Here is a 55091-nt window from a genome sequence, read left to right as displayed (position 1 = left end):
GGCTTCACGCCTTTGTCCCGCAGCGTCCGGGCGAGCTGATTCGCCCGCTCGTTAAGCTCGCGGTAGGTCAGCCGCTCCATGCCGTCCGCGCCGAACACGGCCGCCGTCCGCTCCGGCGTGCGTGCCGCCTGCTCCTCGAACAGCCGGTGCAGCGTCGTATGCTGGTCATACTCCGCCTTCGTCCGGTTGAAACCATACGCCAACGTTTCGAACTCATGTCTCTCCAGCATCTCAATTTCGGAGAGTGGCTCTTCCGGCCGGAACAATGCCGTTTCCAGCAGGCGTTCCAGATGCACAGCCCAACGCCGAACACTTTCCAGTTCGAACCGGCTCTTATCGAAGCTGAAGTCAACCCGAAGACTCCCGTCAAGCGATATGAGTAGGACCGCTACCTCCGCTGTACCGTCTTGCGCCTGCCCCAGATCTTGAATGCGATCGAACCCCACCAAAGTTCGAATCAGCGGTTCCCCATCATGTTCCGGAAGCAAGTTCCCATGCTTCATCATGTGATGGAGCGGATAATTCTGATGATCGTTCGCTTCGGTTATCGACTGCTTGGTTGCCATCAGCGCATCCTTGAAGTTGCGGCAATTTTGCAACGACGTACGAAGGATGAGCAACTTGTTCCCCGCTCTGCTCTCCTCGTCCTCCTGTTGAAATACAGGCATTCCCGTAACTACATCCGGGCTGTTTGTATATTTTGACAGAAGTATATGAACGCCTGCGGCGAAAATCATGAACAGGGCATAGTCGGAACCTTTGCTCATGTACGTCAGCCGGTCTGAAATATCGGAACTTAAAGAAAAGGACATGAAGACCGTTGTTCCCCCCACGCCAGATGCACGGCGTTCAGAAGGAAATGCGCTCATGACCGGTTCTCCTTCCAGCTTCTCCTGCCAATAGGCCTTCTCATTGCCGGCCTTTCCGCTCGCCGCAAGGACGTTGTTTGAAAGCTTGTCGCTCATGTAATCCCCCATCCCATCGAGCCGTTTGAAAATCAAAATTTAAAATCAATTTCTGCTGGAAGCACATTTTTCAAGACAGGCACTCGGGCCGGCCATACGATGTCACGGATTGGCACGTCCGGGTTATTCACGACCTCCTGCAATATGTGGAGCAACCCCGCCCCCCAATGCTCGACGGTTTCACACCGGAATAAATCCGTACAATATTCAAAAACCAACGCCAATTCGTCCTTATCTATAGTCGCCTCCAACGTCAAATCCACCTTCGCGATACGATGAGGGATCGGAAAGGAAGAGATGCGAAGAGGATTATCGTCCAACACGGTCTTATACTCGTTATGCATAACGAACATGACATCGAACAAAGGGTTGCGGTTCAACTGGCTGCCGAGTCCCAAGCGACCGATCAGGCGTTCGAACGGATATTCCTGATGCGCATATGCCGCCAAGGCATTCTCCTTGACTTGAGCGAGGAATTCAGCGAACGTCAGCCCGTCCTTCGGCCGATTCCGAAAAACGACGGTATTGGCAAACATCCCGATCAACGGCTCCACTTCGAGGACCGTCCTTCCCGCGATCGGCGACCCCACGACAATGTCGTCCTGATTAGCGACCTTTGCAAGCAATACGTTGTAAGCGGCCAAGAGCAGCATGAACATGGTTGTCTCTAATCCCGCGGCGAGCCGCTGCAACTGCTCCAGCGTTACGCAATCTGCCGTAAAGATGCGCTTGTCGCCCGCGAAGCTTTGCAGCACCGGACGCGGGTAATCAGTTACCATGCCGAGATCCTGTACTTTATCGGCGAACTGCGACAGCCAGAACGCCTCGTGAGACTCCATCTCCTGGCTGTTCATCCATTTATTATGCCAAACCGAATAATCCTTGAACTGCACTGGCAGAGCGGGTAACTGTTGTCCGCCGTACAGGGTCATAAATTCCTCCGCCAAAATACCTACCGAAAACCCGTCTGCAATAATATGATGCAAATCCACGACCAACACATAGCTTGATTGAGACAGAGATATCAGCAAAATTCGTAGAAGCGGAGATTCGTTTAATTTAAATGGCCGGATGCTGTTATGAACGATCTCCGTCACCTGATATTCATCCGCCTCCATATAGCGGATCGGCGAGGCAATTTGAGCAGCTATTTTTTGTACGGGCTCCCCATTCTCAAGCTCAAAATAGGTGCGCAACATCTCATGCCTGTCGACAATCGTCTGGAACGCTCGTTCGAAACGTTCCCGCTCCAAGCTTCCTTCGATACGAAGCACCATTGTGACGTTGTAGGCCTGCTGCTCAGGATGCAATTCATGCAGGAAATACAAACGTCGCTGTGCGGAGGTGACAGGGTAGCTGGAAGCCGGCTGCGCTGGCGGGATGGAATGGCTGCTTATTGCTGAATTTCCGCCTTCCCGCTGTTTCTGCGTCAGGTAAGCGCTCAGCCCCGCAATCGTCAAGTTTTGCAAAAACTCGACGATACTAAGCTGGACACCTAGCTCTTCGCGAATGTGATTCACTATTTTAGTTGCAAATATCGAATCACCGCCAAGCTCATAGAACGTGTCATAAATATCCATCTGCTTTACGCCCATCGTTTGCAGCCAAATCCGGCCAAGTGTCCGTTCCATATCGCTGTAATCGCCATCGGGTCTGCCAGTGAGCTCTGCCGATTGCACGATGGCGGATCGGAATGCCGGCTGCTTGCGGCCGTTTTTCTCCACCATTCTGTCGAGATCTTCCATCAAATCGGCGTGCAGGCGGATCGGGAATCGAGGCTGGCTCAGCAGCGGACGAACTTTAACAAACTCCTTGCGGTTAATCCGACCGATCGCAACCTGCGTCAATGAACTTCCGAGTGCTTTCTCGAATGCCTCGATAGCCTGTTCCGTCCGAAGCGCCTGAAAAATATGCTCCTGGTCTGCTATGCCGAAATCAACTCCCATGCCGGTTTCTTTCCAAACCGACCAGTTGATTGCCAGCGTTCTGCCGCCTCGCTTGGCCCGCTCGGCGGCAAAAGCGTCTAAATATACATTGGCGGCGGTATAGTCGCCCTGACCGAAGCCGCCCGTCAACGCCGTAATCGCCGAGAACATCACAAAAAAATCAAGCCGGTCACTCTTCGTCGCTTCGTCTAAATTCCGGGTACCATACAATTTCGCACTTAGAACCCGGTCGAATTCAGCCTTCGTTTTCGACCAAATCATTCCGCTGCCCGGTACGCCTGCACAATGTACAATCCCGTTGATTCCTCCGAAACGCTCGCGTAGACCGGCAAGCAACTGCCGTACAGCCTGTTCATCCGCGACATTGGCCTCACAGAGCAAGACCTTCGCTCCCGATGCTTCGAGTTCCCGTATAGCCTCGATTTTTCGACGCTCCTTCTTGGGGTATCCCCGCTTCAGCAGATGCTCCCACTCGCTTCGTAACGGCATCGGAGTTCGGTTAACCAAGGCCAGCGTCACCTGCTTCTTGGAGGCCAGCCATTTGGCAATTTCCAGCCCCATCCCCCCAGCACCGCCTGCTATTACGTAAACGCCTTCCGAACGGATCGGCACCTCCGCTGTTTTCATCGCTTCTTCGGGTATAGCCGCCAGATGGTGCAAATACCGACGTCCCTCGCGATAGGCCACGATATAAGGCGGGTTTGCATCACTCAATTCGGCCACCAACTGCTCGCCCGTCAACGATTCGTCCGCATCCAGGCAGCGGCAACTCCAATGAGGGTGTTCGGCTGCCACCGACTTGCCCAGTCCGAACATGGTCGTGTACGCCGAATTCAGCTTTTCTTCCCGTTTTGTTATCGCATGACCGGTAGGAGCGGCCAGAACAAATTCTATGGCATCTCCGGCATGCGTTTGATTGATAGCTTTAAGAAGGCAAAAAAGACTGTTTCCGCTTCGGTCTAATTTCCTATGCAAAGACGAGATCCCTTCGCTTTGGTCAAAGGAAAAGAAGTGAAGTACATGCGTAATCCGCTCTCGCTGGAGAGCTTGCATCAGCCGGAGATAATCCTCTTCCTTGGATGACACTACAAAAGACGCCGGATCATATTGCCGGTATTCCTCGCCAAGCTCAACCGTGATGAGGGAAGCACCTGCCTCGCGCAGGCTAACCGCCCATTTGTCCGACAGACTGTCCTTCCCTTTCAAAAGGAGCACCCGGCCCTTCCAATAGACGGGCTCGCACCGTTCGATCGGTTGTTCCTCCCATTGCGCCCCAAAAAATAACCCGTCGGCGCCTACGAGTTCAGGGAGCTCCAGCCAGCATCGGATGCGATCGAACGGGTAGAGGGGCAACAAAACCCGGCGCCTAGCCGCAGGTTCATACAAACATTCCCATTCCACACCGGCTCCTTGGACATAAAGACGGCCGATCTGCTCCATTATGGATCTTGTTGGGGCTTCCGCCGTTACAAGGCTCACTAACTTCCGTGCTTGCTCGCTGTAAGCTGCGGCCTCCGCTTCGGTCAGGTCCCCTTTCTCACGCGGCGTTTTACTGGCGGGAACCAAGGCATGCTCATAGTAAAATACACCCTCGGTTTCCGTATCCAGCCCGTACTCCGTCAGAACATTTAGCTTCGCAAGCAGTTCCGCCGCATCGACGGCAACGACCGCCACACGATGACGAAAATGACCTCGACCCGTACTTGCTGTATAGCAAATAGCGGCGAAATCCTTCTCGTCTGCTCCCACAAGCAATCTTTGGTATTGGACGAGCAACGATTCCATTGCGGTTATACTTTTCGCCGAGACTGTAAAAATACGCGGACTAACCGTTGCAGCCGTCCCTTTGACTCGGGGCGCTTCCTCTAGAACGACGTGAGCGTTCGTACCGCTTAGCCCGAAAGAGCTGACACCGCATCGACGCGATCCATGCACGGTTTCCCATGTCTCCAGTGAATCTTGCAAATACACCGGAGAATGCTGAAACCGTATGTTTCGGTTAGGGCGAAGAAAATGAATCGACGGCGGAAGCTCTTTGTGGTGGAGTGCGAGCGCCGCCTTAATCAAGCCCGCAATGCCGGCTGCCGCATCCAGATGCCCGATATTCGGCTTCAACGATCCGATACCGCAAAATTGCTTTCTATCCGTAAAACGGCGGAACGCCTGGGTTACACCATCGATTTCTATCGGATCCCCGAGCTCTGTTGCCGTGCCGTGCGCTTCGATATAACCGATCGTCTCTGGATTTATACCGGACGCCTTCCAAGCCCGTTCGATGACGCTAGCCTGCGCGCTGGTGCTCGGCGCCGTGATGCCGTTCGTGCTGCCATCCTGGTTGACCGCGCTGCCCTTTATAACGGCGTAAATATGATCTCGGTCGTCAACAGCTTGTTTAAGCGGTTTAAGCAGTACCGCCGCAACCCCTTCTCCGTCGCTCGTCCCATCGGCCCTGTCGTCGAAGGTGTAAGCTCTGCCAGTGGATGATTTCCCGAATTTGGGCTCGGAATTCAGCGGGAGGAGATTGAGGCTGACTCCACCGACAAGCGCGATCTCGCAGTCTCCTGTACGAAGCGCCTGCGAAGCGAGATGAACGGCGACCAGAGAAGAAGAACATGCCGTGTTCACCACCATGCTCGGTCCCGAAAAATCCAGAAAATAAGAAATCCGGCTCGCTACCATCGCGGCCAAATTGCCCGGCAATGCGGCGTTCATCGACTCCGGCTCCACATCGCGAATATATTGATAGTAATTCTCGACAAGATTTACATTCTGTCCTACGTATACGCCGACTGCTCGGCCTTTTATCTTATCGCCCGCATACCCGGCGTCCTCTAGCGCTTGCCATGCGCATTGCAGAAACAGGCGCTGGCCCGGATCCATCAGGCCGGCCTCTAGAGGCGAAAGATTGAAAAAGCGATGGTCAAACTTATCGATTTCATCAAGAAATCCAATTTGCGAATACAAATCATCTTCGAGATCCAACCCTTGGAACGAGAGGTAACGATCCATATCGCGGCGTCTATGTTTCGAAATGCCGCTAATGCAGTCCTTCCCTTCCCGGACATTCTCCCAGAACTCTTCAACTGTTCGTGCTTGCGGGAAATCAAGTGCAATGCCAATCACTGCAATATCCCGGGATGAAATCTGGGCTACTTCCTCGACCGCCTCATCGTTCTTGGCATCTCGAAGGGTAAGACCTTGAACATTCAGCATAGGTCCCCTCCACAGGCTATTAGTTATCGTAAAGTCATTAATTTCGGGTCAAATGATTACAGACGCATCACGGCAGAAAGGGAAGTCTGCTAGCCGTTCTTCTGTTCCGGTATCCGCCAATATTTGACGGAATCGCCGCATCTGCTCTTCTTCCGGCACACCTTTCGTACGCAAGATCTCGCTCAACCAGGTCAACGTCTGCCTCATCTGATCTTCAGTCGGCTCCATACCATTCTTCTCCAAATCGGCTTGCAGCCGTTCGATTTGTTCATAAGGAAATTCGACACCGAGACGGTACTGTTCATTGTCGAAATTTCGATTGCGGGTCGCTACCGCAACAGCCAAGCTGCGGGTGACGATTGTCGGCGTATGCGGGTTGCGAACCATCTGCAAACGTTCCTTGATTACTAAGCGATCTTCCTTCTGTCCAAAGGACATCGTGGTAATCCCCATACCCGAATCGATTAGATCCGACAGCACTGCTTTCGGCCCCATCTCGATCACTAACCTGACGCCTTGTGCTTTCATAAATGCAAGCGTTTCTGACCATCGCACAGGCTCCGTCAATTGAAGTGTCAAATGATCTACGATATGCTGCGGTACCTCATAAGGGAGTGCGGTTACGTTAGCGACTACCGGAATGCGAAAATTACCGAATGTTTGATTGGCTAACTCCTCTTTCAGTTGAGGCGCCACATCCGCCATAAGCGGACTATGAAATGGCGGCGTCATCAGGATGGGCGTAATTTGTCCGTTCAGAACAGCCAATTCGTCTTCCGCGCGAGCGACCGCCTTTTCGTGCCCGGAGATAACGAACTGATTCGAACCGTTTATGCAGGCCAGCGCAAGTGCTTCCTCGGAAGCGGCCTGTCGCCGACAGGCAGTCTGTACATCCTCCAGCTTTACGCCATTGATGACAGACATCATGCCGTTCTTTACCTGCGCGGCCAACAGACTGCGCTTATGCACCAGTTTTACGGCATCCCCAAATGCAATGGCCCCGCTGCAGGTCAGGGCCGAATATTCGCCAAGGCTATGCCCGGCCAAATAAGCAGGCTGTTGTCCTATTTCCTGCATATAAACGCGGAACGCGGCGACGCTTACGGTCAATATTGCGGGGAGCATGTTTTCCGGCCGATTCAGCTCCCGCAGGCTTCCTTCAAAGCAAATTTTTTGAAGATCGTATCCTAACGCTTCATTGGCTTCGGCGAATGTCATCTTCGCTGCTTGGGATTCACGATACAACTCCCTTCCCATTCCGATATATTGCGAGCCTTGGCCTGGGAAAATAAACGCGATTTTCTCCACAAGATCACTCCCTATTCCACCACTTGCACGGTTACGTAATCAGGAAACTTACCGAGCTGTGAAAAATTGTTTTCCAAAATCACACCGCCGTCGCCAAAAGAGGCAACTTCCTGGAATCCGGCAAATTTGAACGTAATATACATCATCCTGTTTCTGTCATTGGAGATAAACTCAGCCTGAAAACGGGCTCCCGCTTGCTTGGCCGATTGTAAAAGATGCTGCAGCATGATCGAACCGACGCCACGCGACATAACGCGGCAAGACATCAGCAGCAGCTTAAGTCTCCAGACTTCTTCATCAAGCTCAACCAAGGAGAGGCCGATCGTACCGTAAGTGCCGTAAATATCTTCAAGGCTTGCAACTAACAGCTTGTGGCGATTGGATCGGGACAGGGCTTCCAACTCGTTGAACGAGTAAGTATAGCCGGTCGTGTTTAGCTGATTGGTACGAAGCGTCAATTCCTCCGCCCGCTGCAAATCCTCGCTGCGAGCTGGGGAGATTCTCATGACCATGCCTAGAGTCGCGAGAAACTCTTCTTGGGGACCTTCGAACTCCTTTTCGGCCGTATTTCTCTTGTAGTCACTCATATACATCAGCCGTCGGTTCTGGGATTCCTCCGTCACAAAATCCGGCATCAGCTCCGGCAATTCCAGCAGCGTATCCAATTGATTGGCATCGAGACAAAGAACGTCAGAATATGTGAAAGCGACCTCTTCGCGTTCAAATGGTTGATCGTCGATAAAAGCGAACGTGTCGAAACCTATGTTCAGCGATTCCTGTATGACGCTGATCGAAGAGGATTTTGAATTCCAATTGATTTGTGGAAAAAGAAAATATTCGCTTAGCCCGAGTTCCTTCAGCTTTCCAATGGCCGCCGCATAATCATTTTTGCTGGCGACCGACTGAAGGATGCCTCTCCGATCCAACTCCTTGATGACCTCCGCAGCCCGATCCTTCAGTCTGACATTGGAATCCTCGAGAAGCACGCCTTCCCAAAGGGTATTGTCCAAATCCCATACCAAACATTTAATTTTCCGATTCCCCCGTTGTGCGTTTTGTTTTGCTGCCACAGCTTCCATCTGAATGAATCCTCCTTACGATTTTCAAGCTAAGAAAAAAATTAAATTATTCCGCTAAGGGCATTTTCGATTCGATCAAACGCATAATGGCATTAATACTTTGAAAATTCGCCATGTCGAGCTCGCTATTCTCCAAGGTAACGCCGAGCTCGCTCTCCACAAACATTACCAATTGCATTGCGAACAAGGAGTTGACGATTCCGAGCTCAAACATGTCCTCGTCATCCCGCAGCTCATGCTTTCTGGAAAACCTCGAAATGTATTTCTTTAATTTGGATTTTTGCTCTTCCATTGAAATCTCTCTCCTTTGTTTAAGGAACTTCTACCATCATTTGATGATCACTGTGCTGCATCTGCTTGCCGCGTTCAAGCTTGATCAACGTATCGGCAACGTGGAAGTACCGGTCATCATGCGTTATAGCGATAATGCATTTTCCCTGAGCCTTTAGTTCGGGCAAAATTTCATGATAGAAATGGCGGCGATACTCCGGATCTTGGTCGGCCGCCCACTCATCAAACAAGCAAATCGGCTTGTCTTCCAAATAAGTAAGCAGCAGCGCCAACCGTTTCTTCTGGCCAGTTGACAGCGAAGTGGTCGAAAAACAACCGTCCCGCACCGTTACCTTGTCTTCCAGTTGAAGGCGATGAAGCAGAGAAGCAATCTGGTCTTCCTTGTCCGAACAATCAATCCCGTACAACCGTTCAAACAAATAGTAATCGCTGAAAATAGCCGAGAAACAGCTTCCCAGCTCTTCAGGAGCCAAGGCTTCACCATTGATGGCAATGTGGCCGGAGACCGGCTTGTACAAGCCGGTAATCAGCTTGGCCAGCGTCGTTTTACCGCTGCCATTCCCCCCCGTTATGAAAGTAATCGTTCCCGAACGACACGTAAGATCGAAAGGGCCTGCCGTAAACGGAGCGTCCCCGCTTTCTGTGTAGCCGTAGCATATTTCGCTAGCTACAAGCTCTACGTTTGCATCTGAGGCCAAATGCACCTTCACCGCTCTGTGTTCGCTCTGAAGCAGAGCAACTTCAGAAGAGAGCTCCTGAATGCGGTTCCATGAAATACGAACCTGTAAAAACATCGGGTAGGCGTTCAATATTCCGTTAACGGGGCCTGCCATGTACAGAAACACAAATACGTAGATTTGAACTGTCGTAGTAAGCAAATTCGGGAAAAATAATGGAAAAAGGAACGCTACCGTTCCAATTACGACCGTGAATAACAGCTCTCCTGCTATATTGACATTTGCGAACCGTACATCGCCTTCCGTCCTTTTTATCCGGTAAGTATTCGAGCTTTCCTTTACATGAACCTCAAACTCATTTTTTTTGGACTGGCTGAGCCGAAGCTCCTTAAAGCCTTTTAGCATATCGTTGATTAAGCGAAAGAACACGGTTTGGATTTCGCGTGTTTCCTCCCAAAGCTTCTCCGCTTTGCTTCCCAAAAAAAAGTACAATCCAGCCATTGTAACTATGACTCCGATGGAGAGAAATAGAGCGTAAAGACTGAGCATTCCGAGATAGATAAAGCAGCAGATGAGCGTTACTAGGGAGATTGTGCCCGCAACCATCACGTTAATGGAACGGCTTACCGTTTCCGTATCGTTGTTCAGCACGGCATGCAAGCGCCCATCTTCCATTCGCTCTAGCTTCTCGTACGGCGTCTTCAGTATTTTGCCGATCAATTCCGTACGCTTGTCATAGACCAAATTGTTCGTCAGGATAACCAGCTTGGTGCTGATGTATCGCTGACCGTAAACGTACATTAGGATACCTAACGCAAAATAGAAGAGAAGCCCGTTCGTCAAGTTGTCGTTTCGCCCAAAGGACTGGTTAACGACGAAGATAATGAACGCATTGCCGAATCCGCTGACCATGCCGAGCATAAGCAGCGATACGTATGGTTTTTCCCTCTTTATAGCGAACAGTTGCGTCAAGAGATGATAGAAAGTATAAATGACTCCGAACGCGGCGGCGGCGATGATTGCCGGTACCAGCGTGTACGGAGCCCAAACAATGAGCGCGCTCCACGGTAGCTTATCAAAAAGAATCCTCGGCAATAAATACAAACCGACCAGATACAATGTCAAAAAAAATAATGCAGCGGTCAACCTAGCCGCTTTCCAGCCGCTCACTCCAGTCCAGCGCCGCTTTCCTTTGCCGATTTCCATCATGCAGCGTCCAATAAAGAACAGAAGGGCCAGCAGCACAAGACCAAATACGACTAAAACTACGGAAGCTATCTTGTCCACCTTGCTGAAAGTGTCTGGCATAGGGGCGACTGGGGTTCGCCCGTGCATAATCGACATGACGCCACGGGCAATCACCTCGGTATGGTCGGAGTTCATATTTGCCATGACCGCAACGCCTAGTTGGCCATCGTTGCGCATTACAATATAAGATGAGAAGTTCGGATTGCTCCCGCCATGCGCTATTTCACCGCCGCCTGATTGATAGATCGACCAGCCAGCAGCGTAGGAAGATCCGTCAACATTTGGAGATACGGTGTTGTCGATTTCATGCGATAATTGGATCAGATTAGCGTCGATCCCTGGTGCTTTGACAGCTCCTAGTTGGATTGACATCCATTTGGCAATGTCTGTCGGAGTTGAGTTCACGTAACCGGCCGGTATATTGCCGCGATATCTCGGGGCTTGATAAGCGTGAGGACGCAGAAACCCAAGCTTATACCCTGTTGCAAGCCCGTTTTGTACCGCATCCCCGTAGTGCATAAAGGTGCTGCCGAGCCCAAGCGGCCGAATAATACGATCCTGCATGAAATCCTCAAATGGCATACCTGCTACTTCCTGTATAATCAAACCGAGAATATCGTAATTAATCGTTGAGTATATGAAATACTCGCCTGGTTGAAGCCTTTTGTCATGCCAAAGCTCTTTTCCTACAAGCATGCGAACAGTTTGCTCCAACGCGTCGTCCGCATTCGATGCCGGTATATGGCCGATCGTATCAGGCGGAATAGCCGATGTATGGTGCAATAGTTGCTCGATGGTAATATTAACTCGCTTTCCGTCATCATTCATATAAAACCAAGGCAAATAGTTGCTTACCGGATCGGTCAGCTTGATTAGGCCCTGTTTCTCCAATTGAAGAACGGCTAAGCCTGTAAACGCTTTCGAATTCGATCCCATTTCAAATACAGTGTTAGCCGTAACGGGTAGCTTTTTCTTTACATCGCTGTAGCCCAAAAATTGTTCGTATACAATCTTTTCTCCCTGTACAACAACGACTGCCATGCCGGGGATTTTGGCATTTTCCTGCATTTCATTAATGTAATGATCGAGCTGTTCTTTTCGATCCGCCGGCTGGGCGACCGCAGAAAAAAGGGGCGTGAGCAAACAGCTCAACATCATCATTGCCGCAACGCCCAGAACGAGCTTTTGCTGGATATTCATTAGATAATGCCCTCCTTATGCGAACAAACTGTCCAGTTCATCCTTATTTAGACTTGTCGTTTCAAAATCGGAAGGCGTAAAATCGATATCCGTTTTATCACTGCAATGACGGACAAGCCGTTGAAGTTGCTCAATATAGTAATGAGCGAAGTGTTCAACGGTTGACCGCTGAAAATCTTTCGAACTGTATGTAACCGACACCTTCAGTTGCTTGTTCTGAATGTAGAGCACCAGATCCAGCAGCACGGCAAATGTATTTTCGGCAGCCTGCTCTTCGCCGGTAACATAATCAGCTAGTTCAAAAATCGTACTCTGCATCTGGTTGTCGATTTCACCAAGATAATTGAAGCGTATCGTTCGCGCCGCAAGTGGTGGAAGCTTCCGGGCTAGTGTCAGCGCGCCGTAACCGATTCCCTGATTGGGTATAGCGTGGAGTTGCTCTTTAATAGTTTTAAGCTTCTCGCCAATGTCTGCATCGGGCAAATCCAACCGTGCCGGATATATCGAAGTAAACCAGCCGACGGTACGTGATACGTCTATACCGTCAACGATCGGTTCGCGGCCGTGCGCTTCCATCTCTATCGTAAATTGCCGTTTCCCGTTCATTGCATTGCAGGTTAGTGCCAATGCAGTTACAAGAAGATCGAGCGGCTGAGTATTGTACGCTCGGTTCGCATTTTTCAGCAATCTCGCTGTATCTTCACTGCTCAATTCCGTATATAGCGTTTTAGTATCACCGATCGTACTCACACCGCTCTCGTAATCAGTCTTCAGCGGTAGTTCAACCGTTTCAATAATAGTCTGCCAATAAAACAATTCGCCTTCGGCCTTACCGTGGCTATAGGCGGCCACCGCTTCGGCCCACACTTGATAGGAATCTGTCCAGCCAAGCGGCGGAATCTGCTGGTCGGCTAGCCTAGCTTGCAGCATCCGTTCCAGGTCATCCAGCAGAATGCGCCAAGAAACTGCGTCAACGATCAAATGGTGGGCCGTCAAAAAGAGCAAGTCCGTTCCTCTGCCGTTCTGAAACAACGTAGCTTTGAACAACGGTCCATCGCTCATATGGATACTTTGCTTACAAGCAAGCGAACGCTTGTATATGACGTTTTCTAACTCGTCCTCCCTGAAATCGTCAAGTGTCACTACTTCCAAGTTGATTTCATAATCAGGAAATTCCCCAAAATAACGAAGTAGTCCTGTTGATTTGTCCAGCTTTAGCCGCAGTGAATCGTGATGATAAGCAATATCCTTTAAGGCAAGACTGATTTGTTCGGGAGATGCTCTACGCTTTACCGACAGCAAAACTGACTGATTATAATGATGTGGATTAACAAGAGCTTGTGAAAAAAACCATTCTGTTATAGGGGTCGGTCGAACATCGCCTTCGGCAGCTATTCTTATCTCTTTGGAACTGTTGCGCTGCTCGATTACAGTCAAAAGTTCACCGATGACTGGGAACGACAAAATGTCTTTAACCTGCAAGCTAAGTCCTGCTTCGTTCAGCTTCACCATTACTTGGATTGCCTTGATAGAATCGCCGCCCAGCCGGTAAAAATTATCTTGCAAAGAAACATGATCGGATTGCAGCACAGCGCTCATAACCTTCAGCAAAATTTCCTGGCGTTCGTTCGGCGCCGATTGATCCGTAAGCTGCAACGCCGCCTCAGGATCAGGAAGCGCTTTGCGATCCACCTTTCCGTTGAGGGTCATGGGAAGTACGTCTAAAAACACGATATATTGCGGAACCATATAAGCAGGTACCCAATCCAGTAGCGTTTTTCTCACGGTAAAAGCAGACATGTCTCTCCTATTCGCCACAAGGTAGGCCGCCAACGCAGTGGTTCCTTCTGCGTCAGTACGAGCGATTACAACAGCTTCACGAATTCCTTCAATTCTCATTAGATAATTCTCGACTTCTCCTAGTTCGATCCGATATCCGTTAAACTTGATCTGGGAGTCGCTTCGGCCTACATATTCGATGCTGCCATCAGGCCGTCGCATCGCCAGATCGTCCGTTTTATACATCGTACCCACGCCTGCAAATACGTTCTCTACAAACTGCTTCCCCGTCAGCTCTGGACGCCGCAAGTAGCCTGCCGCCACCCCGTCACCAGCAATATAAATCTCGCCGATTACTTCTTCCGGTACCGGCTGCAGTTGTTCATTCAACAAATAGATTTGCGTATTAGCAATCGGGTGGCCAATCGGGACGAACCCTTGGCGATCTGATTCCGGATCGAAACGATGGATGATACAGCCGACAACGGTCTCCGTAGGGCCATATTCGTTGATTATAGTTGCGCGACCGGCGAAACTGCGGTGGATGTCGGCCGCAACCGCTGACTTCAAATTCTCTCCGCCTACAATCAGCATTCGGATCGAAGACTGGGAGTTGTCACGGTGTTTAATCAGCGCCAAGTGAGCCGGTGTCAATTTAAGAACCGTCGCGATGTTATCGCCGATGATGCGTTCGAGAATAAACTCCTCTTCTGTTGCGGGATATATCGCAACGGTATTCCCGTTGATGAGCGGCGGGAAAATAGATGTAATCGTCAAGTCGAACGCAAGCGAAGAATATAAAGCCGTGACATCTCCCTCTTCTAAATAGTACGTTTTACGGGCCCACCAAGTATAGTTCGTAAGCCCCTGATGCTTGATCACGACACCTTTGGGATTGCCAGTAGAACCGGAAGTATAAATGACATATGCAGGGTCATTCGGCGAAATCGCGACAGTATACGGTTCTAGCGCCGCCTGCATCCTTTCAAGCACTCGCATATCCAACCACATCTGCTTGCCGGAATAACCCGAGTCTTCCAACCCATCAACATTGCACAACAGCATGTCCGCCTGACTGTCCTCCAACAGATAACGAATCCTCTGCCCTGGATAGGCGATATCGAGCGGCAAGTATGCAGCACCCGTTTTGAGAACGGCTACAATCGCTATCAGCGTTTCAAATGAATGATTCAAAAGCAACGCCACAACGTTTCCCTTTCCAATTCCTTCACCGGCCAGCCTGTGAGCCAGCCTATCGGCAAAATCGACCAGCTCCGCGTAAGTCAACGATCGGTTTTCCCATACTGCTGCGATCTTCTCGGGCGTTTCAACCGCTTGTTCGGCGATCAGTTGGTGAACAGGTTTATCCTTAGGATAGCACTCCTCCGTCGCATTCCACTTATGCACCAGCATGCTACGTTCCTGCACAGACATCAATTGCAGTTCGCCAATGGTGATTTCTTCCTTCGGATTGACCACTTGCTTGGCGAGCACCGTCAATCTCATAAAAAGCTTTTCCACGGCTTCATCCGTATAATCGCCCGTCTGGTAATCGAACCTTATTTCTAATTTTCCAGTTTCAGTCCATTCTTTTATCACGACCTGCAAAGAATAATGCTGCTGCCCGCAGTAAAGCTCTTCATTCTCCACCTCGCTGCCTTCCCACTCTCCGACCAGCTTAGTGTTGTAATAATTGACGCATATTTGAAAGAGTTGATCATAGCCTTTTTTTCGCAATTCTAATTCTTGAACGAGCAAATTGTAGGGAAACCTCTGATGGTAATAGCTCTCCATCAGCTCCTTATTCACACGGCCGATAAATCCGGATACCAGTTCCCCGCTCTCTACGGTTGTGCGGAATGGAAGCGTACTCGTAAACATGCCCATGATCCGCTTTTCCTTAGCACCCGAACGATTCAAGACCGGGGTACCGATGATAAGATCCCTTTGCTGCGTGATCTTATGTTGATAGAGCAGCACCAATGAGAGAAAAAAAGTGTTCAGCGAGCAGCGGTTCTTTTGAATATACTGCTTGATCGCATAAGAGAGGGATTCATCCAGCCAGAACGTTTTACGCTTGCCGCTCAGCTCGTTCGAGCTTCTCTGTAGAAAGCTTTCGGGAATCGTCCGAAACTTTTCCAGCCAATATCGTTTATTTTTCTCAAAGCGCGCCGAAGATAAGTAGCTTTGTTCTTGAACAACGTATTCCGCATATCCGCTCTCGATTTCTGGCTCGACAATCTCCCCCTTGTGAAGTTTCGTATAAAACTGATTAATTTGCTTAGTCATGATTTGAATGCTCCAACCGTCGGTCACAAGATGGTGGAATTTAACGAAGTACCCGTTAAGTTGCTCGTTAGCTTTAAAAATCGCAAACTGGAACAAGGGCTGCTCCAATAATTCAAAGGGCTTGCCAAACTCCGTTTCCGCCCACTCCGATACTGCCACTTTCGGATCTTCGCATCCAGAAAAGTCCAACATTTGCAACTGCCGTCTTCTATATTCCTCAAAATACTGAAGAACGTCGCCATCTCGTTCTGTGATTTGAATACGCACACCTCCATGACTTTCAACGAACAAATGGATAGCTTCCTCCAACAGCGCAACATCACAATTCCCTTTAATCCATACAAGACCGCCAATATTATGGATCGGACGTGTCGGGTAAATTTTTTCGATATACCATATTCGTTTCTGGGGGTGTGTTAACGGATATAACATCTTCTTTTCGCTTGCCAATTCTACTCTCGCCCCTCTCTTTTACCACTCTTACAAATAAAAAAACTTACACTCAAAAGTGTAAGTTTTTCTTGGACGGCAGTAGCGCCCTCCCCTTATACTGGAATAAATTCTGCGTTCATTATAAAAGATATGGGAATTGATATTTGGTATTCTAAGCAGTATTCTTCCATGCTCCATCCAAAATTCGATACAATCTTCCTCAAAGAAATTTGAGATTAGTATGGGACATAGTCTGGGGTTACTGGCATCGTCTGAGTGTATAATAATTGACGTTTAAACAAGGCGTCTTGTATGATCCCTATATAAAAAACGCTTTTTTAACATACTACTTTACATTTTGCAAACCTCGTATGTAATCTACAATTTCATCAATCGTGCGCAGTTTTTCTGGATCAAGATACTCGTCTGGAAACTCTATTCCAAACTCTTCTTCGATATTCACAACTAGACGTATGAATGTTAATGAATTAATTCCATTTGAAACCAAGTTATTTTCCAAGTAATTGTTAGACGGCACCTCCAAAAGTTCATTAATCATCTTTTCTATCTTTTCTCTTATTTCCATCATTAGATCTCCTCTACCTTTGTTCTTTCTTTCATTATTTTTCGTTACTATTGAAGGTTTTATCAATTCTATTCCAATATCGATCGTTTTTGTTCCTCCAAGAATGTCTATTTCAAGCTTGGCCCGATTCTTGCGTTTATCTATTTTAATAATTTTACTATCCATTCCCTTCAACGGCCCCGACAAGACAATTGTTTTTTTTCTTCTTACGAGTACTTTCGTAAATTCTAGCGTTTCATTATCATTCAAAATCCTTAAAACACGTTCCATTTCACTATTAGGAATGAATTGAAATGTGTATGCATGATCCGATGAAATCTGCAAATCTTTCTTATTGGTATAATTCAACAACCGAACTACATTAGGCATCGCTTTAATTTTATAATATAGGCTAGTATCTAATTTTGTTCGAATAAATACGTATCCAGGAAACATAGGTTTTATTCTACTATAAAAAGAACCGTTTTTCTTTTCAGGAACCTGTCTTTTCGGTACGCAACATCTAATATCATATATGCCTAATTCCTTTTGGATTAACCATTTAACTAAATCCTCTTTCCCAGAAAACACAAAGAGTACATACCAATTCATATTCCGTATCCGCCTTTACAATATGGGAATGACTCCTCAACGGGATAATGAGATCATACTTGCTTGCACACTTCTAAAAAGATATGGTGAATTATCACCCTAGATTCATTTGCCACAAATGAATAGAGAACCCTAAAAAGGCATAGCTTCGCCCATTCATGCAAATAAGATTCTGCACTACTGTCAGTATTATGTGGAAAATAAATCATTTAACGTGCCGAAACAACGATTAAATTATTTATTTGTTATCTATGGGAATGTAAGCAGTTACTAAAAAAACGATACGCTGTTGCTTCATGTCTCCTGAAGCCATCTGTTATATAAAAGACTTATATTTAGCAGGATGAGGATAACTGATAAAAATTGTTGACACATTTAGTTATCGGTATCCCCGTACGATAGAATAATGGTCGCTTTTATCATCCATGACTAAGTGGCGTGGAATCATAAAGCATTTATCTTATATTTTCAAAAAATGAGCTATACTGAAAATATTAGAAACGTCGTTTTTGAGTAGAAGAATTCTTTTTTTGTGAAGACATGATGATACAAAACTTTAACATGTTTACGAGAATATTATGATGGCATAGTTGAGGTAGTTGTCCCGTAAAGTAACTGAGATTGCTTGTAACAATATGAAATTCGTAACACATTAAAGAGAAGTTTTTATGCAGGGTAATATTACCAATACAATATATCATAAATCTTACTTTTTTATTAGTCAATATCAAAATCCCGAAGATAGATTCAGACAGAGAGCGTAAAAATACTGAGAAATTCTTAGTATCACAGCTATAACTATCGCTTTCCTACACATTGTCAAGTTGGCTTCGATCAAGCTCTTACTAAACTCTAATCGATTTTCAGCACGAAAGATTAATTCAATCTTCTACAGGGGGATATTTTTGTTTTAGTTACACAAATCTTCCAGTTGAACAGTACACGTTCAACGTGGCGGGCGCGGCAACACATTCCAAATTATCTTATACATTTTGCCTTTATTTAGATAATTCCGCGCCCTTCAAACGACCATTCGAACAAAAGGGGTTATCTGCCATCTTTCTTTTCTTCCATTATATTAGTACTAGCAAGGAATCATGAGCCTTCCCAGAAATCAATGCTCACTTCAGGTTCGCACTTGTTCCGGTGAATCAGATAGAATACCACTACTAGTTCCTTACTTATCACAATACATAAATCGTTTGGAGCTGTTCACCAGCAGCTTCGTAAAATGCGCAGCATGATCAGCGGCGACATCCAGATTATCATCGAAGCTGTTCGCCGTGACATCGCCTTGTCCGGCAATGTCGGATACAGCCTTGACGGATAATACCGGAATTCCGTATTGCGCTGCTGACTGTACAATCGCCAGCACTTCCATATCGGATACCTTCACGAGGGGGAATGTGGATCTAATCCCCTCTACCCGCTCACCCTCGCTCATGAACGAATCGAGCGTCAACACCAATCCAAAATCAAGAGCGTATGGAAGCTCTGCTGATGCCGCAGTTTGCCGCGCCACTTTCAGCCAATCCGCATCCGTCTCGTACTTGGCCGGCATTTGCGGAACCTGACCAGGCTCATAGCCGAAGCAGGTAGCATCAACATCCCCGTAAATAAACTGCGTAGCGATGATGACGTCGCCAACGTCCAATCCTGCGCCAAATGCACCCGACGATCCGGAATTGATGATGACATCCGGCTTATACCGCTCAATTACAAGCGTCGCTGCCACTGCTGCATTGACCTTACCAATCCCGCTCTCCACTAGAATCAAGGATTGACCTTGGTACACCGCTTCTTCGATAATAACTTTACCTACCTGTGTTCTTGCTGTAATTTGTGACTGGCTTCGAAAAGGAGCCATTTCTTCTTCCATCGCTGTTATAATCGCAATCCGCATGAAGCCAGCCTCACTATTCTTTCAGATAGGAGATCGGTTTCTCAACAGGAACTTTTGTGCCTCCGAACTCTTTCTCAATGTATTTTTGCGTATCTTCGTTGTGGTACAGCTCGCCTAATTTCAAAATGCCTGGATCGTTCTGCTTATCAGAGGTCGTCACGAGCACGTTGATATTATGCTTGGTATCCACAGAGATCTCCTCATGGAACAACGAATCCTTCAATACGTTCAATCCGCCTTCCATCGCAACCGTATTCCCGATCAATACCAAATCCACATCTTGTATGACCCGCGGGCCTGTCGTATCGTCAATTAGCTTGAATTTCAGATGCTTCGAGTTTTCTACAACATCACTTTCTGAACCTGTTCCAAGGTCGAACCCATCTTTCAACTTGATGAGCCCTGCTGCCTGCAGCAAACTTAATCCTCTTGCCGTGTTGGCTGGGTTATCCGCCAGAGCAACAAGAGCGCCGTCTGGAACATCCTTAATATCCTTGATCTTCTGCGAATAGATTCCCATCGGCTCTAGATAGGTTGTCGCTACTGCTGCAAGATCAGCTTTACTGTCTTTATTGTAGCTGACCAAGTACGCCCAAGATTGAAATGCGTTGACGTCCACTTCCCCGTCTTTGGTTGCGTTATTCAGCTCTACGCCGCCATTGATCTCCTTGACTTCGATATCGAGCTTGGCGTCCTTCGCCGCCTGAGATTGCGCGATATGCTTCCAAATCTGAGCGTCCGATCCCTGAGAACCGATTACGATTTTCCCAGCATCGCCTGATGATTTGCCTCCACAGCCGGCCAGCACCAGTGTCAAAGCCAACCCAACCGCTAATCCGCCCCATACTCTCTTTTTAGTCATACGATTTACTCCCCCCTATATGTAAATAAAGATAAGAGCTTTCTTGCTTAATGCATCGTCATCCCGCCTGTTACATTAATCGCCTGGCCGGTCATATACGAAGACAACGGACTTGCCAGGAACAGCACGACATTGGCCACATCCTGAACTTCAGCGGTTCTTCCGAGTGGAACCTGGGAACAATCCTCCGCATAGATTTCCTCTGCGCTAATACCGCGGATGACTCCACCTTCAATCCGCTCCCGATGCTTCATCGGTGTCTCCACAATTCCCGGACATACCGCATTCACGAGAATGTTATGCCGCGCCAGCTCGATCGCCATCACCTTCGTCAAGCCAAGAACAGCATGCTTGGATGCGCAATACCCGCCCATAGCCCGGTAGCCGTTCTTGCCTGCTTGAGAAGCAATTTGAATGAATCTGCCCGGCTTCCCGGCATCGACCATTGCTTTGGCAAATATTTTGGAGACCAGGTACAGCCCCGTAGCGTTAATGGAGAAAACCTTCTCCCAGTCCTCCAGCTTGCTGTCAATCACATAATCCATTGTTGAAGCACCCGCACAGTTCACGACGATATCGGGAACCCCTGCATGCTCTACAACCAATCTGGACCAGCGATCAATATCCTCGGATTTGGTTAAGTCCAATTTCGTCTCGATGAGCTGACCGTTAACCTCTCGATAATCAGCTTCGTACGCCAGATCCGCAGAGATAACCGTAGCTCCACTTTGGAGCAGGATTTGTACGATACCCTGCCCTATGCCTGAATTTCCGCCTGTGACAATCGCTGTCTGATGCGATAGATTGAGCGTAATCATCGCGATTACAGCACTCTTTCAAACGGATCTCTGCTGATTCCCGCTTCCAGCACAATCTTCGCATATTCTTGCGCAGAGAAGAGAGAATGATCCTTGTAGTTGCCGCATTCCAGTGCGGATACAGCAGGAACCTCTGTTGTATCCAATACACGCTTCAGTGTTCTCTCCAAAGCCGAAGCAATCTCTTCCGGACTGTGCTCGTTCCACAGAATCAGATAGTATCCCGTTCTGCATCCCATCGGAGAAATATCGATAATCCCTTTAATCTCGTCTCTCATATACGTAGCAAGCAGATGCTCAAGCGTGTGAAGCGCTGCCGTTGGAATTGCGTCTTTATTTGGCTGCAAAAAGCGCAGATCGTATTTTTGTACGGTGCTGCCTTTCTCATCATGTTCAACTCCTGCTGCTCTTACATAAGGAGCCTTTACGATTGTGTGATCCAGTTGAAAGCTTTCTACTTTTGCCATTGTTCCTCAGTCCTTTGTCTGTAATTTGTATTCTATTTAATCCAGTACGCACCTAAGGAGCATACTGCATAAATCAAGTTCACTAATCCGCTGCTAATGCATCGTCTTCTTCGTAAAATAGTCGCCAATGAATTGGCACACAAACACCAGAATTAAGATCAAAATAGTAGCAACTATGGTGATATCATTTTGGAACCGATTATACCCCTTGCTAATTGCCAGACTGCCCAAACCACCCGAGCCAATCGCACCCGCCATCGTCGTCAGCCCGATCAGGTTAATGACCGTCACGGAAGAAGCACGGATAATCGCATTTAAACCTTCCTTCAAATAGACCCGAAATACGATCTCAATTGGCCCTGATCCCATGGACTGAGCGGCTTCCACAATTCCCGGATCTACCTCGACCAGCGCATTTTGAATTTGTCTCGCATAAAAAGGAACGATCCCGATAACTAACGGCACAATTGCTGCTTGCATGCCGATCGATGTCCCCGCAATAAGGCGGGTAAGCGGAACGACAACCGCGATAAGAATAATGAACGGAATAGAGCGAAATAGATTAATGACTTTGTCCAAGACACTGTAAACGAGCTTGTTTTCTAAAATCCCGCCCTTATCAACTACAATCAAGGTTACACCTAGCAAAAGGCCGAAAAGTACCGAGAATAAGGAGGTTACGACCACCATGTATATCGTTTCATAGATGCTGATCAGAATCTCTTCTCTTAAATTCCAAATGTTTGGGAAGTTATTCATTAAAAACTCACTCATACCGTTTCACCTACCTTAACGTTCTGCACAAGACGAGAATCAATCATTTCGACCGCAACTTGAATCGACTGCAAATATTCGAGTGCCGCTTCCAAATCGCTAGTTGATCCCGACATGACCACAATCAAATTGCCAATAGGCGTCTGCTGTAGAATCTCCACATTCGCATATAAGATGTTGGTCGTTACCCGATAACGAGCGGTAAGCGCTGAGATAATCGGCTCGCTTGTGCTATCGCCAATGTAGGATATCTTGCACAAAATATCGTTGTTCTTAAGCTGCACCAATGACGGATGCTGGGAGAGCTTCTCCAGCGTCTGTTCAATATGAGTAGCTGTATTAATAAAATCACGAGTTAACGCATTTTGCGGACGGCTAAAAATTGACACGATATCTCCCTGCTCAATAATCCGACCGTCTTCCATTACGGCAACCTTATTGCAAATTTCTTTGACCACTTGCATTTCATGCGTAATGAGCACGATCGTTAACCCTAAGGTTTGGTTCAATTTCTTTAATAATTCCAATATGGATAGTGTGGTTTTAGGGTCTAAGGCACTCGTCGCTTCATCGCATAATAGGATTTCCGGATCATTCGCCAGCGCTCTAGCAATCGCCACCCTCTGCTTCTGTCCCCCTGACAATTGAGAGGGATATGCGTCCAATTTATCTGACAAGCCTACTAATTCGAGCAAATCCTTCACCTTCTGCGAGCGTTCACGCTTCGAAAGCTTGGAGCTCTTTAAGGGATAATCTACATTGTCATAGATCGTTCTGGAATTCATCAGGTTGAAGTGCTGAAAGATCATCCCGATCTTCCTCCTAGCTGCCCGCAGTTCCTTGGGGCTCAGAGCCAGCAAGTCCTGACCGTTCACCTCTACACTCCCTGATGCAGGCCGCTGCAGCAAGTTAATGACACGCACCAAGGTACTCTTCCCCGCTCCGCTGTATCCAACAATGCCGTATACGTCACTTGCGTTCACATGCAGACTGACATCCTGTACAGCAGTAACCGATTGAGAGCCCGTGTCAAACGTTACCCTAATATTCGATAATGAGATCATGATGTCCAACCCTTCCTGGTCGTTCTATGTACTACCGAATTACCGAAATTTTATTTCCGTAATTATACACCAGAATAGTCGGAATTACTATATGTAAGTATCATCATACCTTCAACTATATTTTTTCGCTGCTTGTTGAGGTCGGTCTTCCAATTTCGTCTCTTTTACTTGTCATATTCCAAAATGAAAGCGATATAAATATGTATCAATAAAACTTGCACTTATTCGATTATAAAGGGGATGTATTGATGTCCAACGTTTCGTATCCGCTTTCAAAGAAATGGATTCGGTGCACACTGCTGCTGACACTCAGCTCAACGCTGCTTCTCACCTCACTCGGATTCACTACTGCCTCTGCCTCGGCTGCTGACGTTACTTCCATTTCAGGCAAAGCAGATATTGTGTACTTACAGGACAGCAGCTTGTCCGTTGGCGACAGCCGCATTCTGACCAGACAACAGATTGAATCACAGTGGGATGGAATCGATCCCGACTATACCGCAGACAAGGCGGTTGAGGCCGTCCGGTCCGCACTCCCCGAGAAGGAATACGAAGCGTTATTTCCGATGCGCCTTGGTTCGAAGGAATGGCATGCCTTCAACAAAGATAAGAAAGACTATAATCCCAATCAGACCGACTACTACTCCTATCAAAATCTCATCAATGCCGTCAGCCTTGTCGCCAATGTGAAATACAAGGTTTCGTATCGGGAAGGCAATTATTCAGCTCAAGAAATTTATCGTTTAGAGAAAAAGGGAAAAACCGAAACGCTCATTGTACGCTCCGATGACTTCAATACACCAGAGAACAAGACCAAGCGCATCATCACGCAAATCGTCGATTACGGCGCCTTCTTGAATGAAGGATTGGAGAAGGATCGCAAGCGCGATCTCGCGGCGCTGCTTGCCAATTTGTCTCATGAGACTGGCGGAGGTTGGGACACCGCTCCGGGAGGCATGCTGCGCTGGGGGCTCTATTGGAATGAGAACATTGCAGGCAGAACAGGACAGAATAAATCGGACTTCGTAGACCCTGCCAGCAGCAAGGAATATCCGGGTGTTCCAGGCAAGCGCTATTACGGACGGGGCCCGATCATGCTGAGCTGGAATTTCAATTACGGGTTAATGAGTGCCATTATATACGGAGATAAACATGTGCTTCTTCAAAATCCGGAATGGATTGCGGCCGACGGCAAGCTAGGATTTGCAACCGCTATCTTATTCTGGATGACGCCGCAAGCGCCAAAGCCTTCCGCCCATGATGTTATGATTGGCAGATGGAAGCCCGCTGGAGAGGAAAAAGAAAAAGGATTAGGTCCCGCAGGATTCGGGGTTAGCATCATGGTACTCAATGGACTGGAAGCTAATCTGGATGAATCGAACGGCGCCATCAAGCGCCGCATCGGCCACTACTTGGACATCACAAGCAAAATGGGTGTGGATGTTACTGGTGAGAAGCTCAACACGCTTGGCATGCAGCCTTTTTGAGCATACGGGGAAGCAAGCTAATAGCCAACCAACTTACCAACAACAAGATTGAGGGGCATTCACATTCAGGCATATAATCATTCAAACATCCAATCAATTCAATCAATTCAATCATTTAATCAACATCTAAGTTACCAAGAAACACCATACAGATCAGAAACTATCAGCTACCATGTAAAGCATGAACAGCCTCCCCTATTGCTAGGAGAAGGCTGTTGTCATGTTCAGCTTCTTTGCTTACTTTTGCAATACCAAAGGAATGATTCGATACAGCACTAGCGCGGCTTCGGCACGGCTCGTTGTTTTTTTCGGCAGAAGCTGCTGATTGGCTCCTACGATCAATTTCAGCTTCACAAGTGCTGCTGCACTTCGCAGTGCATAATCTGCAATTTGCTCACGATCCGTAAATGTATTCAATGCATCTTCATTTTCCGACTCATTAATGACTTTCATTTGGCGCAGCGCACGCTCGATGATGGTCATCCACTGCTCCCGCGTCACTTTTGCCTCAGGCTGGAACTCCTTATCCGTAACTCCCTGAATAAGCCCAGCTTTTTTGGCTATCGCGATGTCATAGTAGTAAGAAGCAGATGGATTGACGTCTGCGAAATTCGAATCCGCTTCCGCAGTGAGGCCGAGCATGCGAACGAGCATGACGACGAGCTCAGCGCGTGTTATCGCTTGTTCTGGCACAAATCGATAGAGCGATACGCCATCCAGCACACCGCGTGAGGTAAGTGCTTCAATAGCCTCTTTCGCCCAAACATGCTTCTGCAAATCCGTGAACTTTACTTCTTTGTACACAACTTTGTAGTTCTCATCGACGTAACCAAGGAACTTCATTTTGAGCGCTGAAGGGTCATAGGCGCTAAATACAACCGGCATGGTGCTTCCATCCTCATTCACCCGCACAACAGATAAATAGTGTGGATGTTGCATCTGTTCGGTTGTCGGCACATACGTCAGCTCCATGAGCTTCGGCGCTTCTTGCTCTCTGTTAGGCTGTGGCTTCTTGGGTTCTTTCGTTTGCGGCGGGACTGTTGTAGATGTACTGGAACTGCTGCTTCCTCCACCTGATCCATTGTCTGTTCCGTTTCCAGATCCCTGATCCGCCTTCACCGTAACCATGGCCTCTGCCTTCATGGATGCCCCCTCTACTGTTCCCTTCACGATAAAGCTGCCTGCTTTGCTATAAAGACTAGCATCAATCTGATCCCACGCCACTGACACTGGCATTGTCGATAAATCCGAATACGTAGCCGTTACGACAGAAGGCATGGCTGGTGGTGTTCCGACTTCCGTATCCACAGCTATTGGCGATAGACTTGTAATATATGGTGTCTGTACAGGTGACTCCTTGACATGAACCGTCGCGATCGCTTGAAGATCCGTACCCGCAACCGATCCCGTCACCGTAAATATTCCCGCCTTTGCATACTGTTCAGCCCCAATCGCATCCCACACGACGGAAATATACGCTACTGTAAGATCCGAGTACGTCGCAGTTACGACTGTCGGCAGCACCAGGGGCGTTCCGACTTCCGTCTCTACGATCACTGGTGATAGACTCGTAATATATGGCGTCTGTATAGGTGACTCCGTAACATTGACCATGGCGACAGCTTGGAGATTCGTCCCCGCAACCTTCCCCATTACCGTAAATGTTCCCGCCTTCGCATACTGTTCAGCCTCAATCGCATCCCACACGACGGAAATCTTCTCTACCGTCATATCCGAATACGTCGCTGTCACGACTGTCGGCAGCACTGGAGCCTTCCCAACTTCCGTATTCACAACTACCGTAGCAACACTGATTATTTGAGGTTCTCCAGCTATAACGACTGGGATCGCTGCCGTCTCAGCTGTTACGCCATCATAATTTCGAGTCACTTGCAAAATAAGATAAACGATCTGATCCGCAGCTGGACGAACAATCCTACCATCCGGTTTAATAACCGTCTCATTGTCCGACGATTTGATCGAAACTGTGAAGCCCTGCGGTACAGAAGGAAGCGTTACGTACTTGTCGTTCTTCCCAGGTAGTTGGATGGACGTAATCCAGTCTGCAATCGAATTTGGAGTGATGGATTTCACAATAATCGATCCCATATCAGGAGCATATTCCGTCGGATTATATAAGGTAATGGTGTTCATGCCTTTTTTCAGCACAACCTGAATGGTTTTGAGCTGTGCTTTATTCCAATCCGTCCCCGTCAACAATACTTCGATCCCTTGTTCCTCATTCGCCCGCACGAACACCGAACGAGGCACGGCAGTTGCATACTCTAGCTGCAATTCATACAGGCCATCCCCAGGCACGTTGACTTGTTGAAAGGTAACGGTGTTGTTGTTTCCAACAGGCCCGCCGACAAATCCAACCACACTCCCGGTCATAAACGCGCCATTGCTTCGCAGTACCGCATTTCCTGTCAATACGGCATTCTTTGCATCATACACGTCGTTAATATTCACAACGCTTCCTGGCGGCACGATAACAGGGATTGCAGCCGTATGGGTACTTACACCGTCAGCCTTCCGCTTCACTTGGAAAATAAGAAGAACTTCTTCCTCTTGGCTCGTTGGCGATATGTGGCCGGTGTGGTCAATTACATCCGGACGCTTCGATTCAAGCAGCTCAATCTCATAACCCTCCGGTACCTGTGGCAGCGTTAAACGAGTCATATTCTTCGCAGGCGCTGGAACTGATTTCAATCCCGCAGCGATTGTCTGTATCGGATCCAATGGTTCCTGATTCGCTGGCGTAATGGAAACCGCTGACCCCGGAGCTATCGATAAAGTGACGGTGTCCCCAGCAGTCGGCAGCCCTCGCTCAATCAATCTCGGCAGTCCCATTCCAATCTCGAATACGTCAACCGCCTGCACGCCCGCCCATCCAGCAGGCAGCTTCCAGCTTCTATCCTTGTAGCCATCCTGGCTGAATGCGATAATCTCGGGTTTATCCTTGCGCCATAAGGCGGGTACGAACATATCCGTACCGTCTGCAATCGTCACATCGCCGTGCTTCACGACGCGCTTCCCACTCTGCTTAGAACTCGTCACTCCATCTGAAAATTGCACGGTGCTCGTTGGTTCATTATAAGAGAGACGTTCGAATTGATTGAGATACTGCCAGAGCAGCGTAGTTGCACTGAATTCCTGCAAAAATCCCGTCAGCCTCACCTTGTCTTTTTTGACAATTTCTTCGCCATGCATGCTCGTGCCGAACAGCTCATTTCCGCCTTTTCCACCGACCGCAAGTGCTGCTGGCAGCTTCATCTGACTGTCGATCGAACGCCAATCCGCCCACCATGCCATCGGCTGCAGACCGAATAACGGGTCACCGCGGTAGCCATGGAAATACTCGCTCGTAACGTCCATTCCTTTATCACGCCAGTAACGCATGATCTTTTTCTGAGTTTCACTTTCCTGGCGATACGTTGTCTTATGATATGGATCTGCATTACCAACGGAAGGAGCCCACTCTACTGGACTCGTTACAAATGCATCGATATGAATCGTCTTCCCTCGAAGCAGCTGAGGGATCTTGGCAAGCAAGTCATCGATATTGCGCTGGAATACCCCTGCTTCCCAAGCACGTGTCAGATTGATTTTGTAGCTCTGTCCGCTTACCCAATGGCCTCCCTTAATAAGCTCCCCGTTCTCTTCCTTGCGAATGAGATCCTTGTTGATGAATTCCTCCCATTGCGGGCTGTCTTGATAGGCGTCCGTCATATTGATGTGGAAGCTGATCGTCGTATTGTACTTCTCCGCCTCATCCATGAACCATTTCAGGCTGTCCAGTGCAGTAGCATCACCTGGTCGCTTCAGCTTCGGATTGACGACATTCCAATCTGGATATTTCGAATCGTGGCCATCATGCTGCCAGCCAACCAAATAGATGATTTTCGGCATGCTGCGCGTCATGTGATCCATCTTCTTGATCGCTTCCAGCGCTTCATCCAGCGTTAATTCTATTTTCCCGTTGTCTCCCAAATAGAGCTTCATCGTTAAAGTGCCCGTGTAATCCCGCAAAAATGGCCGCGCAGGCTCAGGCTTGATCGTCAGCTTCAATGTATCTGTCAAGCGAATACCGTCTCTTACTACTTCCACGCCGATCTGGACTTCACCAACATCCTGCGTACCTGCTCTTGCTAGACCATCATCCCCAATGGTGAACATGTCGATAGGAGCGCTGTATGCAATTGTGGTCTTTGCATCATGCCGCAAGTCAATCTCACTGCCATCCTTCAACCTCCCCGTCACCTGCAGCTGCGTTACACCGTCCAAAGGCACTGCCATATCTTCGGCGGACAGCTTAACCGATACAAGTGGATTGTCATTATCAGCTGTCCCTTGGGCTTGAATCATACCGCCGCCGGAAGTGAACAAGCCGAGCATCATTGCAAGAACAAGCGCTAATGAAGTGATCCTTGCACCCGATTTCTTCCTGAACATGATTAACCCCCTTCGCATTCCTAATTGTTATAGTGTCGTCCTTGTTTGCCTTGATCTTGTAGCCTCTTCCTTGTTTCCTACCTTGACCATACCTCCTTTCTTTGCTGTTGCTGCTACCCTTTAATCGCCCCGTCTACCATCCCTTTCACGAAATATTTTTGCAGAAACAAATACACGACCGTGAGCGGCAGCATCCCAATAAAGCAACCCGCAGCGACCCAGCTAATGTTGCTGTGGAACTGCGAGACGAAGCCCGACAGGGCAACCGGAATCGTCATCATCTCTTTCTTCTGCAAGAAGAACACGGAGAATTGATAGTCATTCCACACCTGCACACCGATCAAAATGACCACTGTAGCCGTGATTGGCTTCAGCAAAGGGAAAATAATTCGCATAAAGATACCGTAACGGCTGCACCCATCAATCAGCCCCGCCTCGTCCATCTCTCGCGGAACCGTACTAATAAACCCGGTGAACAAAAATATCGTCATCGGCAGCGCAAAAGTGACTTGTGTCAGAATAATCGCCCAGTATGTATTGATTCCGCCTACGTCTACGATGAATTTGTACAAAGGTACGAGAATCGTCAATGCGGGGACAATTAAGCATGAGATGCATAGCGTGTATACGAATCGATTCCATTTGGTCTGATGGCGAGCCAGCGGATACGAAGCACATGCACCGATGAACACGACGAGAATAACCGCAGTAGCCGTGATCATCCCATTATTCAGGACAGCTCTTCCTAACTGAGCATCCTGCCATGCATGAATGAAATTATCCACTTGGAACTGCTGCGAAGGCATCCATTTGCTGCTCGTATCTTCTATTGGTTTGAAGGACAGATTGACTAAAATGTAAAAAGGGATGCTGTGAATCAGCACGATGAGTACTAGCGCTATATATTTGGCAATCTTCACACATCCACTTCCTTCCGACGAAGCAGTACAAGTGATGAAATACTGATGACCGCGATGATGATGAACATCAGATTCCCGAGCGCTGCCGCATATCCCGCATCCTGACGGGCGAAATACAGATTGTACATCATCGTGGACAAAGACTGCGTCGCATAGCCCGGTCCGCCGTTCGTCATTGCTACTATCACGTCAAACAGCTTCAAGCCCCCAATGAGATTAAGCACAATATTGATCGTAATTGCCGGCATAAGCAGCGGAAGCGTAATCCGCATGAATCGGCTCCACCAGCCAGCGCCATCGATATTGGCCGCTTCGTGATACTCTTTCGAAACAGACTGTAAGCCTGCCAAAAAAATAATCATCGCAATGCCCATATACTGATAGGTGTTAACTAGGACAATCATCCATACTGCACGTGAGCCGTTCGACAGCCAATCCACGGCCTCTCCGCCAAATAAACGAATCGCATCATTCAGCGCCCCGCCATCATACTGAAAGAAGAAATAGCTGATATAGCCCATAATTAACGGGCTGATAATAACGGGAAGATATACGATCATACGGATGATGCCCTTCCCTCTTAGCTTCTGATCCAAAAACAAGGCGTAAGCAAGACCCATCACATTTTGAAATACCGTACTTCCGAAGCCGTAAATAAACGTGTTCTGAATCGTCTGGACAATCTTCTTGTCCGACAGCATTAGCCGATATTTGTCGAAGCCTACCCATGCGTATTGCTGCGAATAGCCGTCCCAATTGGTGAAGGAGATTTTAACTCCCTGGATTAGAGGATAGAAAATGAACACGGCAAACAGCACTAGCGCCGGGACGTACATCAGATTGAGTATTCCAGCAGAATGAACCCATCTGACCATGAAGCCCGAACGCAGCTGCACTCGTTCTTCATGCGTGGCTTCCATCTTCGACGGACTTCTAGCCATATGCATCCTCCTAGATGTGAGAAATAGACCCGCAGCAAGACAGATGCAGCCGCGGGTCGATGAATTGCCTATCTGTTATTTAGCAGCACGTAATCTTTCATATTCCTTTTTCATATTTTCCGAGAATTCTCGAGGTATAATGCCGCCAGCCAGCAGATCCTGGCCGTTCTTGCACATGACGTCCCACATCCCGTTCGGCAAATACACTCTGTCAAAGTACGGGAACACGCGCAAATCTTTGAACTTCTCAAAGTCAGCAGTCAAGCTGCCCGCGTTGGTGGCTACTCCATCAAGTCCAGGAGGGAGTACATTTGCAGCGGCGACCAAGGCTATATTCTCCGGCTTGGCGTAATAGGCCACGAATTTACGAGCCGCCTCGCTGTTCGGGGAATCCTTCCACACGCCCCATGTCGTCTTCTCTCCACCTACAAGCGTTGGCGCATCGCCAGCTGCTACCGAATGAATCGGCATCAAGCCTGCTTTCAGATCAGGATTCAGCTTCTTTGCTTCTTCGATGAGGAACGGACCATATATCCCGAATGCAGCTTTTCCTTCTGCGAAGGCTTTAGCGGAATCGCTATATTTCGCAGTCAGCACATCCTTGTTCAAATATCCTTTCTCTTGCAAGGATAAGAACATTTGCGGCAGTGCGTCGAATCGGTTCCAATCGAAGGTTCCGTCGAGCAGTTGTGCTGCATCATTCTTCTCAGGGCTTATAAAGACGGACGTCGCATAGAAATCAAAAAATTGTCCGATCGGCCATGAATCCGCGCCTCCGATATGAATCGGCACGATTTCTCCATTGCTCTTCGTCTTGATTTCTTCCGCGGCCTTCATCAATTCATCCCATGTCATCGGAACCTGTATGCCATACTTCTCCAGCACTGCTGCATTGTACACAGGCCCGCCTTTATCTTGATCCATAGGGAGCACGAACACTTTCCCCTGATCGTCGGTTACAGCAGGTTTGATGGAGGCGTTAAGCTTGCTTGCCCACTCTTCGCCCTTCAGGTCAGCTAAATACGCGCCGTAACGAACCTTGGCCCATCCGTGAGTCGCAAATACATCAGGCAGCTCATTGGATGCCATTTTCATTTTCATAATGTTCTCATACTCCGCACCTGGAGCACTGAAATCCACTTTAATGTCTGGATTGTCTTTCATAAATTGATTGGCGATCTCCTGGAGCACCTTCGCTGACTCGCCAACCACGTTCGTCATAACCGTAAGATTGCCCCCGGTTCCTCCCTTGCTTCCTGCACTCTGACCGGGGTCGCTGCTAGATGCCTTTCCTCCAGCTGCATCCCCGCCCGTACTTCCTGTTCCGCATGCCGCAAGCAGACATGCTGCGATAACAAGCAGTGTGAGCATCTTGAACCAATTGTTCCGTTTCATCTGTATCCCCCTTGCCGACGATATGGTCGTTGATTCCGTTTTCTGTTTAGAAGATACCATTTATGATTGCGCTTTCATATGCTATAAACCTACAATTGATCCGCTCATTTCTACACTGTCGATTTTCGTATTGACGAACCTGCAAGGAGTACCTATCCTTTAACTTAAGTGAAGGAGGCTGGCGATTATGGCTGCATTCAAGTCACTACGATCCAAGCTGACGCTCGTATATGGCCTGACCATTGTCACTCCATTTGTCTTATTGGCATTTGTACTTCCCATCTACGCCCAGCATGTGCTCATCAGAGACACGGAGAAGCTGACGGCAGGAACCCTGCACGCTATGGCCGGTAATATTGAGACTTATCTGGATGATTTGGAACGGCTGACGGCTTCCCCCTATCTGAATGACAATGTCATACATGCGCTGAAGATTATTGCCGACAATGTATATGAACATGCAAGCGCATACACGAAGCTTCAGACGGATCGCGCCTTAACAGGCACATTGCCAAATTACTTAATCAATACCCGCAAAGATATTCTCAGCACGCTCATCATTACGATGAACGGGAAATCCTACCTCACAACCAAGAACAGCAGCATAGACCTCGTTCCCGACTTTCCGTTCCAGTACGAATTATGGTATCAAAAAGCAGTGAAAAGAGATGGGAAGGCTGCATTCATCAGTTCTCATTCGCAGACCTACTTGACGAACCCATCCACCATTCAGGTATTCTCCGTATCCCGATTAATTAAAAATCCAGAATCCGGGCAGCCGCTCGCCGTCATATCTGCCGATGCAGATACGAATGTACTCGATCAGATCACGAAGGACATTCCATTTAACGTTAGTTCTGTCGTCGCAATTACGGATGACATGGGAAATGTAATCTATTCAGGCAAGCCGTTGACCGAAGAAATGCTCAAACAACTTCAGACCCGAGGGAATGAAGACGTACAGGACACCAGATTCGTGACCGTAACCCAGACTATCAAGCCAGCAAATTGGGAAATCACCGTATTCTTATCCAATGACGAGCTTAAGCAAAAGGTACATTGGATTTACATCACGGCAGCACTCATTTCGATTGGCGGCCTCATTGTCACTTTTTTCGTATTCCGCTACTCATCGCAATGGATCGTTAAGCCGATCACGCAGATGAAAGAAGTGATGACGAAAGTGCGCAATGGAAATTTGCAGGCGCGTTATGAAGGGGTAGGATCAGACGAGTTGTCTTACCTTGGGCATTCGTTAAATAAAATGGTCATCCAGCTCGATGAGCTCATTAATCGCGAATATAAAGCGGTTCTGGCACAGCAGCATGCAGAAAATCGAGCCTTGCAATCGCAAATACAGCCCCATTTTCTATACAACGTGCTGTCCGGATTCATCGGATTGAACCGCATCGGCGATACGAAGAGTCTGGAAACGGCCATTATTTCACTGAGCGGTATGCTGCGCTACATTCTAGAGGAAAATCAATGGACAACGGTCGAACACGAATTCAAGTTTCTAACCAAATATGCGCTGCTGCAGCAGCTTCGCTTCCAAGACAGGCTGACGATTCATATTCACTATGATGATGAAGCTGCTGAGTGCCGGATTCCAAAACTGCTCATCCAGCCTCTATTGGAGAACGCCGTCATCCATGGCATTGAACCCGATGATCAAGATCACACCATTCACGTGTCCGCTTCCATCAAGCAGCAAGACAACGACCCGCTTATCTGTATCGAAGTGCGTGACGACGGTGTTGGATTCGATGCGAAGGCGATGCAATCTCAAGCACATGTTGGTCTTGCCAACGTAAATTCGCGATTGAAGCTCGTCTACCCGAACGCACAACTGAGCATTGTAAGCGAGCCTCATATCGGCACTTGCGTAACGATTCAGATTTCGAAGGAGGACAGCTTATCATGAGGATTTTAGTGGTAGACGACGAGGCCTTGGTAAGAGCCAGTTTGCGAAGCATGCTGGCTGAATTGAACATGCCTGTCCACGTCATCGGAGAAGCCCGTAACGGAGAAGAAGCCCTACGATATGTGGCAGAGCGGCAGCCAGACCTTGTGTTCGTCGATATTCGGATGCCGAAGTTGAATGGTCTGGAGGTCATCGCGCAGAGTCGGGATAACTCCCCTCATACGAAGTGGATTATCGTAAGCGGCCATTCGGAATTCCAATATGCGAAGGAAGGGCTGCGTCTTGGCGCATGCAATTATTTATTGAAGCCATTCAGTCTCGATGAGCTTCAGGATAGCCTAATCCGTGCGAAGGAAATCCATGATGCACATATCTTGGATCTCAATCGCCAGCTTGAACATGCCATTCTTTCTTGTATGCATGGCAGCAGCGGCAATCAAGCAAACCTATGTCAGCTTGGGATACGGCGATACAAAGTCAACGTGTTCTATTTCGACGGCTGTCTCTCAGAACAAGAGACGTTTTTGCGGCAGCAGCAGTTCCATGAGCAATTGCAGTTGCTCATCCGTAATCAATCTCTTACCACCAGTCTCCATGCCGTCGCATTGCCCCTCACTAGCGGTAATCCTGCAATCGTATGGTCATGGCCAGTTGCACACCAGCAACATGCCGCGGAGCTTCAAAAGGAGATGGAGAATGCTGTCCAGCAAATGTGTAAAGGTGAGTTTTCTTCCTCTCCTACCATTACTACCATTCAGATCGAAGAGTGTGCGAATCTTCTAGAAGCAGCGCAGAAGGTGGGAGAGCTTCAGCGAATCGCTCCCCTTCGCATGCTGTTCCCGATGGAGCACACGTTGGCACTTCACGACCTACTCGAATTGGATCAGCAGCATGAATCGCTCTCTATAAGTCGTCTTGTTGAGAGGGTATGCCGATTATTCCGTCAGCAAGACTATTACGGTTATTCTAGAGCCATCGTGTGCATGGAAAAAGAACTTCGCAGATTGCGTGGAACACACTTGGCAAATCAAGCCCTTGTTTATCGGATTCAAGAATCCATATCCTATTCGATTGGAATATCGATAGACAAGATAGAAGATCAAGAATGCTGGTTTGGGCAATTGAAAAGTCTCGGGGATCAGATGATAATCCAGCCTCCACGTCATGGCAGCATGAACAAAGATATCGTGCAGCAAGTCGTTGCTTTGGTTGACGAGCACTATATGCATAACATTGGAATGAAGCAAATCGCGGATATGTTCCATGTGACGCCGAATTATTTAAGCAGCTTATTTCATAAGAAGCATGGCATACCATTTTTGAAATATGTAACTGAAACAAGAATGTTGAAAGCGAAGGAGCTGCTGCTCAAGGAGCCTCATCTTAAAGTGCAGGAGGTTGCCGAAGCCGTCGGTTATTACAGTGCACGCCATTTTGCAAAGCTGTTCCGGGACTATTATGAGTGCTATCCATCAGAGCTTAAAGAACAGGGAAAATGAAGAAGATGCGATATAAGGTGATGAAAACGTCTGCCGGGGGAGTTTCATGTTAACAACTTAATCATCTGCCAACCTTTGGAACATAGCCTATAGTTAAAATAGAAGAGTTTCATGTTAACAACTTAATAACTTAATAACTTAATAACTTGGCAACTTTATATGAAATTGGATCGTCAATATATCGATCCACTATTTTACTCAATCCCTCTTAATTAGAAAGGAGCAAACGAATGCAACCATCCATTACACGCGACTCACTAACTCACACGACCTCATCACGACACATACATACCTTTCGATTGCTGTCTGTCGTTCTCACATTTATGATCCTCTTCACTGCATCGTTATCATCGACTGCTAGTGCTGCCTCAGCAGCCAATTCCACAAAAGAATCGCTGCCAAAATTCATACAAGTCGAGGGAGGATATTATTATTCCATCGCGCTGCGCAGTGACGGATCAGTGTGGGCTTGGGGCCGCAATCTCACTGGGGAAATGGGCATCCAAGAAACAGTGACCATTTACGACTCCTATCCGATTCGACTATTTGAGCTGACAGACATCCGTCATATCTCAACGAGCGGAGAAGGTTATCACTTGGCCACGAAAGCCGATGGAACCGTATGGACATGGGGTGCCTCAGGAGACTCTAAAGACGGCCGCCAGCATTCCATTCTGCCACATCAGATTCAAGGAATAAAGCATGCCGTTTCCACAACCGCAACATCCAATAGGGGTGCAGCAGTTCTCGATGACGGGACGGTGTGGTACTGGCCGCGTGCAAAAGGAACAGAGACAGCTCCTGTGAAGCCCGTGCAAGTGAAAGGCTTATCCGAAATCGTTCAAATTGAAGCCTCCGCAGAAAAAATATATGCAGTGAAAAAAGATGGTACCGTGTGGAGTTGGTCAGACGCAGCAAAACCAACAAAAATCCAAGGACTTTCTGATATTCGCATGATCTCTTCCGGTCATTCCCTGCTTGCTCTGAACAAGAAGGGAAAGGTCTGGAGAGTAAAGGAACAAGGAAAGCCTGTCGCCGTTCAGCCCCAGCTGACGATAAAATCCATCCGCACTTATGACGATTACGAACTATTATTAACGACTTCCGGTGAAGTGTACAGCTATGGAGGACGAACACCGACTGGTAAGCAGGGAAAAGTAAACGGTTTGCCTAAAGTTACGGCGATAGCCGCAGGGGCATTCCACAGTCAAGCTATAGCGGAAGATGGGAACGTATGGGGCTGGGGTGGAAATATGTTTTCTTCGATCGGGACAACGAAGAAATTTAAAGACAATATGGTCTATAGCCCTGTTCCTGTAGAACGTACGGCAGACATTTACGTCAATGGCAAGCTCATCAACTCCAGGTATCCTTCTTTCATTCAAACCAATACCGTGCTTCTCCCCGCAGCGACAGTCGCGGCGGCACTCGGTACGAAGCTGCAGTTCAACGCGGAATACGGTGTTGCAATGCCTTACTCTATAACGTACAAGAGCCGAACATTGTCCTTCGGATATGAACAAGATCGCATTGTTTATGACGGTGGGTTCATTGATCGTGAGAAACCTTTAGTCGGTGCAACTGGTACTACCTCCATACCTTATCAGTTGTTAGAAAAAGGACTTGGTCTTCATGTGACCTGGAATCCCAAACTGCTGCAAATTCATATCGACGAAGGATCATCTAACAAATGATTACCAAAACTGATGGCATCAATGGCTGTTTCGAGTGAGCAAGCATGCATTTCCATAAACCTACATATGTATTGGCTGGGTTACGGGAAACTACGGTTAGAAACGATAAAAAAGACGCTGCCTCATTCGGGCAGCGTCTTCTCGCATCCAGCTCAACCTTGATTTTGTTCCCATCGAGCCACTTCTTCTCTGACACGAGGCGCTACTTCTGTTCCGAACAGCCGTATCGCTTCCATAACCTCTTCGTGAGGCATAGTGCCATGCGGCATATGCAGCATGAATCGCGTAACCCCTACGTGCTTACGGAGCTCGATAATTTTTTGGGCTACCGTCTCGGGATCGCCAACATAGAGAGCACCCTCAGGGCTGCAAGCCGCGTCGTAATTCGCTCTCGTGTACGGAGGCGCTCCTTTTTCCTTCGCTCTCACATTCGTTCTTGCAAATGTGGACGGGAAGAATGTCTCGATCGCTTGCTTCTGCTCCTTCGCGATAAACCCATGAGAATGCGAAGCAATCGTCAGACGGTTTACATCGTGACCTGCTTCCGCAGCAGCTTTCTTGTATAGTTCAGCCTGAGATGCATAATCAAGCGGCTTCACTGGTCCGATGATCGCCAAAACGAATGGAAGTCCCATTTTCCCTGCTCTGACCGCGGATTCCGGACTTCCTGCGCTTCCAATCCACACTGGCAAATGCTCCTGCACAGGACGCGGATAGATGCCTAGTTCATGAATCGCAGGACGATGCTTCCCGCTCCAGCTTACCTTCTCCGACTTCTGAATCTGCAGCAACAAATCCAGCTTCTCATCGAACAGTTCTTCATAATCGTTCAGATCACAACCGAACAAAGGGAATGATTCCAGAAACGAACCACGACCAACCATAATTTCTGCACGACCATTAGAGAGGCCATCCACAGTTGCAAAGTCTTGAAATACACGCACAGGATCGGTAGACGACAGGATCGTCACTGCGCTTGTAAGCCGAATTCTTGTCGTCTGAGTTGCTGCTGCAGCTAATACAACCGCAGGAGAGGATGCCGCAAAGTCCGGACGATGATGCTCCCCTATCCCATATACATCCAGCCCTACCTGATCTGCGAGGATCATCTCCTCGACCACCTGCCGCAGCCGTTCTGCGTGGCTAATCGTGATTCCGGTATTCACATCAGGCGTAGTCTCAACAAACGTGCTTATACCTAGTTCCACTATCCATTTCCTCTTTTCCATTGATGTTCGTGTCGATGTTCATGTTCATATTTACGCACATAGTAGACGGTATATTAATTTATCACTTATTTTCATGATTTCATAGGTTGGAAATGGGATTTCCATTTATTCTCTGTATATAAAAAAGAAATTAAGTTCCATCGTACATGGAACCCTGAATGGCAGCGGCACTATATTCATGAAGAAACGCAGCATCGTTAAGTTTTATGATGACAGAACTATAATGCTGATCAGACGTCAGATTGCCCCTCCCTAATTTCCCATGCGATTCACGTTCTGGTGTCATTTACCGATACATGATAAGGAAGCTTTTATGAATCCATCATGTTGGAGTGAGAAAATGACCAATCAAACGACGGAATACTGCCCGGAATGCGGGCACAAAATGGAATCCGTGCCGGGGTATGTTACCTGGTGCGAGGAATGCAATTGGAACATCGATCCGGACTGGCGCCCCATCTCTTCACTAGGCCTTGTGGAACGGCTCAATTACCGCATGGGAGTCAAAAAATCACAGCTATTGCTTGAGGAGAATCTGCATACCGATCGGATTACGTATCCCTTAACCTGGCGTAAAGCGCTCGCTTATTTGTTAGCCGGAAGTATCCTTGCAGGTACCTTCAGCCTACCGATTATTGCGGTGTATTGGTTTTTTTATAGCAATTCGTTATTGCTTACTATGCTTGCCATTGTCCCGTTTCTACTATTCACCGACTTAATGCTGCCCTCCAGGTGGAGACTGTCGGGCCAGCCTCTGCGGCGGGAGGAATATCCCGGATTGTATCGTCTCGCCGATGACATTGCCGCAGCTGTTCAAGCACCGCCGATCGACGAGATTCGGATGACGAATTCATACAATGCGTACTTTACCAAGTTCGGCCGGCGCCGAACCAAGATCATCGGGATTGGAGTACCTCTATTTTCGGCATTGAGCCTATCGGAGAAGATCGCAATCCTCGCCCACGAGACCGCGCATCATGCGCATAAGGATGTGACCCGTTCCTGGTTTATCGTGTCAGCGAGGCGAATTATGGCTTCGTGGTACGAGTTCGTATATCCATACTGCGAAGAAGGAGAAGTGCTCAGGCCTATATCCACACCGATGCGATATGCCCAGTTGCAGCTGGCCAATCTGATTTTCATCCTGTATTACGGCCTTGGTATTACGGTCTGGGATGAGAGCCAGCGCGCCGAGTATTTGGCCGACCGAGTCGCGGGCGAGATTGCAGGAACAGATGCCGCATGCTCGGCCTTAAGCAAATCTCACTTCGCTCCCGTATTCTGGCTGACGGCTGAACAAATCGCACGCTACCGCTTTAATTCGGATTTGTTCGGGGAATTCCGCCAAAAGATGGAGCATGTCCCCGCAAGCGAGCAGAAACGAATCCAACGGATTCGCGATTCCATCACTGTACAATTGGATTCCACTCATCCGCCGACACCGTACAGATTACAGAGTCTACAGCATCATCAAGTACTGACACCGCGATATGTGCCTGACAGCAACCTGAAAAATCAGCTGGAAGAAGAGTTCGCACGCCTGGAGGAAATAAGCCAGCGCTACTTGCTGGATGATATTCGGGCGGCGTTATGATGGAGCTCGCTATGAGTAGATAATAGTAAACAGATGCAAATATCTCAGCCCTTTCGATTTCTATGAGGAAGCCAAAGGGCTCTGTTCCCAGCTGCCACCCGTTATCAACGTCCTTGCACTGATCTCTCCTTCGAACTACAATCGAAAGAGCATCCGTACTCTTTACACATTGAGAGAAGGTCCATCTATGAATGACAAGAGCAAAGAGCTATTGCAGCAAGCCTATGTACATGCCAATGATCTATCCAGACACCCTGTCCTCTCTCACTACTGGAATCAATGTTCACTTGTCGTGAAGGGCAGTGTATCCCGCGGCAATTGCGATCAGTATTCGGATATTGATTTTGTATTCTTCTGTGACGAAGATATTCGACAAGCGATTATCAGCGGATATCGGGAAGCAGGTTTAAGCACGACAAAAGATAACGCATTCCAACCGATTGGAGATTGGGAGGGCCATTATCACTTTGAGTCGTTCACTATGTTGGAAGGATATTACGGGGAAAATAACTATCCGCAAGTGTGGGAATTCCAGCAGGCGATCCCTATTCATGATCCTGAGTCACGATTCAAGCATACAATTGCGCAGCAATCTGCGCACTTCTTGTCCAATCCGATCAAGGTTATCAAGCCTCTTTACCTCAGCTTGCAGTTTACGCTCGATTGGATGCGGCATCCGCTGAAGCGCGGCGATGCGATTTCCACTAGTCTGCACTGCTCCAAGATTGTAAGGGAGCTATGTCAGCTGTCCTATATTTTGGATGGAAAGAGCTATCCACATGATAAGTGGCTGTCTACTTTTTTATCAACTACCCGCTTCGGCAGCTTGCAGGAAGAACGGATTGTATCCTATTTAAGCGTGATACCAACTGGGGGGTCGATTACTCCTCATATGGAGCTGAATGAATATCCATGCTATCAGCGAGCATGGGAGATGATTGACTCCGTGATTCGTTTTATCCGCGAGCACTATGGGGATTATCCATGGATTGACGAATGGTACTTATATGGGTAGTTTGTACCTTACCAAGTGGTATACCCAGTTGTTGTATTGATGTCTACAGAGTCTAAAGAGTCGACAGCAGTTTGAGGATGTACGTACTACTCCGCCATCGACTCTTTCCTCTGCTTCTGAGCAGGTACAGCAGAGGTAGAAGTAGAAGCAAACAATCGTTTTTTTTGATAATCCAGCAAATACAAATCTAATTCCTGACTAATCCTCACAACCTCATCATCTTTGAAATCGTTCTTTTCATTGACAATCGAAATAAGTTGCTTTTTAAGTCGTTCGATTTTCTCAAGCATTTGAAGATCATGGGGGCAGTGAAGATAACACATTATGAATCACCTCGCATAATCGGTGTGTAAATGAAGAACATCCCGAATGCTGATTGCAAATCTAGCAACCTACTAACCTTCTCCATGTTGTCTACTCTATCGATGACGCTCATATATTTCGTTTCTTCTTATACGTTGAATATATGTAAAATGTTTCCTGAAAAATAAATGAATTTCGATTTTCATATACATTCCCTCCATGAGCATCGTTTGCTCCATACAGCAAAAAGACATCGACAGTATCCTTGCTCTGCCGATGCCCTCTACTTCGATTTTCCCGAAATCAATTACTTTTTATCCACATGAAGCAATACCTTCGGATGCACGCTGTACGTGTCTGAAATGCTCTCATCTGAAATGACACCCAGTTGTATCAAGCTCTTTATCTTCGCAGTATCCGGCTTGGACAGCAAGCGCCATACTTCCGGGTCAGGCAGAGCCGCATACAGCTTGGCATCATCATATTGTCTATACTGTTGCTGAACCAGCTTCACATGGAAATTGCCCACGTCTATCTCTGACTCTCCCTGCTCTTCACAGTATTGAATAATATCGCTTCGCAGCGCCGACAGCTCATCCTCAATTTCCTTTTGCTGCTGCTTCAGCTTATAATATCTCTTTATCTTCTCATTCTCGATCATTGGATCACGCTCCCTCCTTGCACTGTATGCAGGGTGAAGCCGATCTAAGACCGTGTAACCGGGAAAGTGTAAAATTCGATTCGCACACAAGGGAAGACAATCTGTTCGTTCTCCTCAATACTTTGCGCTATCTATTCTGTCTGCTAAACTGACACTTCACTTGCCTTCATCCTCCCACCACCAGACTCGCCCAAACCTCCTTCATCTTCATAACCCCATAAATTATGTCGTCTTCAGACATTCGAGGGAAATAAAAGTACGCACCATACTGATTCATACCTTCACCAGTTTCTTTCTGAATGCAGGTATCAGACCAGTAAATGCCTTCTTCCGAGCACTTTGTACGAAACGTGACATATTGCTCTATGCTGCCTCGCCACCATCCGAAAATGCTTAATCCGGCATCCGCTTCGATCCAATGGAACAAGTGCGATACATGTGCCGTCAACAGATCCTGCAGCAGCTTGAACTTCTTCCCATACACCCGCTTCATTCTTCGTAGATGCCGTTCATATTGGCCATTGTGCATCCAAGAAGCCAACGTGCGCTGCTCCAGCAAGTTGCTCGGATTCGGCTCGAATACCCCCTTCGCTTTAGCGAACACGGAAACGAGCGATGTCGGCACAACCGCAAAACCGATGCGTATATGTGGGAGCAGCGTGTTGCTGAAGCTTCCGATATAGATGACTCGACCCTCACTATCTAACACTTTCAACGGCTCCAGCGATTTGCCCCGATGACGGAACACGCTGTCATAATCGTCTTCTAGAATGAGCGCATTGTTCTCCGAAGCCCAAGCGAGCAGTTGCTGACGGCGCTCCATTGTCAACACAGCCCCTGTCGGAAACTGGCGGTTAGGCGTCACAAGAAGCAGCTTAGCCTGCCAATCATGCGGTATTATCCCCTGTCCATCAATAGGTGCATGAACACAGCTCGCCCCTAGCGTCTGGAAGATATGTATGGCTCCCGTATATCCCGGATTCTCAACAACTACGCGATCCCCAGGATTAATGAACAACTGTGCCGTCAAAGCGAGTGCCTGCTTCGAACCATTGAACACAATCACCTGACTCGGATCAGCAGCTATGCCCCGTGCTCGTCTTATATATTGGGCAATACTGTCTCTAAGCCTATCATCGCCTAATGTGGACACCAATCGGTTCATTCGGTCACTGCTGTGCAGCAATCTGGCCTGCGCATACAAGCTGCGATTCCACTCTTTATCCGGAAACCATTGTGTACCAGAACCGAACTCTTTGAAATTCGCTACTCTCAAGCCGGCCTTGATGCGCATTCCGCTATTTTCATCCCGCCGTTCCTCGATCTCCTTCAGACGCATCCCCCAGTCGGACAATACGTTCAGCTCTTGACAGGGAGTATCAGTTCCTCTCTTGGTTGAGGGCTGGAACGCAACAAAGGTTCCCTTTCCCACCCCGCTTGAAATATAACCTTCAGCAGACAACATATCGTACACCTCATTGACAGTTCCCCGAGATAGCCCGAACAGGGCAGCCATTTCCCGGCTCGATGGCAGTCTTGTATCCTTTACAAATACTTGTGCGGCAATGGAATCTCGGATGGCATGATATAGTGCGAGGCGTTTGGATGGATATTGATCCAGATAGGAATGGTAAGGAATGTGGAATTGCATAAACTCATCCTCCGTCACCAATGGTCTAGTAAAACTAATCTAAATTGGATCTTTTTCATTGTCAATTCGTGAGGTAAGCTAAATACTACACAAACAAGATCGAATGGAGTAATCGGAGGAGGTCTTTGTTAATGCGAAGAAAAGAATTCGAAGTCATGGACACAGTGGAAACCGAGCAATTTATGCAAGAAATGAGCTTTGGCATTCTCGGGACGATCAATGAGGATGGATGGCCAGAGCTTACCCCGCTTAATTTTGTATATCACAACGGCTTTATTTATTTTCACGGCAGCGTATCAGGACGCAAGATGAAGAACATCAAGGCAGATCAGCGTGTTACATTCTCTGTGGCGAAGGAGTACGCAATCATTCCCTCCTATTTCACTGAAGCGAAGCTGGCCTGCCCTGCAACAGCCTTCTTCAAATCGGTTCTGATCAAAGGCCATGCGGAAAAGGTGTCGGATCTAACAGAGAAAGCGGAAGCATTGACCGCCTTTATGCAGAAGCTTCAGCCAGAGGGAGGCTATGCTCCGATTGATCCGGAGGATCCAGACTATACGGGTCAGATCAAAAGCACCTCCGTTGTCCGCATCAACGTGCATGAGTTATCAGCCAAGTATAAATTCGGGCAAAATATGAAAGAAGAGAAATTTGAAATCGTGTCGAATGGGCTGCTGGAACGAGATAAAGACTTAGACAAGGAAACCGTAGCCATGATGGAAGCACTCTGTCCGTATCATCGGATGAATGACGGCGATTAGATGACGAATTCTAATACGAAGTAAGACACTAGAAATAAAGCCCTGTTGGATTTTATGTAAAATGGAAGTCTTCGCGACACCATTTGTACAGAATAAACCAACAGGGCTATTCACAATTTTTCATTATTAGAGTGCACAGCTTCAAGATGATTTATCAGTGGGTGTCTAACAGCCAACGACTAGAAGAGATAGATGTGTAGTAGTTTTTTCTATTGGGAACTCGATACGGTCGTATCTAGAAGTGGAAAATCAACATAATGGTACATCAAACCGCGCGCCAGTCCGGCCCTTGCTGCGATATCACCAACCTCGGCAGCTGAATATCCTTTATCTGCATACACAAGCATGGCTGCTTGCAATATTTCTTGTTTTCGCTGTTTTCGAATTTCTTCGTCCTGTTCCTTTGTACGTGGAGACAAGAGTAACCCTCTCTTCATTACCATTCATGTCATCCAAAGTTATACAAGTATTCATAATAACCATCAACGTAGAGGATGTTTCCAAGAGTGGCTTCTTTAGACGTAGGAAACGAACATATTAGAATAATACTTTTGACGCTTCCTTGGTAAAAGGAAGCAGCTCATCCACTCTTCCATCACGTATTTTTGCAGCCCATGCGGGATCGACGAGCAAAGCCCGGCCTATCGCTACCAAATCAAATTCATCTTGCTCAAGTCTCTCGATTAAGCCGTCAATGTTTACATTCTGGGCCCCTTTACCCTCCGCAAAGAAACTTAAAAATTCACTGTCTAATCCCACAGAGCCTACAGTTATGACAGGTTTTCCTGTAATCTTCTTCGTCCATCCAGCTAAATTAAGAGAAGAACCTTCGAATTCAGGTTCCCAAAAACGTCGAGTCGAGCAATGAAATACATCTACCCCTGCATCTACCAACGGAGATAAAAATTGAGCCAGCTCATCTGGTGTATAGGCCAATTTAGCCGTAAAGGGTCTTCTTTTCCATTGAGAGAAACGGAATATGATCGGGAAGTCTGGACCAACGGCATCTCTGCAAGCTTTCACAATCTCAACTGCAAAACGCGTCCGTTCTACGATCCCGCCTCCATACTCATCCTCTCGCTGGTTCGTTTGTTCCCAGAAAAATTGGTCGATAAGATAGCCATGTGCCCCATGGAGCTCAATACCGTCAAAACCAAGTCTTTGCGCATCTGCTGCACCTTGAGCAAATGCATCCACTACCATGTCAATTTCGTTCTTCGTCATCGGTTCATTCACCTTCAAGCCATCAGCTGTTATACCCGATGGGCCAATAGGCAAAGCCTCTGGATTCGGCGCTTGCCCAACTGCGCGCTGGGTTCCGACATGCCATAGCTGTGGAATAATTCTTCCCCCCGCCTTATGTACCGACTGAACGATCCTAGACCAACCATCTAGTGCGTCTTCTCCATAAAATCTCGGAATATTCGGGTGTGACGCTGCTGCAGGATGATTAATGACTGTACCTTCCGTTATAATAAGCCCAACACCATTCTCTGCACGACGTCTATAGTACGCCTCCACATTCTCCCCTGGAATACCCTCTGGAGAGAACATGCGCGTCATAGGCGCCATGACAATGCGATTGCTCAGCTCTAGTGGGCCAATCGAGAAAGGTTTAAACAAAGCTTCAACTGATGGGGTTTGCATCATGCTTTTCCTCCTTTTTTTCTTTGAAATATACTGCCTTTTATCATTATACAATATTTCACATTTAAACTTGACCACGATGGATCCATCTTGTCCACATCATCGGATACAGGATAAAGCCATATCATCTTAGACCCTTCACGACTTCATTCATGTTTATTCTTCCTTAGCTCTATCAGACGACAACACCTCCGACTCAATGGGAATCGGAGGTGCTACGTAATGGAAAGGTTACACTTGCTCGACGATGACAGCGACGCCGTGGCCGCCACCGACACACAAGGTGGCGAGCCCAGTGGCTGCTTGCCTGCGCTTCATGGCATGCAACAGCGTCACGAGGATACGCGCACCGCTGGCGCCAATCGGATGCCCGAGTGCAATGGCACCGCCGTTCACATTGACGATTGCTGGATCGATCCCAAGCTCATTGATGACAGCAATCGATTGGGCGGCGAAAGCTTCATTTATTTCCGCCAGGTCAATATCCGCCAGCGACATGCCCGCCTTCTTTACCGCCGCCTGCGCGGCTGATACAGGGCCCATGCCCATATAGGCTGGATCCACGCCGGTGCAGGCATAGCCGCGGACGCGCGCCAGCACGGACAGCCCAAGCTGCTTCGCCATACGCCCAGAGCAGACCACTAGCGCTGCCGCTCCATCGTTAATGCCGGAAGCATTTCCGGCTGTTACCGTGCCGTCTGGCTGGAATGCAGGCTTGAGTCGAGCCAGGGCAGCAGCCGTCACATCAGGACGGAAATGCTCATCGGCTTCAATCGTCGACAGCCCCTTCTTGGTTCGAATCTCCACCGGCACGATTTCAGCGGAGAACTCACTGCGCTCCCATGCCTCGCGAGCCCGCTGTTGACTCGTCAGAGCGAAGGCATCTTGCTCTTCTCTCGCAATGCCATATTTCGCCGCAATATTTTCCGCAGTTTTGCCCATATGAATGTCACATATCGAGCAGGTAAGTCCGTCTTTGAGGATGCTGTCCTCAATTACCCCATTCCCAAGCCGGTATCCCATTCTGCCTTGCGCCAATACATAAGGTGCAAGCGACATATTTTCCATGCCGCCCGCGACAATGAGATCTGCATCATCAGCCTTGATGGCCTGCGCAGCCATGATGACCGCCTTCAAACCTGAGCCGCATATTTTATTAATCGTAACGGCCGGAACCTCGCAGGGAAGCCCTGCCTTTATTGCGGCCAGACGTGCTGGCCCTTGGCCGCTGCCCGCCTGCAGTACATTGCCCATGATCACTTCGTGCACTGATCCCGGCTGTACCCCGGCTCGCCCCAGTGCTTCTGTGATAACCCGCGCTCCCAGTTCAACAGCCGGTACTTCGCTCAATCCGCCCATGAACGCACCGATCGGCGTTCGTACAGCGCTTGCAATTACAACGTCAGACAGATCGCCACCCCCATCTGCAATGCATTATTTAGTCACTGATAGTGACTGATAGTCACCGATAGTTACCGAAAGACATTGATATTCACTGATAGACATTGATAGTTACTAAGTGCAATAGATAATCATTCAAGTCATCGCTATGCAAACATAGCTCGTTATATCCCAATACCAACCGTTCGAACATAGGTCAGCAATAAAGAAGCGCCCGATTGGTCAAACCGATTTGACGCAAGGACCAAGAATATGCCGAAGCGCCTCGATGAACACCTGATTTTCCTGCTCCGTTCCTATGGATACACGAATCGTATCTGGATAGCCGAGCAAACTGCCCGCGCGCACCACCACGCCCCGCTCCAGTAACGAGCGGAATACGTCGTCACCAGAACAATTCAGCTTCACCATCAGGAAGTTGGCGTGCGATGGATAGCAGGACAGACCCAACTGCTTCAATTCCGCAACCAGCTTGGTTCTCTCCGCCTCATTCCGCCGGGCACAGTCTTCGGCGAACGTCGTATCGTCCAGTGAGGCAAGAGCCGCAGCTTGCGCCATTCGATTCGAATTGAACGGCTCCTTTACCTTGATCAGCTCCTGCACGATGCTCGGATGCATCATACCGTAGCCTGCTCGCAGCGCAGCTAAGCCATAAATCTTAGAGAACGTACGCAAGATGACCAGATTTGGATAGCTGGCAAGCAGAGGTATGGTCTGTAAGTTGTCCGGGTCGGACACATACTCGTAATATGCCTCGTCGATGACCAGCAAAATATGTCGTGGTACCTGTTCGATGAAGGCAAGCAGCTCGCTTCGCCCCACAATTGTCCCGGTTGGATTGTTCGGGTTGCATATGAAGATCATCTTCGTCCTGCTGCCGATCGCCTTCAGCATGCCGTCCAGATCATGAACGCCCTCGATGAGCGGCACCGCAACGGGAACGCCTCCCTCAATACGAACGTTCGTATCGTAACGAGGGAATGTGACATCGGCCATGATCGCCTCGTCCCCTGCGGCGATATAACTCCGCGTTAGTAAACGGATAATTTCGTCGGAACCATTGCCGACAATGAAATATTCAGGCTCCACGCCCAGATGAGCTGACAGCTTCGCCGCCAATTCGGGAGCGGTTCCTTCCGGATACAAGGCGCACTTCTCCATTTCGCGTACAATAGCCTGGGCGGCCAATTCCGAACAGCCGTACGGATTTTCATTGGACGCGAGCTTGATGATCTCCGTAAGGCCGAACTCCCTTTTTACCTCTTCAATCGGTTTTCCAGGCACGTACACGCCGAGCGGCTCGATTTCTTTTCTTGTCGGGATCTTGACAGACACTTGCATACACGCTCCTCCTTAGCCCTTTACTCCGATGCCCGAGGCGCTGCGTTCGCCGCGTTCAACGCTGGGCTTATTCGGAACGTCGCCTCGGTTTTGTGACGAATCTCTTCTACGTCAGCTCCTTGCTGTGTCTCGATCAAGACCATGCCTTCTTCGGTAAAATCAAATACGGCCAAATCGGTAATTAACCGGTCGACGACTCGTTTGCCCGTCAGCGGCAAACTGCACTCGCGCTTGATTTTAGATTCACCATGCTTATTCACATGCTCCATTATGACGACGATGCGCCGGGCACCATTCACCAGATCCATGGCGCCTCCCATGCCTTTAATCATTTTGCCGGGAATCATCCAATTCGCCAGATCACCCTGTTCCGATACTTCCATCCCGCCCAGAATGGCGAGATCAATATGACCACCGCGGATCATGGCGAACGACTCGGCACTGTCGAAGTAGGACGCCCCTTCCACAGCGCTCACCGTCTCCTTGCCTGCGTTAATCAGATCCGGATCCTCGCTCCCCTCTAATGGGTATGGCCCGATGCCGAGCAGGCCGTTCTCCGAATGGAGCATCACATCGAACTCTGGCGGAATGATGCCTGCAATGAGGGTCGGCATGCCGATGCCGAGATTGACTGTCATCCCGTCCGCAATCTCCAGCACTGCTCGCCGCACGATGGCTTGACGTGCATCACTCATGCGAATCCCTCCGTTCCTTGCTGCGCCGCCGACTGGACAACGCGCCGTTCCACCCGCTTTTCATATCCGGTTCCGTGAAGTATCCGCTGCACATAGATACCAGGCGTATGAATATGATTCGGATCCAATTGTCCCGGCTCAACCAGCTCCTCCACCTCGGCAATCGTAATTTTACCTGCTGCTGCTGCCAACGGATTGAAGTTCTGGGCTGTCTTCCGGTAGATCAGATTTCCGAGCGTATCCCCCTTCCACGCCTTCACGAACGCAAAATCTCCGACAATCGCCTCTTCCATCAGGTATGTGCGGCCGTTGAACTCTTTAAGCTCCTTGCCTTCCGCTATCGGCGTGCCGACACCGGTAGCCGTATAGAAGGCCGGGATACCGGCTCCGCCCGCGCGAATGCGCTCAGCCAGTGTGCCCTGCGGAACGAGCTCAACCTCCAGCTCACCGTTCAGAAGCTGGCGTTCGAATATTTTGTTCTCCCCAACATACGAAGAGATCATCTTCTTAATCTGGCGGTTCGCGAGCAGGAGACCGAGCCCCCAATCATCCACGCCGCAATTGTTGCTCACAACGGTCAGATTCTTCACACCGCAGTCTCTCAGCGCCGCAATAGCCAGCTCGGGGATCCCGCATAGGCCGAATCCACCTACTATCAAGGTCGCGCCTTCTTGAATTCCCTTTATCGCCTCAGCGGCGGAATGCACGACTTTCCTATCCTTCATGCGATGCGCTCCTTTCATCAGCGTAACTTGAAGCTCTTACATCTTGCAGTCATTAACGAGCTTACACGGTTCGAGATGCTTCCGGCGACCCCTCGCACCAGCTGTACATGTATTGACTATCCTCGTAGGACAGTGCTTGCTTGACAACGCGCAGCGGACGGAACGTGTCGATCATGACCGCAAGCTCTGTCGTTTCCTTTTTGCCGATGCTGTCTTCGATCTTGCCAGGATGCGGTCCGTGCGGGATGCCTGATGGATGCAAGGTAATGGAACTTTCCTTCACTCCCTTGCGGCTCATGAAGTTGCCCCTGACATAATAGAGCACCTCGTCGCTGTCTACATTGCTGTGGAAATAGGGGGCAGGAATTCCATCGGGATGATAATCGTATAATCGAGGCACGAAGGAGCAAATGACAAAGTTATTCCCCTCGAAGGTCTGGTGAATCGGCGGCGGCATATGAATGCGGCCCGTTATCGGCTCGAAATCGGCAATATTGAAAATCCACGGGTACAAATACCCATCCCAGCCTACAACATCAAAAGGATGATGGTTGAATATATGCAGATGGATATATCCCCTAGACTTCGTTCTTACTTCGAATTCACCAAGCTGAGCGTAAGTCTCCAGCTTATCCGGCCCGCGGAAATCCCGTTCGCAGAACGGACTATGCTCCAAAAGCTGACCATGCGGGTTGCGATAGCGCTTCGGCGTTGTAATCCAACTGTTCGTTTCCACGACCAGGAGCTTTGTACGTCCGCCCCCCAGCTCCGGTATGACGCGATAGATCGTGCCGATCGGTATGTTGATATAATCCCCTGGACGGTAATGGAGCGTGCCGAACATCGTCTCCACGGCACCCTCTCCTTCATGTACGAACAACAGTTCATCCCCGTCCCCGTTCCGGTAGAAATAATCCATCGGCTGATCGACGTTCGCAGTCGCGATAAGCAGATCCTCATTGCCAAGCATATAGCGTCTGCCAGCGACAGCGTCGTCCGCATCCATGCAATCGCCAGTCAATAGATGACGGTGGCGAAGCGCCCCCTGCTCTTCGAACTCAATATCGAAGACGGCATGCACTTCCGCCTTGCTGATAGCCGTCGGCGGATAATGGTGATACAAGATCGACTGAATGCCGGAGAACCCCTTCGTTCCCATCACTTGCTCACGGTACAGGGTGCCGTCCGGCTTGCGGAACATCGTATGCCTCTTTCCAGGGATGTCTCCCATGCGGCGGTAATAGGCCATGACACGAATCCTCCTCTTTCCAATTCAATACCGGTTGAGCGGCTTCTTCAACCGCTTCAACCGATGGTATTACGCAGCAAGCCAAGTCCCGTGACCTCTAATTCGACGACATCGCCGGGCTCCAGCCAGCGGTGAACCTCCGGCCCCAGTTCGAGAAGGCAGCCGGTTCCGACCGTACCCGATCCAATAATATCCCCAGGATACAAAGTGACGTCTGACGATGCCCGCGCGAGCATGTTCCCGAACGTATAGTGGAGGTCGCGCATATTCCCTCTTGACAACTCGGCACCATTGACGCGAGCCGTCATCTCCAAGTCATGGCGCTCACCTGTACGATACCGTTCCAGCTCGTCCTTGGTGACCAGATAGGGTCCGAGCGAGGTGGCAAAATCCTTGCCCTTGGCCGGGCCGAGGCCGACCTTCACTTCCTCCCTCTGGATATCGCGCGCACTCCAGTCGTTCATGATGCAATAGCCGAATATATAGGAATCAGCCTCTTCGGCAGTAATATCGCGTCCTTCCTTGCCGATGACGCAGGCCACCTCCAGCTCGTAATCCAGAGCGGAGGTGGCGGTCGGTTTGCGGATAAGCGCGTTCGGGCCTACAATGGCCTGATGGTTGCTAAAATAAAACACCGGGAACTGGTACCATTCCGGCATGATATCAAGTCCCCGTCTCCGCCTCGCCCCGATCACATGTGCTTCGAAGGCGTAGAAATCGCGGACACTCGGCGGCTTCGGAAGCGGCGCGAGCAAGGAGACATCGGATGCCGGATAGATGCCCTTAAGCGAGTGCATCGCCTTCGCATCTGAGCCAAGGCGGCTGTCGATTCGCTCGGCCTCCTCCATATAATCCTCATGGCGGCGCACAAATTCCAGCAAATCGCTCGGCAGCCGCCCTGCACTGACCTCATGCATATCGACGACGCAGCCTTCCCGCAGCCAACCGGAACGCGGCGAGCCGGTTCCAGTGTCAAATGTCACGAACTTCATAGAACCTCCCGCTTTCCGTATACCGCTACTTTTTTCTTTCCAATATGAAGGTGTCAGAAGTGGCACGGGTGTAAACTTGGCCGGCCATGCGTCCAATCGGAAGCAGCTTCTCCATGTCGATTTTGCCATCGGCATACAGCTCGTCGCTGATATGCATCATTACGACCTTGCCGATAACAAGGCTGCCAGCGCCCGGCTGATCGCCGAAATGCAGGATATCATGGAGAACGCACTCCATGTGAATGCCACTTTCCTGAACCCGGTAGGGGCGAATGAGCTCGCTAGGGATCGGGGTCAAGCCCGTGACTTGGAATTCATCCACCTCAGGATCGAATTCAGCAGCTGTCTCATTCATCGGCTCGACAATCTGTTCCCCAACAATGTTGACCACGAATTCGCCGGTTGCTTCAATATTGACGAGCGTGTCCTTCTTGCATCCGTCCGTCCCTCGGCGCATCGGGGCGAAGCAGATCATAAGCGGATCCGCGCAGATTGCTGTGAAAAAACTGAACGGCGCCAGGTTCGCCATACCGTTCGAATCGATCGTGGACACAAAAGCAATCGGTCGCGGCAGGATGGAGCCTATCATCAGCTTATAAGCGTCTCTCCAATGCAGATCATGCGGTGTAATATTCATGCGGCTTCTACTCCTTCCTGCGGCGCGGGGCTACAAGTTGCCGCGGCGCTCCTGCTCCCGTTCGATCGATTCGAACAAGGCCTTGAAATTGCCTTCGCCGAAGCCAATAGCTCCTTTGCGTTGAATAATCTCGAAAAACAACGTCGGTCTATCGACAAGCGGCTTCGTGAAGATTTGCAGCAAATAGCCTTCATCATCGCGATCCACCAAAATTTTCAATTCCTGAAGCTTGGCAATATCTTCGTCAATGCTTCCAACCCGTTCCGTCAGCATTTCATAGTAGGAATCGGGCGTGCTCAGGAACTCGACCCCGTTCTCGCGAAGCGCCGTAACCGTAGAGACAATATCGTTCGTCAGCAGGGCTAGATGCTGTACACCCGCTCCTTTGTAATATTCCAGATACTCCTGAATCTGCGATTTGCGCTTGGCAGTCGCTGGCTCGTTGATCGGGAATTTAATTCTGCCGCCGTTATGCATCACTTTAGACATCAAGGCCGAATATTCCGTGCTGATATCCTTGTCATCGAAATGAATCATTTGCTTGAAGCCCATCACATTTTCATAGTAAGCTACCCATTCCTCCATTTGCTCCACGTTGCCGACGACATGATCGATGCCGATCAGACCGGACGATTGATGTGGAAGGGTGTCTTCGATGGATTGATAGCCAGGAAGGAACAATCCTTCGTAATTATCCCGCTCGATCAGCGTATGAATCGTATCGCCATATGTGCCGATGATTGCTTTTTTGACTTTGCCGTGCTCATCCGAATATTCGACCGGCTCCATAATGGGAATTCCGCCGCGTGAGACCGCATCCTTGTAAGCCTTTTCAACATTACTAACCCGCAATGCAACATCTTTGACCCCGTCCCCGTGCAATTTGACGAACTCGGCAATTGGATGGTCGTCAGAGAGAGCGCCAGAGAGTACGAACCGAATTTTATTCTGCTCGATTACATACGATACTTGCTCCCGGTTTCCGGTTTCCAGTCCAGAGTAGGCAATAGGGCGGAATCCATACCCTTTGACGAAATAGTGCATCGCTTGCTTGGCGTTCCCTGTATAAAGTTCAATGTAGTCGATTTCTTGAATTGGGAAAATCTCTTTCTCCGTTAATTCGAAAACCTCTTGTCTCTTCATTCAACATCCTCCTACACTCACATGGATTGCTTCCACTGAGAGTATATGATGTATACCAATATCTAGCAAAAGTGTACTCGAACGCGCCCATGCTACAACGCACGGCGGAGGAACCGCGGCTGGACAGACGCGCATGAATTCGGCGGGGAGGAACCGCATCGACGCACTATCGCAGTGAGGAAGCAAACAAGTGGAGCGTATCTTCATTGAATTGAATGTGAATGTTTTTTGAACAAATAG

Annotated in this window: 39 protein-coding genes; 7 read left to right on the top strand and 32 right to left on the bottom strand. The window is 48.6% G+C overall.

Features of this window, described 5'->3' with window-relative positions:
• The 14 genes from PBN151_RS20485 to PBN151_RS20420 all read right to left on the bottom strand — a co-directional run.
• On the bottom strand, positions 1 to 965 hold a 965-nt coding region (locus tag PBN151_RS20485; RefSeq protein ID WP_175560762.1), incomplete at its 3' end, for a condensation domain-containing protein.
• 32 nt (positions 966 to 997) lie between these two features.
• Complete coding sequence (locus PBN151_RS20480; protein ID WP_072730468.1) at positions 998 to 6124, bottom strand: SDR family NAD(P)-dependent oxidoreductase; 5127 nt, start codon at positions 6122 to 6124, stop codon at positions 998 to 1000.
• Positions 6125 to 6172: 48 nt separating this feature from the next.
• Complete coding sequence (gene fabD, locus PBN151_RS20475; protein ID WP_072730467.1) at positions 6173 to 7432, bottom strand: ACP S-malonyltransferase; 1260 nt, start codon at positions 7430 to 7432, stop codon at positions 6173 to 6175.
• 11 nt (positions 7433 to 7443) lie between these two features.
• Positions 7444 to 8511, bottom strand: coding sequence for an HAD-IIIC family phosphatase (locus PBN151_RS20470; RefSeq protein WP_072730466.1), 1068 nt, complete (start codon positions 8509 to 8511; stop codon positions 7444 to 7446).
• A gap of 46 nt (positions 8512 to 8557) precedes the next feature.
• Entirely contained in the window at positions 8558 to 8803 is a 246-nt protein-coding gene (locus PBN151_RS20465) for an acyl carrier protein (protein WP_072730465.1), read from the bottom strand.
• Between the two features lie 19 nt (positions 8804 to 8822).
• Positions 8823 to 11927 carry a cyclic peptide export ABC transporter gene (locus PBN151_RS20460; RefSeq protein ID WP_083545244.1) on the bottom strand — a complete coding sequence of 1035 codons (3105 nt, stop codon included), beginning with the start codon at positions 11925 to 11927 and terminating at the stop codon, positions 8823 to 8825.
• Between the two features lie 15 nt (positions 11928 to 11942).
• Positions 11943 to 16445, bottom strand: a complete 4503-nt coding sequence (locus PBN151_RS20455; RefSeq protein WP_083545243.1) for a non-ribosomal peptide synthetase — start codon at positions 16443 to 16445, stop codon at positions 11943 to 11945.
• 328 nt (positions 16446 to 16773) lie between these two features.
• Positions 16774 to 17604, bottom strand: coding sequence for an antiterminator LoaP (gene loaP, locus PBN151_RS20450; protein ID WP_072730464.1), 831 nt, complete (start codon positions 17602 to 17604; stop codon positions 16774 to 16776).
• Positions 17605 to 18781: 1177 nt separating this feature from the next.
• Positions 18782 to 19507 (bottom strand): 5'-methylthioadenosine/S-adenosylhomocysteine nucleosidase, encoded by a 726-nt coding sequence (mtnN, locus tag PBN151_RS20445; protein ID WP_072730463.1) that lies wholly within the window; start codon positions 19505 to 19507, stop codon positions 18782 to 18784.
• A 13-nt stretch (positions 19508 to 19520) separates the two neighbouring features.
• Complete coding sequence (locus PBN151_RS20440; protein WP_072730462.1) at positions 19521 to 20369, bottom strand: MetQ/NlpA family ABC transporter substrate-binding protein; 849 nt, start codon at positions 20367 to 20369, stop codon at positions 19521 to 19523.
• A gap of 47 nt (positions 20370 to 20416) precedes the next feature.
• Complete coding sequence (locus tag PBN151_RS20435) at positions 20417 to 21187, bottom strand: SDR family NAD(P)-dependent oxidoreductase (protein ID WP_072730461.1); 771 nt, start codon at positions 21185 to 21187, stop codon at positions 20417 to 20419.
• A gap of 5 nt (positions 21188 to 21192) precedes the next feature.
• A complete protein-coding gene (locus PBN151_RS20430; protein WP_072730460.1) occupies positions 21193 to 21654 on the bottom strand; it encodes an S-ribosylhomocysteine lyase in 462 nt (153 codons plus the stop codon).
• Positions 21655 to 21747: 93 nt separating this feature from the next.
• Positions 21748 to 22428 (bottom strand): methionine ABC transporter permease, encoded by a 681-nt coding sequence (locus PBN151_RS20425; protein ID WP_021257788.1) that lies wholly within the window; start codon positions 22426 to 22428, stop codon positions 21748 to 21750.
• Entirely contained in the window at positions 22425 to 23492 is a 1068-nt protein-coding gene (locus PBN151_RS20420; protein ID WP_072730459.1) for a methionine ABC transporter ATP-binding protein, read from the bottom strand. The genes PBN151_RS20425 and PBN151_RS20420 overlap by 4 nt, the downstream gene beginning before the upstream one ends.
• A gap of 248 nt (positions 23493 to 23740) precedes the next feature.
• Between PBN151_RS20420 and PBN151_RS20415 the strand changes: the two genes are divergently transcribed.
• On the top strand, positions 23741 to 24979 hold the full coding sequence (locus PBN151_RS20415) for a chitinase (protein ID WP_072730458.1): 1239 nt from the start codon (positions 23741 to 23743) through the stop codon (positions 24977 to 24979).
• Between the two features lie 237 nt (positions 24980 to 25216).
• On the opposite strand, the gene PBN151_RS20410 is transcribed toward PBN151_RS20415, so the two are convergent.
• The 4 genes from PBN151_RS20410 to PBN151_RS20395 all read right to left on the bottom strand — a co-directional run bounded on the left by PBN151_RS20410 (position 25217) and on the right by PBN151_RS20395 (position 32690).
• Entirely contained in the window at positions 25217 to 29434 is a 4218-nt protein-coding gene (locus PBN151_RS20410; protein ID WP_072730457.1) for an Ig-like domain-containing protein, read from the bottom strand.
• Between the two features lie 113 nt (positions 29435 to 29547).
• On the bottom strand, positions 29548 to 30354 hold the full coding sequence (locus PBN151_RS20405) for a carbohydrate ABC transporter permease (RefSeq protein WP_072730456.1): 807 nt from the start codon (positions 30352 to 30354) through the stop codon (positions 29548 to 29550).
• Positions 30351 to 31229: a carbohydrate ABC transporter permease gene (locus PBN151_RS20400; protein WP_083545246.1), complete on the bottom strand. Its 879-nt coding sequence runs from the start codon at positions 31227 to 31229 to the stop codon at positions 30351 to 30353. Before PBN151_RS20400 ends, PBN151_RS20405 begins: the two co-directional genes overlap by 4 nt.
• A gap of 141 nt (positions 31230 to 31370) precedes the next feature.
• A complete protein-coding gene (locus tag PBN151_RS20395) occupies positions 31371 to 32690 on the bottom strand; it encodes an ABC transporter substrate-binding protein (RefSeq protein WP_175560761.1) in 1320 nt (439 codons plus the stop codon).
• A gap of 187 nt (positions 32691 to 32877) precedes the next feature.
• Between PBN151_RS20395 and PBN151_RS20390 the strand changes: the two genes are divergently transcribed.
• The 3 genes from PBN151_RS20390 to PBN151_RS20380 all read left to right on the top strand — a co-directional run bounded on the left by PBN151_RS20390 (position 32878) and on the right by PBN151_RS20380 (position 37807).
• Positions 32878 to 34614, top strand: coding sequence for a cache domain-containing sensor histidine kinase (locus PBN151_RS20390; RefSeq protein WP_072730455.1), 1737 nt, complete (start codon positions 32878 to 32880; stop codon positions 34612 to 34614).
• Positions 34611 to 36113, top strand: a complete 1503-nt coding sequence (locus PBN151_RS20385; protein ID WP_072730454.1) for a response regulator — start codon at positions 34611 to 34613, stop codon at positions 36111 to 36113. The genes PBN151_RS20390 and PBN151_RS20385 overlap by 4 nt, the downstream gene beginning before the upstream one ends.
• Positions 36114 to 36343: 230 nt before the next feature.
• Complete coding sequence (locus PBN151_RS20380; RefSeq protein WP_072730453.1) at positions 36344 to 37807, top strand: stalk domain-containing protein; 1464 nt, start codon at positions 36344 to 36346, stop codon at positions 37805 to 37807.
• Positions 37808 to 37959: 152 nt separating this feature from the next.
• Here the strand turns inward: PBN151_RS20380 and PBN151_RS20375 are convergent, their stop codons facing one another.
• Entirely contained in the window at positions 37960 to 39015 is a 1056-nt protein-coding gene (locus PBN151_RS20375) for an LLM class flavin-dependent oxidoreductase (protein WP_072730452.1), read from the bottom strand.
• A 361-nt stretch (positions 39016 to 39376) separates the two neighbouring features.
• Between PBN151_RS20375 and PBN151_RS20370 the strand changes: the two genes are divergently transcribed.
• Both PBN151_RS20370 and PBN151_RS20365 read left to right on the top strand, forming a co-directional pair.
• Positions 39377 to 40630 carry a M48 family metallopeptidase gene (locus tag PBN151_RS20370; RefSeq protein ID WP_072730451.1) on the top strand — a complete coding sequence of 418 codons (1254 nt, stop codon included), beginning with the start codon at positions 39377 to 39379 and terminating at the stop codon, positions 40628 to 40630.
• A gap of 187 nt (positions 40631 to 40817) precedes the next feature.
• Positions 40818 to 41645 (top strand): hypothetical protein, encoded by an 828-nt coding sequence (locus PBN151_RS20365; protein ID WP_072730450.1) that lies wholly within the window; start codon positions 40818 to 40820, stop codon positions 41643 to 41645.
• A gap of 86 nt (positions 41646 to 41731) precedes the next feature.
• Here PBN151_RS20365 and PBN151_RS20360 read toward each other — a convergent pair whose 3' ends face one another.
• From PBN151_RS20360 to pdxR, 3 genes are all read right to left on the bottom strand, one after another.
• A complete protein-coding gene (locus PBN151_RS20360; RefSeq protein ID WP_227774887.1) occupies positions 41732 to 41935 on the bottom strand; it encodes an aspartyl-phosphate phosphatase Spo0E family protein in 204 nt (67 codons plus the stop codon).
• A gap of 320 nt (positions 41936 to 42255) precedes the next feature.
• Positions 42256 to 42609 carry a hypothetical protein gene (locus PBN151_RS20355; RefSeq protein WP_044356021.1) on the bottom strand — a complete coding sequence of 118 codons (354 nt, stop codon included), beginning with the start codon at positions 42607 to 42609 and terminating at the stop codon, positions 42256 to 42258.
• Between the two features lie 166 nt (positions 42610 to 42775).
• Positions 42776 to 44260: a MocR-like pyridoxine biosynthesis transcription factor PdxR gene (gene pdxR / locus PBN151_RS20350; protein WP_072730448.1), complete on the bottom strand. Its 1485-nt coding sequence runs from the start codon at positions 44258 to 44260 to the stop codon at positions 42776 to 42778.
• 131 nt (positions 44261 to 44391) lie between these two features.
• On the opposite strand from pdxR, the gene PBN151_RS20345 reads away from it, so the two are divergent.
• Positions 44392 to 45021, top strand: a complete 630-nt coding sequence (locus PBN151_RS20345; RefSeq protein WP_072730447.1) for a pyridoxamine 5'-phosphate oxidase family protein — start codon at positions 44392 to 44394, stop codon at positions 45019 to 45021.
• A 209-nt stretch (positions 45022 to 45230) separates the two neighbouring features.
• Here PBN151_RS20345 and PBN151_RS20340 read toward each other — a convergent pair whose 3' ends face one another.
• The 10 genes from PBN151_RS20340 to hppD all read right to left on the bottom strand — a co-directional run bounded on the left by PBN151_RS20340 (position 45231) and on the right by hppD (position 54851).
• Entirely contained in the window at positions 45231 to 45440 is a 210-nt protein-coding gene (locus PBN151_RS20340; protein ID WP_227774885.1) for a TetR/AcrR family transcriptional regulator, read from the bottom strand.
• A gap of 118 nt (positions 45441 to 45558) precedes the next feature.
• Positions 45559 to 46671 (bottom strand): NADH:flavin oxidoreductase, encoded by a 1113-nt coding sequence (locus tag PBN151_RS20335; RefSeq protein WP_072730446.1) that lies wholly within the window; start codon positions 46669 to 46671, stop codon positions 45559 to 45561.
• Positions 46672 to 46899: 228 nt separating this feature from the next.
• Entirely contained in the window at positions 46900 to 48078 is a 1179-nt protein-coding gene (locus PBN151_RS20330) for an acetyl-CoA C-acetyltransferase (protein ID WP_072730445.1), read from the bottom strand.
• Between the two features lie 213 nt (positions 48079 to 48291).
• The gene (hisC, locus tag PBN151_RS20325) at positions 48292 to 49410 is read right to left on the bottom strand and encodes a histidinol-phosphate transaminase (protein ID WP_072730444.1); all 1119 of its coding nucleotides are present in this window, start codon (positions 49408 to 49410) and stop codon (positions 48292 to 48294) included.
• Positions 49411 to 49430: 20 nt separating this feature from the next.
• Positions 49431 to 50105, bottom strand: coding sequence for a 3-oxoacid CoA-transferase subunit B (locus tag PBN151_RS20320; protein WP_072730443.1), 675 nt, complete (start codon positions 50103 to 50105; stop codon positions 49431 to 49433).
• Positions 50102 to 50830, bottom strand: a complete 729-nt coding sequence (locus tag PBN151_RS20315; RefSeq protein ID WP_072730442.1) for a CoA transferase subunit A — start codon at positions 50828 to 50830, stop codon at positions 50102 to 50104. The genes PBN151_RS20320 and PBN151_RS20315 overlap by 4 nt, the downstream gene beginning before the upstream one ends.
• 61 nt (positions 50831 to 50891) lie before the next feature.
• A complete protein-coding gene (locus PBN151_RS20310; RefSeq protein ID WP_072730441.1) occupies positions 50892 to 52079 on the bottom strand; it encodes a homogentisate 1,2-dioxygenase in 1188 nt (395 codons plus the stop codon).
• Between the two features lie 56 nt (positions 52080 to 52135).
• Positions 52136 to 53071 carry a fumarylacetoacetate hydrolase family protein gene (locus PBN151_RS20305; protein WP_072730440.1) on the bottom strand — a complete coding sequence of 312 codons (936 nt, stop codon included), beginning with the start codon at positions 53069 to 53071 and terminating at the stop codon, positions 52136 to 52138.
• Positions 53072 to 53096: 25 nt separating this feature from the next.
• Positions 53097 to 53708 carry a flavin reductase family protein gene (locus tag PBN151_RS20300; RefSeq protein WP_072730439.1) on the bottom strand — a complete coding sequence of 204 codons (612 nt, stop codon included), beginning with the start codon at positions 53706 to 53708 and terminating at the stop codon, positions 53097 to 53099.
• Between the two features lie 30 nt (positions 53709 to 53738).
• Entirely contained in the window at positions 53739 to 54851 is a 1113-nt protein-coding gene (gene hppD / locus PBN151_RS20295; RefSeq protein ID WP_072730438.1) for a 4-hydroxyphenylpyruvate dioxygenase, read from the bottom strand.
• Positions 54852 to 55091 lie beyond the last annotated feature (240 nt).

The organism is Paenibacillus sp. NAIST15-1 (assembly GCF_001894745.1).
Classification (GTDB): domain Bacteria; phylum Bacillota; class Bacilli; order Paenibacillales; family Paenibacillaceae; genus Paenibacillus_B; species Paenibacillus_B suaedae.
The sequence above is the reverse complement of the archived record's forward strand: the minus strand, read 5'-3'. Positions and strand labels throughout refer to the sequence as shown.

Coding starts and splice junctions, on each gene's coding strand:
- PBN151_RS20480 (WP_072730468.1), bottom strand. CDS start 6,124: ATGCTGAATGTTCAAGGTCTTACCCTTCGAGATGCCAAGAACGATGAG.
- PBN151_RS20470 (WP_072730466.1), bottom strand. CDS start 8,511: ATGGAAGCTGTGGCAGCAAAACAAAACGCACAACGGGGGAATCGGAAA.
- PBN151_RS20465 (WP_072730465.1), bottom strand. CDS start 8,803: ATGGAAGAGCAAAAATCCAAATTAAAGAAATACATTTCGAGGTTTTCC.
- PBN151_RS20460 (WP_083545244.1), bottom strand. CDS start 11,927: ATGAATATCCAGCAAAAGCTCGTTCTGGGCGTTGCGGCAATGATGATG.
- loaP (WP_072730464.1), bottom strand. CDS start 17,604: ATGAATTGGTATGTACTCTTTGTGTTTTCTGGGAAAGAGGATTTAGTT.
- mtnN (WP_072730463.1), bottom strand. CDS start 19,507: ATGCGGATTGCGATTATAACAGCGATGGAAGAAGAAATGGCTCCTTTT.
- PBN151_RS20440 (WP_072730462.1), bottom strand. CDS start 20,369: ATGACTAAAAAGAGAGTATGGGGCGGATTAGCGGTTGGGTTGGCTTTG.
- PBN151_RS20435 (WP_072730461.1), bottom strand. CDS start 21,187: ATGATTACGCTCAATCTATCGCATCAGACAGCGATTGTCACAGGCGGA.
- PBN151_RS20430 (WP_072730460.1), bottom strand. CDS start 21,654: ATGGCAAAAGTAGAAAGCTTTCAACTGGATCACACAATCGTAAAGGCT.
- PBN151_RS20425 (WP_021257788.1), bottom strand. CDS start 22,428: ATGAGTGAGTTTTTAATGAATAACTTCCCAAACATTTGGAATTTAAGA.
- PBN151_RS20420 (WP_072730459.1), bottom strand. CDS start 23,492: ATGATCTCATTATCGAATATTAGGGTAACGTTTGACACGGGCTCTCAA.
- PBN151_RS20415 (WP_072730458.1), top strand. CDS start 23,741: ATGTCCAACGTTTCGTATCCGCTTTCAAAGAAATGGATTCGGTGCACA.
- PBN151_RS20410 (WP_072730457.1), bottom strand. CDS start 29,434: ATGTTCAGGAAGAAATCGGGTGCAAGGATCACTTCATTAGCGCTTGTT.
- PBN151_RS20400 (WP_083545246.1), bottom strand. CDS start 31,229: ATGGTCAGATGGGTTCATTCTGCTGGAATACTCAATCTGATGTACGTC.
- PBN151_RS20395 (WP_175560761.1), bottom strand. CDS start 32,690: ATGAAACGGAACAATTGGTTCAAGATGCTCACACTGCTTGTTATCGCA.
- PBN151_RS20390 (WP_072730455.1), top strand. CDS start 32,878: ATGGCTGCATTCAAGTCACTACGATCCAAGCTGACGCTCGTATATGGC.
- PBN151_RS20385 (WP_072730454.1), top strand. CDS start 34,611: ATGAGGATTTTAGTGGTAGACGACGAGGCCTTGGTAAGAGCCAGTTTG.
- PBN151_RS20380 (WP_072730453.1), top strand. CDS start 36,344: ATGCAACCATCCATTACACGCGACTCACTAACTCACACGACCTCATCA.
- PBN151_RS20370 (WP_072730451.1), top strand. CDS start 39,377: ATGACCAATCAAACGACGGAATACTGCCCGGAATGCGGGCACAAAATG.
- PBN151_RS20365 (WP_072730450.1), top strand. CDS start 40,818: ATGAATGACAAGAGCAAAGAGCTATTGCAGCAAGCCTATGTACATGCC.
- PBN151_RS20360 (WP_227774887.1), bottom strand. CDS start 41,935: ATGCTTGAGAAAATCGAACGACTTAAAAAGCAACTTATTTCGATTGTC.
- PBN151_RS20355 (WP_044356021.1), bottom strand. CDS start 42,609: ATGATCGAGAATGAGAAGATAAAGAGATATTATAAGCTGAAGCAGCAG.
- pdxR (WP_072730448.1), bottom strand. CDS start 44,260: ATGCAATTCCACATTCCTTACCATTCCTATCTGGATCAATATCCATCC.
- PBN151_RS20345 (WP_072730447.1), top strand. CDS start 44,392: ATGCGAAGAAAAGAATTCGAAGTCATGGACACAGTGGAAACCGAGCAA.
- PBN151_RS20335 (WP_072730446.1), bottom strand. CDS start 46,671: ATGATGCAAACCCCATCAGTTGAAGCTTTGTTTAAACCTTTCTCGATT.
- hisC (WP_072730444.1), bottom strand. CDS start 49,410: ATGCAAGTGTCTGTCAAGATCCCGACAAGAAAAGAAATCGAGCCGCTC.
- PBN151_RS20320 (WP_072730443.1), bottom strand. CDS start 50,105: ATGAGTGATGCACGTCAAGCCATCGTGCGGCGAGCAGTGCTGGAGATT.
- PBN151_RS20315 (WP_072730442.1), bottom strand. CDS start 50,830: ATGAAGGATAGGAAAGTCGTGCATTCCGCCGCTGAGGCGATAAAGGGA.
- PBN151_RS20310 (WP_072730441.1), bottom strand. CDS start 52,079: ATGGCCTATTACCGCCGCATGGGAGACATCCCTGGAAAGAGGCATACG.
- PBN151_RS20305 (WP_072730440.1), bottom strand. CDS start 53,071: ATGAAGTTCGTGACATTTGACACTGGAACCGGCTCGCCGCGTTCCGGT.
- PBN151_RS20300 (WP_072730439.1), bottom strand. CDS start 53,708: ATGAATATTACACCGCATGATCTGCATTGGAGAGACGCTTATAAGCTG.
- hppD (WP_072730438.1), bottom strand. CDS start 54,851: ATGAAGAGACAAGAGGTTTTCGAATTAACGGAGAAAGAGATTTTCCCA.